Below are 45,264 nucleotides of genomic sequence, written 5' to 3'. Positions count from 1 at the left end.
CAATTATACCAAAAAGAGGGGGTCATTGTTTTTTTGTTATAAAAACAGTTTAAACCCTTGCTAAAGCAGGGATTTATATAAATAAAACAAAGATAGTGTTAACACTATCAATCTAATAAAGGAGGCGTTAACATGAAAAACTATTTAAAAGAAACGCATTTGTTAGATTATAATCATCCAAAAATACAACAGCTTATGGCTGAGAGAAAATGGTCTGAAAAAGACGAGTTTGAAAAAATTAAACAAATATATTGCTTTGTAAAAAATGAAATTGTTTTTGGTTATAATTCAAAGGATGACTTTAAGTCATCTGAAATTTTAAATCAAGGATATGGTCAGTGCAATACCAAGGCTACCTTACTTATGTCGTTACTCAGGGGCGTTGGCGTACCAACAAGGACACATGGGTTTATGATTGATAAAACCATGCAAAAGGGTGCACTAGTGGGATTAACTTACCTGATTGCCCCTGCAAAAATAATTCACATATGGGTGGAGGTATATCATAACGGAAACTGGATAGCACTTGAGGGTGTTATTCCTGATGATAGTTTCTATAATGCGATCAAAGATAAACTGAAAAAACGTGATGACGGTTACTATGGTTACGCTATTGCTATAAAAGAAAAGTCTTCTAATAACTTATGTTTTACAGGCAAAGATACCTATAGCCAAAGCCTTGCAATTACTGATGATCTTGGAATTTACGATTCACCGGAGCTTTTTTTCGAAAAATACAATAACACACTTACACCTATAAAAGAATTTTTGTTTGAAAAAATATTATCGAAAATGCTTAATAGACGATTACAGAAGATTCGAAATGCAAAATAAACTATAACTATGCTCACGATTTTTTTAGTAAAACAAAAAGATACTAAGAATTACATCTTAGTATCTTTTTGTTTTAACTATTTACTTATTGCTTCAGTAATGTTTTCATGAGCTGTTAGAGGCTTCGAGATAGCTTTTGTTGGACACTTAGTAGCACATAGGCCACATTGTATACATTTTTCAAAGTCTATTGTAGCCAGGTTATTAACCATAACAATTGCTTGCGTTGGGCAAACTTTTACACACATGGTGCAAGCGATACATCCAACTGCGCAATTTTCTTTTACTGCTTTACCTTTTGATTTCGAGTTACATTCAACAAGTACTTCTTGATTCGCTGGAACGAACTCTATTAAATTCTTAGGGCATACCTTAATACAGGCGCCACAAGCTACACAATTATCCTTATATACAACAGCTACACCATCGATGATGTGAAGGGCGCTAAACTCACAAGCTCTTACACAACTAGCAAAACCTAAACATCCATCTGAGCAAGCTTTAGGACCTTCACCAGGTGCAATAACCGCTTGCCTGCAATCGCGGATTCCATCATACTCATATTTTTCTTTTGCTACCGTGCAAGTTCCTTTACATTTAACAAAAGCAACTTGAGGATTCAGGGTTTCAACTGATAATCCCATTATTTCTCCGATTTTTTCAGCAACAGAAGCTCCACCTACTGTACATAAATTTAGAGGTGTGCCTCCATCAACTACAGCTGCTGCATAAGCGTCACAACCAGCAAATCCGCATGCACCGCAATTTGCGCTAGGTAATGCTTCTCTAACCAGTGGTACTTTAGGATCAACGGGTACATGGAATTTTTTATTAGCATAACCAAGCACTACTCCAAATACAAGTCCCATACCGCCAATGCTTATTATTGGGTAAATTAAATTTCTAATATCCATTTAAATACCCCCCAATTTTAAACCACTAAAGCCTAAAAATGCAATAGCCATGAGTCCTGCTGTTACTAGTGAAATAGGAAGGCCTCTAAAGCATAGTGGCATATTATCACTTTCTTCCATTCTTTCTCTTAAGCCTGCAAGAAGTACAATGGCAAGCATGTAACCACAAGCAGCTCCGAGAGCATTAACCATGGACTCTACTAGGTTATATTTTTCACCTATATTTATAACTGCCATACCAAGAAGAGCACAGTTAGTAGTTATTAATGGAAGGTAAATTCCAAGAGCTTTATAAAGAACTGGTTGAGTTTTCTTAATAACCATTTCAACAAATTGCACTAGTGCGGCAATAACTAGAACGAAGGCTAGAGTTGATAAATAGGTTATATTTAAAGGAACTAAAATCCAGTTGAAGACTCCGTAACACAAAAATGAAGCTAAGAACATAACAAAAATTACTGCGAGTCCCATACCTTTTGCAGTTTCGGTTTTTTTAGAAACTCCAAGAAAAGAACATATTCCAAGGAACTTAACTAATAAGAAGTTATTTATTAAAAATGCACTTATAAAAATTGAAAAAAGTTTCATCTTAATCCACCTTTCTAAAAAAATTAAATATTATTTTTTGCAACTATGAGCACAAGAACCACAACCAGTACACTCACCGGTCACTGGATCAATTTCATGAAAATGTGCAATTTTATTATTAACTTGGTTTGTTTCATTGATTGCCTTTTGATTTAATAGAGCCATTATAATTCCCAGGGTGATAAAAGCTCCAGGTGCTAAAATCATAATTATAGCAGGTTCAAAGGATGAACCAAATACCTGGAATCCAAATATTGCACCAGCTCCTAGTAGTTCTCTTATTGCACCAAGAATTATTAATGCAACTGTAAAACCAAGTCCCATTCCAATAGCATCATAAACTGAAGGAAGTATTTTGTTTTTTGATGCATAGGCCTCAGCTCTTCCAAGAATTACACAGTTAACAACTATTAGTGGAATAAAAATTCCTAGTGACTTATATAGTGATGGAACAAAACCTTGTAATAAAAACTGTATTAATGTAACAAAAGCAGCTATTATTGTAATATAAGCAGGTATACGAACCTTCTCAGGGATTACTTTTCTTAATACAGATATAAAAAGATTAGAACCAATCAAAACTGCTGTAGAGGCAAGGCCCATACCTATAGCATTTTCTACGCTGGTGGTAACAGCTAGAGTAGGGCAGGTAGCTAGAACTTGCACAAATAGTGGATTTTCAGTTAATATACCGTTTTTTAATCTTTCAGAAAATGAGCCCATTATTTTTTATCTCCTTTCAATGAAGCGTTGTAAAAATCAATAGCATCATTAACACCAAGTGTTACAGTTTTAGACGTAATAGTGGCACCTGTAATAGCTTGTATTTGATTATCCTTTGTAGGAACTGTTTTTACAACTTCTAATTTATCTTTTGTAGGTTTATTTTTAAACTGATCTGAAAACTTAGGTTGTGGAGCATTAGCACCAAGACCAGGGGTTTCAGTGTGAGCTAAAATTTTAATACCAGTAACTTTTCCTTCAGTAGATAGTCCAACCATAATTTCTACTGGGCCACCGTATCCTTTGGGTGCAACTTTTATAGCATATCCAGTTATCTCAGTACCCTTAAGGCCTTCATTAACCTCAGAAATTTTTTCGTTAATTTTTACATCTGTTTTTTGAAATTTATCAGCAGTGGGTAATATTTCTTTCATAGCAGCTTGTTTATCCGCTGCTATGGATGCAGCAATAGGTGATTTAGTGATTTCATAAGCACCACCTAATAAGAATGCTGCAACTCCTGTAATTAAAAGTAAAATTAAACCTAATCTTATATTCTCTTTCAATTATTTCACCTCCCCAAAAATGCGTGGAGCAGTAAACTTATCAATAAATGGAACAAATAAGCTCATTATTAATATAGAGTAGGATACTCCTTCAGCATAACCACCATATAAACGAATTATTGTGGTTAAAAGTCCACAGCCAACTCCAAATATAAGTTGTCCTTTTTTTGTCATAGGAGAAGTGGTATAATCTGTTGCCATAAAGAAAGCTCCAAGCATTAAGCCACCAGCAAAAATTTCGTATAGTGCATTTCCACTCATGAAGCCATCTCTGCCTAATATAAGTGTTAAAATAAATACACTACCGATATATGCAACTGGAGTATGCCAACTTATTACTTTTTTATAAAGTAGATAAGCAGCACCAATTAATAATGCAATTACAGAAGTTTCACCGATACAACCACCTACGTTACCAATAAAAACATTCATTAGACTAGGTAATTGTCCCTCACCACTTTTAAGTATTGCAAGGGCTGTAGCAGATGAAACACCATCAACAGTAAAATTAGTCATGTGAACTGGCCAAGAAGCAAGTAAAAATGCTCTAGCAGCCAAAGCTGGATTCATTATATTTTGTCCAATACCGCCAAAAAATTGTTTTACAATAATTATTGCGAAAAATCCTCCAACTGCGGGAAGCCAAAGCGGAACAGCAGCCGGCAAGTTAAAGGCAATTAATAAGCCAGTTACGACAGCACTTAGGTCTCCAATTGTTATTTTTCTATGAGTAAGTTTTTGCCATAGCGCTTCTGCTGCAATACATGATAGTACAGATACTAATGTAACTAAAAATGCTTTCATTCCAAAGAAATATATTCCAGCAATGGTAGCGGGTATTAATGCTATTATTACGTCTCTCATTATACCCTGCACTGAATCATTTGATTTTATGTGTGGGGATGAAGATACTGTATACATATAAGTCACCTCTATCAATTTTTTTCTTCTATTTTTTTCTTCTATTTATATTTATTGTTCGTTTACCTTCGCGGCAGGTTTGAGTTAAATGACGTTTAGCTGGACATACATAAGAGCAACAAGCACACTCAATACAATCCATACCATGTAATAATTCAAATTCCTCATATTCTCCTCTTAAAACTAAAGAGTTAAGTTTTGTAGGGTTTAAAAACATAGGGCAAACACTCATGCATTTTCCACATCTTATACAACTGGATTCTTGTTCTAATCTTGCTTGCTCTTTTGTTAAACAAAGTATTCCTGAGGTCCCTTTAATTACAGGAACATCTAAAGAACTTAAGGTTGTTCCCATCAAAGGTCCACCTGAAATTACTTTAACAGGGTCCTCTTTGAATCCACCAGCAGCTTCGATAACTTCATTCATAGAAGTTCCGAATTTAACTCTTAAATTCAGAGGCTCTTTAATTGCTTCTCCGGTTACAGTTAAAACTCTCTCTGTAAGTGGTTTACCCTTTACTACAGCGTTGTATATCTCAAACACCGTATCAACATTTTGAACTATGCAGGAAACATCTGCAGGAAGCTTTCCAGAAGATAATTCTCTACCAGTAATTGCATAAATCAATTGTTTTTCTGCCCCTTGAGGATATTTTGTAAGCATTGAAGTAACTTCTAAGTTTTTAATGTTTGCTGTAGCTTTTTTCATAGCCTCAATTGCCTTAGGTTTATTAGTTTCTATTGCAATATATCCGGATGCATCTGGAAACATTTGAAGAATAATTTTTAATCCCTCAGCAATTTCATTTGTTTTTTCCAGAAGCATTCTGTAATCACAAGTTAAATAGGGTTCACATTCAGCTGCGTTTACTATAATGCTGTCGATGATTTTACCTTCCGGCGGATTAAGCTTAATATGTGTTGGAAAACCCGCTCCACCCATACCTACGATGCCAGCGTCTTTAATGATAGCCAATAGTTCATTTTTCGATAGTTTTTTATAATCATTGTGTGGAGTCAACGTAAGCACTTCTTCGTAAATGTTATCGTTTTCTACAACAATTGACAGTACCATGTTTCCATTACTATGTAATCTAGGGGCTACATCTAATACAGTTCCGGATACGCTTGAGTATATTGGTGCAGATACAAAAGCTTTGGATTCACCTATTTTTTGTCCAACTAATACTCGATCACCTTTTTTTACTAGTGGATCACAAGGCGCTCCTATGTGTTGTTGCATAGGAAACACTAAGTTGCCTTTTGGAAGCAAGTCTTGAATTGCTTTATCCATACTTAAATCTTTTTTGTCACTAGGGTGAATACCTTTTTTGAAAGTCAAAAGTCCCATAATAAACCTCCTTGCAGTTCTCTTTGAACCTAACAATTATAAAGTGTTATCCCCTTAGTGGTTCTAGGGTAGACAACAGCAATAAATCGATAGCTACATTCTACTGATTTTTAACTAAAATGATGATTATTTAATAAAATTATATCAAATAATGTAAAAATGACATATTTTTATTGTTAAGGTGCATATAAAATACACTAACATATATATATTACACCTTTTATGAGTATAAAAGAATGCTTTTTCAGAAATAAAATGTATAAAATATAGTCAGATTATTCGAAAAATTCCAATTAACTTATATTAAAATGGAATTTTTTCAATATATTATAATGAACAACAGGAGTTTAATATGGTATACTTAATAAAGATAAAAAAACTATATTTACGATAATAAACAATTAAAAGGGTAAGGTGAATATGGAGAAGAATAGTTTAAATAATCTAGAGATTCACAGTGTGTGTTTAGAAATCAATGAAGATATCATAAGTAGTTTAAAAACAGAGATTCATAAAAGAAACAAATTTCAATATAATTCCAATGTTGTATTTATTCCAAATTATTTTTATAGGTTTATAGGTATAAAAAAGAATGAAATTGATTACTATGAGACCTTATATAAATTAGACAAAGAATTAAAGAAAATAAAACCTGGTTACATTCGATTTAGTGAGGGATTAGATAAAGACATTAGCATAAGACTTCAAAATATATTGAATGATATTTGGCTAAAGGTAGGTCAAACCGAAATTATTGATGTGCCCACAATTATAAATTTAATAAGTGATAATGGACTTTTTCCGGATTTACCTAACAAAACTTTGCTAAGGCAAATTGAAAATAATTTGAAGGGACTCATAGAATATTATATTAAGAGCAATGAAATAGTAGACAATCAAAGCATTAAACTTATTGTAAATTATGTGATTCATTGGATAAACATTTATTCAAAAGAACTATTCCAAAAGTTTGACTATATACATATCAACCCTAAAGTGGTATTTTATGGAGAGATTTCAAAAACGGAGGTTTTCTATTTAGTACTACTATCAACATTGGGCTGTGATATTTTATACTTTAATCCTAAAGATTCTGGAACCTTCCATGAAATTGATAAATACAATGCTTTTTCTAAGGAAATTGTTTATAATTATAAAGGTGATATAAAACCCTTTCCTACTGGGGTAGAAGATAGGATTAAGACAACTGCCTATAATGCTAAGGAAGAGCTTAATAAAACACTTTTTACCGATGATTCTGGGTTTTACAGACCGTGGCAATTTGCAGATTATAATCTGCAGGCGGTAACACTTAATACTACCTATGAAGAAATATATATATGGATGAAGGAAAAAGCACATATACGAGAAGGCTTTAAAGTTCAAGACTCCACTGTAGTTATACCTAATATATTCTCAAAGGTTTGTGGTACTCATGAGGATATTGATATTTATTGGAAGGAAATTAATGGGTTAGTAACTCAGAAATATACAAAGTTTTATAATGAACTACCTATAATGGATGTAGTTCATTTGGAATATGGGAAGTTTAATTCAATTTATCCGAATAATACTTTTTCAGAATTTAATATTGAACAAATGATCAATTCATCTTGGTGGAAATATAAGGAGTTGCGATCCGGACTTCAAAAGAATATGGCCCAGAAAATTAAAGAACTATGCTTAAGTCCTGTAATAATAAATGTTGAACAGGAAGATTTAAGGGATTTACAAGTTGATATTTTCTCAGTACTTATAAATTTAGATACATCAGTACTTGAATTATTGCAAGCTTATGATTACCCAGAAGAAGTTCCTAAAATTATAATTTATAATAATGAAGAAAATGGAAATATATCTTTTGAAGACTGCATAATGCTTACCTTTATGAATTCTATGGGAGTAGATATAATCATATATAACCCATCAGGATACAACGACATAGAGAATTTTATTTACCCACAGCAATATGATATTCACAGACTCGCGAATGTGAGCTTTGAACTTCACTTTAAAAAATATGTGGAGAAGAAGAAAAGCTTTTTCGAAAATCTTTTCCGTAGCTAATATTTGAAATGCTTCACAGTTAATTATGATTTTTATGCTAGGGTATAAAAATCTGAAAATAAATCAGGAAAATAGATAAGAGGAGTGAGAAACATGGAAAATAATAATGGAGTGCTTATAATCAAAGACGAGGACATTGAAAATGCTGATATAGAAAAAAAGGCTATTAGCATAAATAATCAGCTTAAGGTATCACCACAAGTGATGCAAATTGCATCGAATTTAAATATTAAAGATGCAAATGCCATATTAGAATTTGGAAATGAACCAGCTCAGCAAATATCCAAATTTGCAGATCAAATATTAAATTCTATTAAAACTAGCAGTGTTGAAGATTCAGGTGTTATGATAAAGGAACTTACAAGTATAATGAAAAAGTTTGATAAACAAGATTTTGAAGAAAGTAAAAGTAGTTTCCTTGGAAAGTTGTTTAGTAAACCAGCTAAGGCTATAGATAAAATGATGGGCAAGTATAAAACTATTGGTGGAGAAATAGATAAAATATATACACAACTTAGTGGATATAAGGTGGAAATAAACAATTCTAATTTAATGCTCGAAAACTTATATAATCAAAATTTTGAGTATTATGGAGAATTAGAAAAATACATTGCTGCAGGGAATATGATTGTTGAAAAAAGTGAGAGTGGAGATCTTCCTAAACTTGAGTCTCTAGCAAATAATGGAGAACAAATAAATATTATTAATTATGAAAATTTTAAAGCTACGCTTGAAATGTTAAAACAGAGAATATATGATTTGGAAATGGCTAAGATGGTATCATTACAAACAGCTCCTCAAATTAAGATGATCCAAAGGGGAAATTACAAGTTGATATCAAAAGTTCATTCTGCTTTTATAATAACTATACCTGTATTTAAAAATGGTATAATTCAAGCTATAGCACTAAAGAAACAAAAATTAGTAGCGGATTCACTAGCAGAGCTGGATAGAACTACTAATGAGCTATTAATGAAAAATGCTGAAAATATAAGAAGTCAAAGTGTAGATATAGCAAAACTCGCTGGAGGCACCAGTGTAAAAATTGAAACTCTAGAGAAAACTTGGAATACGATTATGCAAGGAATCGAAGAAACAAAGACAATTGAAGATGAAAATAAGAGATCAAGAGAAGCTGGAATAGTCAAACTACATGAGATGACAGAAAAACTAAAGCAGAAATCACTAAAATAATAGTTTTATGAGTATATAGTAGTTAGGAAATGAAATGAAGGATTTAGACTAATGAAAATAAATAACAAGTCAATAGTTTAACATATGGACTTGTTATTTATTTGATTGTTCCTAAGAGGTGATTATATGGATATATTTGAATTACAAGCGGAAAAAAACTTACGAAAAGATGCACCACTTGCGGAAAGATTAAAACCGGAAAAATTAGAAGATTACGTAGGGCAAGAGCATATTTTAGGTAAGGGAAAGCTTTTATGGAGAGCAATTAAAGCTGATAAAATAACTTCTTTAATACTATATGGTCCACCAGGTACAGGCAAAACTAGCTTGGCTAAAGTTATTGCAAATACAACAAAATCTAATTTTGTTAGGCTTAATGCAGTTACAGATGGGCTAAAAGAATTAAGAGAAGTGGTGGCACAGGCAAAAAATGATTTAGGAATGTATGATATTAAAACTATCTTATTTATAGATGAAATTCATAGATTTAATAAAGCTCAACAGGATGCATTGTTGCCTTTTGTAGAAAAGGGTACAATAGTATTAATAGGGGCAACCACAGAAAATCCTTATTTTGAAGTTAATAACGCATTAATTTCTAGGTCTATGCTATTTAAATTGGAACCATTAGAAGAAAAACATATACAAAAGATTATTGCACGTGCACTAGAAGACAAAGAAGCAGGCTTTGGAAATACTAATATTTGCATGGAGAGTGTTGCTATAAGTTATCTTGCAAATATGGCAAATGGAGATGCTAGGCGTGCACTTAATGCCTTAGAATTGTCAGTACTTACTACAGATAGAGATGAGCAAGGCAGAATAAACATAACATTAGAGGTTGTGGTGGAATGTCTCCAAAAAAAACATATAAAATATGATAAAAATAGAGACGAACATTACGATGTAATTTCTGCTTTTATTAAAAGTATGAGAGGGTCAGATCCTGATGCTGCGATTCATTATATGTCTAGAATGATATATGCTGGAGAAGACCCTAAATTCATTGCTAGGAGAATTGTAATAGCAGCAGCAGAGGATGTGGGAAATGCAGATCCTATTGCACTCCTGGTAGCAAATAATGCAGCTCAGGCCGTTTTGTTTGTAGGGATGCCAGAAGCTAGAATTATTTTAGCACAAGCTGCAATTTATATTGCCTGCGCGCCTAAGAGCAATGCATCTTATATGGCTATTAATAGTGCACTTAAAGATGTAGAAGAAAAAAACATAGGGAGTGTACCTGCTCATTTAAGGGATCAAAGCTATAGTGGGGCAAAGAAATTAGGGCATGGGGTTGGATACTTATACCCTCATGACTATGAAGGAAATTATGTGAAACAGCAATATTTGCCTGACGAATTAATTGGTACAGTATATTATGAAGCCTTTGAAAATGGATATGAGAAAAAAATTAAAGAGCGACTTAAGTTATTGAAATATAAAGAGAAATAAACAGAAAAAAAGTAGGAGTAAATCTCCTACTTTTTATTTGAAAATATCTTTTTGATAATAGTTAAAATATCTACTATATAAACTAAATATCTTTCAACAGATTCTGTTGCTCCAAGTGCAGTGGCAGTTGTCTGCACTACTACTTCAGTAACATCTTTTATATTGTCCGTTACTTCATACAAGTTTTTAAAGGTTTTTGGTAAGAAATCTAATATTTCATCAATACTATCTTCATTCTTTTTGATGATTGAATTTACAGTTGATATAGTTTTAATGAGTTTTAGAAGTCCTACTATCAGTATAATTAAAATAACTATACCAAGAAAAATTAATATGCCTTGTCCTAATTTGAAAAAGTTTATATACATTTATAGCACCACTATTCTTTTAAATTTTGGTTATTTTTTAGTGTCTTTTTCAACTAGATCAGTTTGTCCTAAAATTGAATCGAGTTCTTCATCGGCAGTTTCAGCTATAGCATCCACTGTTTCAGAAATTACTTTTGAAGCTTTTTTATCATTTAAATATTGAGAAACTTTAACTTTAGCTTCTATTACATTATCTTTAGCATCAGAAACTTTATTGTTTATAGCTTCTTTTAAATCCACACTCTTTTGTTTGATTTTAACTTTAGCATCAGTAACATTATCTTTAGCATCAGATACTTTATCGTTAATATTTTCTTTAAGCTCTATAGTTTTTTCTTTGATATTATTTGTAAGTTCTTTTGATGTGTTAACAATATTTTCTCTATTTTCTTTACCAGATTTAGGAGAGAAAAGTAAACCGCCGAGTAATCCACTGACACTTCCTGCTGCAGTTCCAATAAGTATTTTTTTTGCAGTTTGAATTCTTAATTTTCTTTGTTTTTCTTTTTTTCTTTTTTCATACCATTTTGTAAGTATCATAATTGTTGCCTCCTTTAAGGATAAAAAACCTTAATCTATACTATAAGCATATACTTTATCTAGTTTTTGTCAATGTTTTAAGAAAAATGTAACAGAAATGTAACGCAAATGGGGGAGAAAATACACAGTTGAGTATAAATTATTACAAAATTATATCAATTTTTTACGATGTTTGATAAAATACAGAAGGAGAAATTACCTTGGGGGGAATTTATGATAAAATTATTATGGTATTTCTATTTTTCAATATATTTGAGTATTTCATCTTTTAGCTTAATTAAAATAAAATACATACAAAAAAAATCACCTAAAGAATCTGAAATACTTGCCTATAGAGCAGCACAGCGCATTGCAAAATATGTTTTGAGGGTAACTAAGACTAGTATTAAAGTTAGTGGTACTGAAAATATACCGGTGGAAAATTGCGTTTTTATAGCAAATCATCAAGCCATTTTTGATGGGTTTGCATTGCTAGCTTACATTGATAAGCCTTTTGGGTTTGTGGCTAAAAAAGAAATAAAAAAGATACCATTGATTAGTAGTTGGTTAAAATCAATAGGATCAATTTATATAAATAGGCAAAGTCCTAGAGAATCAATTAAAACTATTCAAGAAGGTGTGGAAAAGATAAACACCGGATATTCAATGATGATTTTTCCGGAAGGTACAAGAAGTCTAAAATCAAAAATGAACTCCTTTAAAAAAGGGAGTATGAAACTTGCAACAAGGTCTAGAGCCTGCATAGTACCAATAACAATAGATGGAACTTATAATGTTTTGGAAGTAGGCAGAAAAGTAATGGGAAACAAAATTAATATGGTTATACATAAACCTATTTATCTTAATTCATTAAGTAAAGAGGAGCAACAAGATTTAGGGGAATATGTACAAAATATAATAGAAGAAGAATTAAATAATATATGTAGGAATAAACAAATACTGTTGGCGAGCAAGCAATGATAGTACTTAATAAATAAAAGAACTGATAAAGCAAATACAAAAAAAGATTAAGGAGTAGTTGTATACTACTCCTTAATCTTTTTTTGTTCTAAATTTATTTAGAATTAACCACCATTTGTGCAATGTTGTTTGAATGGTCTCCAACTCTTTCAAGATTTGTTAAGAGCTCTAGATAAACAGAGCCACCAGCTGGCGTACATTCAAAATTATTTAATCTAGTTATATGATCATTTTTAAGTTGTTTTTCCATGTCGTCTATATTTTCCTCTACATCCATGGCTTTTCGAGCAGCTTCTAAGTCAGAATTTTCTAAAGCTACTATGGCATTATCCACGCAGTACTTTACAGTTTCAAACATATATGTAACATCAGATATTGCTTTTTCTGAAAAAGTGAGTTTATTATCTAGCTTTAATCTAGCAAGCTCACTTAAGTTATCAGCATGATCCCCAATTCTCTCTATATCATTTACTACATGATATAAGGAAGTAATGATCTCGGATTGATGTTCTGATAGGGGTGTATTTGAAAGTGACACCATATAACCAGTTATTTCTCTTTCAAGATAATTTATGGTAACCTCATGCTCAATAACTGAGTTAATTAAATTTTCATCAGAATTCAAGAATGCTTGCATGGCAGTAGAAAGATTTTCAGAGGCAAGTTTTCCCATTCTAGAAACCTCTTTAATAACTTGTCCAACTGCAATAGCAGGAGTTTCAAGTAGTCTGACATCTAAGTATTCTAGTACAAGAGCAGATGATTTTTTATCCTCGCCAGGTACTAATTTATTCACAATTTTAACTAAAGTACCTATAAACCAAATTTGAATAAATACATTTGTTAAATTGAATAATGTGTGTGCATTAGCAATTTGTCTTTGAATATCTCCACCAAACATTGGAACAAGTTTCAACACCGGTTTGAAAGCTAGCATAAACATTATTGTGCCAGTGACGTTGAAAATCAAATGTATAAGTGCAGCTCTTTTAGCATTCTTAGTAGTTCCAATGCTTGCTAGTAGGGCAGTAGCACAAGTTCCGATATTATCACCAAAAAGTATAGGAAGTGCAACGCCAAGTGAGATACTACTATTTGCAGCAAGTGCCATTAATATTCCAATAGTAGCACTACTACTTTGAACTGTTGCAGTCATACCAAGACCAACAAGAACCCCCATGAGTGGATATTTTCCGAGCACTAAAATAAGGTTTTTAAAGCTATCTAGTTCGCTTAAAGGCCTCATAGAAATTTCCATCATAGACATACCTACAAATAATATACCAAAACCTAAAACAATTTCACCAATGTCTCTAGTTTTTTTCTTCTTGCAAAACATAACTAAAACAGCACCTATCGCAAGAATAAAGGGTGCTATATCTGTAAGTTTAAAGGCTATAAGTTGAGCGGTCATTGTAGTACCAATGTTTGCTCCCATAATAACCCCAGCAGCTTGGAATAAATTCATAAGCCCTGCATTTACAAAACCTACAGTCATTACTGTAGTTGCGCTACTACTTTGAATAATAGCAGTAACACCTGCACCGACAAGTACGGCAAAAAACTTATTGCTAGTTAAAATTTCTAGCATCCTTTTTAGTTTTTCTCCTGCAGCCTTCTGGAGACCATCCCCCATAAGCTTCATACCGTAGACAAATAGTCCTAAACCACCTAAAAGTTGAAAAATCATTTTATAATCCATATTAGCTCTCCTTTTAAAAAGAATATTTCTCATGTTTCCTATGAAATTTTATCATAGCAATGTTAAGTTAGTGTTAAGTTTTTGACGATTTATGTTAATTGTTTTATGATTTTGAACATTATTTTAAGAAATATTACGAAATGTTAAGATGGAGTTAATTTAGAGTAGCTAAGATAGAGTAGCTAAGATAGTGGGGACGGTTAACAACTAATTGAATAATATCAATTAGTTGTTAACCGTCCCCTTAAGCAAAAGAATAAGCAAAAGAATAACAGCCTATATGAAAACTTTTCTCTTTTTTAAAATTTCAATTAGTATTAATGCAAAAGCTCCGCCGATGAGTGCAGTTAAAAGCTGAGGAATTCCCATGGCAATTACTAGTTTATTCGCTATTTTTGTAGGTATATCTAGCTTCAATAATGGTATAAGCTTAGATGCAGAAACTGATAAAAATATATATTTTATAAAGGCACCAATTATAATTCCTAGGTATTTTCCATATTTGCCCCGTTTACTTACAATTATAAAAGTAAGAACAAATAGAATGTTACCAATAATTATAAAGGGGATGAAAGGCCCAAAGGCACTAGGAAGTTGTCCAGTTAACCAAGCTAAAAGTGGAGTTAGGGAACCAACGAGTATTCCATAAACACCTCCGCAAATTGCAGATGTGAGAATAAGTATTGCATTAATAGTTGGTCCAACAAAAATTTGGCTTATTTGAGGTGCAGTTTTTCCTATTACCTGAAAAACGATAGCTAGGGCAAGAAAAAGGCTGGCTTTTACTAGTTTATTAATGTTAAGATTTTTCACAATATTTACTCCTATTCCTATTATTTTTACATAACAATAATACCATATTAATACAAAATTTTCAACGAAAAGGCTTGATGGAGAGCTAGCTTCAATTATGTTTTATATTTTTTATCATTTTGTAACATATGTTACCGACTTTATAGCTGTATAAAAGTATACTGAAGATAGTTCAAAAACAAGTATCAAATTGTTTATATCTACATAATTATTCAAAACAATAAATAAAAAATATATGGAAGACGATTATACAAAATTGTTGTCATTCCAGAAAAATAATAGGAGGAATTTAAAATGGGTATGTTTTGTTATCAATGTCAAGAAGCTTCAAAGGGAACGGGTTGTACATCACGAGGAGTTTGTGGTAAAACAGATGATCTAGCTAATATGCAGGATTTATTAATTTATGTTCTAAAAGGAATTTCAATTTACTCTACAAGAGCAAGAGAACTAGGGGTAGAAAACGAAGAAGTAAATAAATTTGTAGCAAATGGGTTATTTATGACTATAACAAATGCAAACTTTGATAAAACTAGGTTTATAGAAACAATAATAAAAGCATTAGAATTACGTGAAGTAATTAAGGGTGAACTATTAAATGCTGGTGGAGTAATAGATGGCAATTTGCCTGAATGTGCAACATGGACAGGCAATACTTCAGAGTTTGAGAGTAAATCTATGAATGTGGGAGTACTTAAAACAGAAAATGAAGATGTAAGATCACTAAGAGAACTCGTAATTTATGGTATTAAAGGAATAGCAGCTTATACTGAACATGGATTTAATTTAGGATATGAGAATAACGACATATATGCTTATATGCAAAAGGGCTTGGCACAAACAACTAATGATAATTTATCTGTTGATGAATTGGTGGCATTAGTACTAGAGTGTGGTAAGTATGGAGTAGATGCTATGGCACTATTGGATAATGCTAACACTACTACTTATGGTAATCCTGAAATTTCAAAGGTGAATATCGGAACTCGAAATAACCCTGCTATATTAATTAGTGGACATGATCTAAAAGATATGGAAGAGCTATTAATGCAAACAGAGGGCACAGGAGTAGATGTATATACTCATAGTGAAATGTTACCAGCAAACTATTACCCAGCTTTCAAAAAATATAGTCATCTTGTAGGTAATTACGGAAACGCATGGTGGAAACAGGATTCAGAGTTTGAAAGTTTTAATGGACCAATACTCATGACAACAAACTGTATTACTCCTCCAAAAGATTCTTATAAGGATAGAGTTTATACTACAGGAGCATCTGGATTTGATGGTATGAAGCATATACCTGATAGAAAAGACGGAAATGCAAAAGATTTCTCAGCAATAATTGAACATGCTAAAAAATGTAGCGCTCCGATTGAAATTGAAAGAGGAGAAATAGTTGGAGGCTTTGCTCATAATCAAGTATTAGCACTTGCTGATAAAGTTGTAGACGCAGTTAAAACAGGAGCAATCAAAAGATTCTTTGTAATGGCTGGCTGTGATGGAAGAATGAAAGGTCGCGAATACTACACTGAATTTGCAAAAGAATTACCAAATGATACAGTTATTTTAACTGCAGGATGTGCAAAATATAGATACAATAAATTAGAACTTGGAGATATTGGTGGAATACCTAGAGTTCTAGATGCAGGGCAATGTAATGACTCTTATTCATTAGTTGTTATAGCAATGAAACTTCAAGAAGTATTTGGACTGGCTGATATCAATGAATTACCAATAACATACAATATTGCATGGTATGAGCAAAAGGCTGTAATAGTTTTACTAGCATTATTACACCTAGGCGTTAAAAATATTCACTTAGGACCAACATTACCTGCATTTTTATCCCCAAACGTTGTTAATGTTTTAGTTGAAAACTTTGGAATAGCTGGAATAGGAACTGTAGAAGAGGATATAAAAATGTTTATGGCTTAAAAATTTGAGGGGACGCTCTAAGTAATTTAGGGTGCTCCCTTATAATTAGCTTCATGGCGTAATAATTTTACATAAGAATAAGTTTTAAGGGTAAAATAATTATGAGGTGATTTTAATGGATAAAGAGTACTTAAAAGATTCTAACAATATAGCTTATGCTAATTTATCACAAGGAGAAACAGAAAAACTAAAAGAACTCGAGAGAACTTTTAATAATGAATTTCAGTGTGAGTATTATCTTATGGTGATGAAAGACCACATTATAAAATCCTGATAAAAATCAGGGTTTTATTTGTATTATAGTAAATATTGGTGGATTTATATGATTAAGTGTGAAATAGCTTATAGGTGTAAAAGTTCCTTTTTCGTAATAAATGTGTTATATTATACAACACTAAAAAAAACAATATGGTAATTTAAAGAAAAAAATGGTATTTTAAATCATTAGGATAACGAAATACGACAAATCATGCACTGGAATTTAAACTTTTAATAATATATTTTGAAAAACGCTTGAATAATTTCAAAATGTATTTTAAACTATAGAAGAGGTAATATTAATATGGATATTGATTATAAGGTATTAAAATCTCTTAGTAGCAATGTTGTTGTTTCTGAAAAAGACAGTAATGTCTATGTGCTTTTTGGAAAAGGAATAGGTTTTGGTAAGAAACCTGGTGAACGTATAACTAAGGAGAGTACCATAGAGCAGAAGTTTATTAAAATTGACGAAAGTGAAAAAGCTAACTATGTTGAAATTGTTAAGAATGTAGAAGGTCAAATTCTAGCAGTAACAGAAGAAATAATTTCTCTTGCAGAAGATATTTTAAAAGAAAAGTTAATTTCGCGTATACATATTGGGCTGGCTGACCATATTAGTTTTGCAATGAAAAGAATGGAACTTGAAATTGATATAGTTAATCCTTTTTTAAATGAAATACAGACGCTTTATCCTAACGAATATAGCATAGCAGAAAAAGGTTCGAAACTTATTAAGGAAAAATTAAATGTAGAGCTCCCAGAAAGTGAAATCGGTTTTATTACTCTTCATATACATTCTGCTAGAGTTAATGTGGAAGTGTCTCAAAGTCTTAAATATACTAGAATCATTAAAGAAGTAATGGAATATATTCAAGATATACTTGGGATAAATACTAATCAAAAATCCATGGAGTATGTGCGGCTTGTGTCTCATTTAAGGTATGCACTGGATAGGATAGAGAATGATAAGGTTTTAAAAAATGTAATGTTAGAATCCATTAAAACTTCAATGAGTGAAGAGTTTGAAATTTCTAGGAAGGTGTGTAAGTTTATATCAAAAAAGCTTTTTAAAGAAGTTTGTGAAGATGAAATTGGATATATGTCATTACATATCTATAGATTAAAGCAATCAAATTAAAAAATAATGTTTATATTATTAGGTGTGTCACTGATTAGATCAGGCATTAACCATATAAAATGCTTTTATGCATATTATTAGGTTGTGTCTTTTTTTTTAACAATACTTCAAAAGTAAATATTAATCCAGTTTACTGGAGTAAGCTACTTTAGTAGTTTCTTAATAAATGTATTTAAAATGCTAAACAATGCACAAACTAATATTTATATATAAGTTAAAATTCAAAGTAAAATGTCATAATAAGTAATTTTAGGTAGATAACAATTGTTAATTGCTATCTACCTTAGAGAAGGCGAGGATGATAAAAATGTTTGGTTTTTTCAAAAAAAACAAAGAAGAAAATAGTATAATTATAAAATCTCCAGTTGTGGGAAGATGTTTTGACATATCAGAAATACCAGATGAGGTTTTTTCTACAAAAATGTTAGGTAATGGAATAGGCTTTGAATCTACAGAAGGAATTTTATATGCTCCAGTTGATGGCGAAATTCTTCAAGTCTTCCCTACAAAACATGCTATGGTTTTAAAGAGTAAAGAAGGTATAGAAATATTACTTCACATAGGTATTGATACAGTAGAAATGAAGGGTGAAGGATTCGAAGCTTTCGTTGAAAAGGCACAACAAGTTAAGGCTGGAGATAAATTATTAGCTTTTAATAATGACTTAATAAAAGCTAAGGCTAAATCCAATTTATCTGTGCTAGTGCTTACTGATAATGAAATAATGGAATCAGTAGAGTTTAAACTAGGGACTGTAGATAAAAATAATGAAGTAATAGTAATAAAATTAAAGAAATAGGGGTGCGTATATTATGATGGAAAAAAAAGCAATAGTTAAAAGTGAAACAGGAATACATGCAAGACCAGCATTATCAGTAGTTAAAGAGGCTTCTAAGTTTAAATCAGAAGTGCTTATAGTAAAAGATGGTAATGAGTATAATGCCAAAAGTATAGTGGCTATAATGTGTATGGCAGCTGTTAAAAATGATGAAATAACAATAAAGACTACTGGTGATGATGAAGAAGCCGCAGCAGTAGCTATGGTAAAACTTATCGAAGAAGGACTTCAATAATAGGATAACTGAATCTAAAAATCAACTGCTTAGGTATATAATAAAAAGCAACCTATTCTTAATTAAGGATAGGTTGCTTTTTTGTGCTATGATTCTATATAATATATGTATGTATAAAATATACCTTATATAAAGGATGAGATTACATGATTAAATTTAATGAGAAACTTATATTTCATATAGATGTTAATTCAGCTTTTCTTTCTTGGAGCGCTTCAGATAAACTTATGCAAGGTGAGGATATAGACCTCAGAGATATAGCCGCTGTGATAGGGGGGGACGAAGAGTCACGAAGAGGTGTAGTACTCGCAAAATCCATATTAGCTAAAAAAAATGGAATAATAACAGGAGAAAGCTTATTTACTGCAAGGAAGAAATGTATAGACCTTGTAGTTATATCACCAGACTTTAGTTTATATGAAAGATGTAGTAGGAGTATGAGGGAAATTTTTAGTGATTATACACCTTATGTGGAGAAGTTCTCTATAGATGAGTGCTTTTTAGATGTAACTAATTATAATACTTCAAAAGAAGCCGCATGGCTCCTAGCTTGTGAAATTAAGGATAGAATAAAGGCAGAACTAGGATTTACAGTGAATATTGGAATATCAGATGTGAAGCTTCTAGCTAAGATGGCATCTGATTTTGAAAAACCTGATAAAATACATACGCTTTATAAAGCGGAGATAGAAAAAAAATTGTGGAAACTGCCAGTAGGAGAGCTATTCATGGTTGGAAAGAGAACCGTTCCTAGACTTAATAATTTAAATATATTTACTATAGGGGATTTAGCTCAGTATGATGCTTCAATTTTGAAATATCACTTTAAAAGCAGCGGGCACATGATGTGGAAATATGCAAATGGTATAGATAATTCAGAAGTTAAATGGAATAAATATGAGTTAAAGGGTATAAGTAATTCCACTACATTATCTGAGGATATTAAAACTAAAAATGAAGCCTATAAAGTATTATTAAAATTGGTAGAGCATACGTCAACTAGATTAAGAAGTATAAAAAAGTGCTCCTATTGTATTTGCGTAACTATAAGAAATAATGAATTTAATGATTCTTCTCGCAGTAGGACTTTAAATAATGCTACAGATTCAACGCAGGAAATACTAGAAATGGTTAAAAACCTTTTTGATGAATTATGGAAGGGAGAACCAATAAGGTTACTGGGAGTTTCTCTTAATAATTTATGCGAGGATAATTTTAAGCAAATATCAATTTTTGATATTAATAATGTCCAGGATGAAAAACAAAGATCACTAGACAAAACTATGGATAGCCTGAGACACAAGTATGGTGAAACTATAGTTATAAAATCAGTATTTCTAAAAAAATAACTAAATTTATTGAAAGCTATCGTTCTAAAACATAAAAGTGCAATGTAAACTAGGTAAGAAGTACTATTTTTGCGGAGGGCGTATGCGGCATGGACAATAGAGCATTAATACCACTATATCTTAATAGTGATTTGATAAACAATTTATATACTATTGTAATACAAGAGTTTGCTGAAATTAAAAGTGAAACTACTAGAAAGCAATTAACTATTAGTACAATTACACCACTGTATGAACTTACTTGTGGTAAAATAATGCAAGGTGATTTAAATGTTCAACTTATCAATGAATTCTCGTCGCAGAAAATTGAAGAGAGAATTTCGATTGTAATAACTATACTATCAAGAGTAAAAAACATATTAAATGATCAAAGTATGTTAAAAATAATAAATAATGAGAATGATGTCAAGAATATAAAAGAATTTGATTTTGTTCAATTTACGGGCGAATTGTATAAAAATCCAGTTATAGAGTATATAGAAGATATAATCAGGGTGATGGAAATGCAATTGGCTTTTTCACCTGAAAATATAGAAAATGGTGATGAAAGTGTGGAGCATAAGGCTAAGATGCAGGTTTTAAAAATTCTGAAAGAGGATATGGAAAACTGCAAAAGAGAAAAATGTTTAAAATTTATTAGTAGTAGTATTGGCAGCACTAACACTAAGGTTATAGTGCCCTTAGAGATAAAATATATGGCGGATAATTTAGATTATATTAAAGGTGCTAAAATTACTGTGCTTGGTAAAGTGGTAAGGATCTCAAAGGAAAATGAAGACAATAGCAATAGTTTGCTCAGTGGAACGTATTTTGATTATTTAGATGAGGAGTATTTTCAAGAATTTAAAAATAGATTTCTAAAGAATACAAATTTAATTAGAGATTATGATAAGAGTCAAATAGAAATTAATGAGCCTATAATTGAAATTATACCTATAGCAATGTATATTTAAGATAAGGAATATCCAAAAAATATTAAGTCTATACAATAGCAGCATTAATTGTTACTATTTTTATGCTCCTTATAGTAAAAAAAATAAAGGGTGATTGGAATGATTCATAAAAGCATGGAAATGCATATACCAATAGATGTGAAAATGATTTTAGATTGTTTGAAAAATAACGGATATGAGTCTTATATAGTGGGCGGAAGCGTAAGAGACTGTAAAATTGGAAGGACCATGCCTAAGGACTATGATATAACTACAAATGCCTTGCCTGGAGAGATTATTAGAATCTTTGATAAAACAGTGCCTACAGGGATAGAACACGGAACTGTCACTGTTATGATAAATAGTGAGGGATATGAAGTTACAACTTACAGAATAGATGGTGAATACCGAGACAATAGAAGACCCGAGGGTGTCACATTTGTTCTAAATTTAAAAGAAGACTTAGCTAGAAGGGATTTCACTATAAATGCACTAGCTTTTAACGAGGAACATGGCCTTATTGATTATTTTGGTGGTAGGGTGGATTTAGAAAATAAAATAATTAGAGCAGTAGGAGAGCCTAATAAAAGGTTTCAAGAAGATGCACTAAGAATGCTTAGAGCTATTCGTTTTGCTGCGTCATTAGATTTTCATATAGAGGAAAACACATTAGAAGCTATAAAAGCAAATTCTCACCTTATATTAAATGTAAGCAATGAAAGAATTAGAGATGAACTATGTAAAATGCTACTAACTAACAATACCACAAAAGCCTTAAGAACACTTGAAGAAACTAAACTTCTAGAATTTATACTACCAGAACTTGAAATAGCCGTAGGATTTAATCAGCAAAATCCTCATCATGATAAAGATATATTTGAACACATTTTAGCTGTTGTGGAAAAATGTCCACAATCGCTCGATTTGAGAGTAGCAGGATTATTACACGACATAGCTAAACCATATTGTTTTACTATGGATAAGGAAGGTATAGGTCATTTTTATGGTCATGACAAAAAAGGTGTTATAATATCAAAGAATATACTTAGGAGACTTAAATTTGATAATCAAAGTATAAGTAAAATTTGTATTTTAGTAAAGGAACATATGAATGTACTTATAAAGCCAACAGATGCTTCTGTAAAACGTCTTATTAATAGAGTTGGTGTAGATTCAGTTCATGACCTCTTCGCATTGCAAAGGGCAGATGCGCTAGGTTCTCACCATCCTGAAATTCGTTTAGAAGAAATTAGTAGAGTAGAAGAAAAAGTAATCGCTATTTTAGAATCTAAAGTTCCATTATATATAAAAGACCTTGCAATAAACGGTGAAGATTTAATGAGAGAATTTTCTATTAAAACAGGAAAAGAAATAGGTGATATGCTTAAATTTCTTTTGGATAAAGTATTAGAAAATCCGGAATTAAATAGTAAGGAAAGACTTTTAGATATAATTTATCATGAACATATCAAAGGCCTTAAAGGATTTTAATAATTTAATAGAGTGTGTTTTATGTTTCCTCAGACTTAGTTTGGGGAATTTTTTTTAGTGAGGTATAAAAAGATGTAGAACTAAGAGCATTTGAGATATAGATTATTATTCTGTTAATCAGTCAATATACTATATGGCAAAAACACCGTATTGTAAATATATACCTTAAAAAAACATGCAAAATGATATTTGCAGAAGTTAATACATACACACCAGTTTTCAAAGCTTTTTTTCTATTTGTAAAGTTCTAAGTAAATATGTACAATAAAAGTTAATAACTTACACAGTAAAAACATTACAAAACAAAATGGGGGATTTAATTATGTTATCAATGTTATTTGATTTATCTTTAAATGACAAAGGGAAATATGGTACCAAAGCAAGTGTATTAGGGGAGTTAATGAAAAGTGGGGTACAAGTTCCAAATGGATTTGCATTGTCTTCGGAGTTTTTTATTAAGTTTCTTGAGCATAACAAATTTCATTATAATACTAAAGATTATTTAGCTTACAATGTGGAGATATATAATTTTATATTAGATGGAGAATTTTCTTTTGAAATGGAGGCAGACCTCCTTAGATTTTTTAATAATATACAAAATAAAGAAGTTGGAGGAAAATATGCAGTAAGATCCTCTGCATTGTGTGAAGATAATGATGCATACAGTATGGCCGGTATGTTTTCTTCATTTATAAATTTAAATACTTATGAGGAAGCTAAAACTTCTATAAAAAAGTGTTATGCTTCATTATTTAATGATAAAGTTATAGCGTATTTTGTAAATAACAATTTAAACTTTAAGGACTTAAAAATGTGTGTAATAATTCAGCAATTTGTTGTAGGAGTCTATTCTGGAGTTAACTTTTCAGCGGATACTATTGACATGGATAAAGACATAATCCACATTAATGCCGTAAATGGGTTATGTGATGCTTATGTTACTGGTAAAGTAAGTTCAGCTTTTTATAAAATTAATAAAAAAACTGGTGAGATGCTTGAGGAAAGAATTCCAGAGTACTTTCTTGCGCCATCAAATGATATAGTAAATAGGTTATATGAAATCACTTTAAAAATAGAAGGGATATTTGGTAAATATCAAGATATAGAATGGACTATTAGGCACAATGAAATTTATATACTTCAAGCAAGACCTATTACAACCTTTAAAATTAGAGATTTTGAATTGCTGTGGCAAAAGGAAGACGCAGAAAGTTATACTTGGAATAGGGAATGTGATGAGCCCTATGAACCTTTAATTAATGAACTCAACTTAATACAAGGTGAGGCTCTAAATGAAGGGTTTTATGCTGTAGGTTTTCAAAATTTTTATACTGAATATTGTGTCCAAAATGGTTACTTCTTTTATAGAGATAAAAAAATGGTAAATCAAGAGCAGCAAGAGCGAAAATTTCTAAATATGTTAGAGGAGCTACATAATGGATATGAGAACATATTTCAAGATGTTGTATTGCCAGAATTATTACTTCTTAAAAAGGATTTAGATAATTACATATCAAGAGAGTTATCGCAAGGTGAAGCATTAGTGTTTTTAGAAAAATCAGTAGAATACATGGAATTTATAGCAACAAATCATTGGCCAGTTACTCATGGATGTGATTATATAAATACTTTTATGGAATACTGTAAAAATATAATTAGTGATTTTAATGTAGATGATTTTTACGACCTAGTGTTTAATGTTAGTATATTAAATAAAGAAAGAGAATTTTATATTGGTATGGCAAGTGAGGTAAATTCAAACCCAATTTTAAATGAAATGTTTAAAGCTTGTCCCTATGATGAGCTTTTATATGCAAGGCTTAAGAAGGTTTCTGAAAGTAAAAATTTACAAAAATTAATAGAAGATTATATAGAACTGTTTGGAATTTGTTATTTAGATAGTGATGTTAACAGTGCTTATTTTAGTTCACTATTAATGGAGGAACCCTCTAAAATAATAGGACATATACGAGGATTTCTAAATCTTAATTTTAAAAATTTTAAAGATTCTATAGAGAATTCTTTAAAAAATAAGAACAAAATTAAGTCTAGTATATTAAGTACATTAGATACAGAAAAAGGTGAAGAATTTTCAAATAAACTTATTTTAGCTGAAAAAGCATACTTAGCAAGAGATGACCATCATTATTATTTTGAACGTATGGCAAAATCATATTTACGGTTAGCATTATTAGAGGCTGAAAAGATATTAATTAGAAATAAGAAAATACAAAATAAAGATGATATATATTTTCTTGCTCTTAATGAAATTAAAGAGGGATTATTAACCAGTGGTGCTTTTAACAATATTATAAATGAAAGAAAGCAGCTTTTTAATTATCAGAAAAAGTTATTTGCACCATCTACTATTGGAAAGGAAGTTGTTCAAAGTGTGGAAGGCATAGATGAGAACAATGAAGAAGGCGAAAGTGGTTTTAAAGAGCATATTGTAATTTTAAAGGGTCTTTCAGGTTTAAGAAAAAAGGTTAAAGCAAAAGTTAAAATGGGAATGCCGGCTTATCTAGAGGAGGATTGTATATTAGTAGTGCCATTTACACGCTGTGGAGAGCTTGAACCTATAGTTAATCATGTAAAGGGTGTTATTGTAGAGGCTGGGTCTCCCTTTGATCATCTAGGAATTCTTGCTAGAGAAATGAATATACCAGTTATATATAATGTTAAAAATGCAATGAGTATTCTTAAAGATGGAGATGAAGCTTTGTTAGATGGATTTGTAGGTGAAGTTCAAATAATAAAAAAAGCTAATAACTTTACTTATAATAATCAAAAACTTATCACTTTATTTTAAATTTGACACAAGAAAAATTTTGTATTGTGTTATTATAAAAAGTTGGTATAAAACTTTCACTTAGACACAACATAATAAAGCACATAAAAATAAATATTTGTAACATACCTAGGTGTTACTTATTGAATGTGTCTAAGTGAAAGGAGGTATTTACATGAAAACTAATGAAACAATTACTGTACTAAATGAATATGGCAAGAAAGTAGATTTAGAATTGATTGATGCTATTAAGATGGATGGAAATGAATATGTGATAGTTGGACCCAAAGATTCGAATGAGGCTTATGCTTACAGGTCAGTTGTAGTGAATGGTGAAACAGAATACTCCTCCATTGGCCTTGGAGCTGAGTTTAAAAAAGTGTTAGATAAGTATAATGAGCACCAAGCTCAGTAATAATTGGTAGGAGGTTTTTGTATGAAGGATCATGAACAAGCCACTAAGGAAAATCTGCGTGATTATATTAAGAAAGATACAAAGTTAAAAAATCCACATTCTAAAAATCAAATAATTCAATCTGTTGAAGAAAGTGCATATAATGAAAGTGTTTTTGAAACTAAAAAAAGTGAATATGGTGGAGCTAAGTCAGAATAACGAATAGAGATATAGCATAAAAAAAGGAGCAGGTGTTTATTATCTAAAATATGATAATAAACATCTGCTATTTTTGTCATAATAATAGAAGATTAGAAAATATGAATAATAGAAAGAAAGGAATTAATATATGATAAAAATGTTTGACGAATTTGAAATGCATCTAATGGAAGACTTGAAACCTTCTTTATATTTTAATAAAATAATAAATAATGAGAGCATATTTACTGAATATCCATATACATTATTAAGCTCTTTAATACATACTGAGCAATCTCCGCAGCATCACCCAGAAGGAAATGTATGGATTCACACAATGATGGTTGTAGATAATGCAGCAAAGGTAAAAGAGTTAAGTGAAAATCCTATAGCATTTATGTGGGGTGCATTATTACATGATCTAGGTAAAGCTCCTACTACAAAAATTAGAAAAGGAAAAATAACATCTTATGACCATGACACTGTAGGGGCGGAGCTTTGTAGGAAGTTTCTTGAAGCATTTACAAAGGACGAGGAATTTATTAAACGAGTTACAGCTTTGGTTAGGTGGCATATGCAAACTCTCTTTGTAATGAAAAATTTACCTTTTGGAGATGTAAAAAGCATGTCGCAAGAAGTATCCATCAAAGAAATTGCGCTTCTATCACAGTGCGATAGACTTGGTAGGGGTGAATTAAGTGAGAGCAAAATCAAAGAGGAGAAGGAGAACATTAAAGCTTTTATAAGGAAGTGTGAGAAGGAGTTAAAAGCTTTGAAGTAAGGTTAATAAATAAAATTTAAATTTCAAAAACTACTAAGACACAGCTATAAAGGCTGATTTTATATAAAAACCTGTGTTATACTTATAGAGTATTCAATGAAAGATATCATGGAGCACAAAAGAACCCTCGCCATGGCAGAGGGGGGAATCTTAAACAGTTTGGAGATGATTATTGTGAGATATGAAGGTGTAGTATATAGACCACCTAGTGAGGCGCATAGTCTTATAATACAAGTTACTATAGGATGTTCACATAATGGGTGTAGCTTTTGTGGTATGTACAGTGAAAAGAAGTTTAGGATTCGTGATTTAAAAGATATTATGGGAGATTTAGAGCAGGCTAAATTAACTTATGGAATAGTTAAAAAGGTATTCCTTGCAGATGGAGATGCTTTAATTCTTGAAACTAATAAATTGAAATCTATATTACTAAAAATAAGAGAATTATTTCCTGAGTGTGAAAGAGTAGGAATTTACGGTACGCCTAATGATATTTTAAAAAAATCTTTGGATGAACTTAGAGAACTTAAAGAGTTTGGTATTGGCATTGTGTATCTAGGGGTTGAATCTGGGAGTAATGAAATATTAAAAAGTATAAATAAAGGAGTAACTAACCAGGAGATGCTTGCGGCAGGGCAAAAGGTTAAAGAAAGTGGAATAAAGTTATCTGTTACCTTGATTTCAGGAATAGGAGGCAAGGCAAAAATAGCAGAGCATGCGGTAGAATCTGCGAAGCTTATAAGTGCTATAAACCCAGATTATGTAGGATTATTAACACTAATGTTAGAGAATGGAACCCCCATATATGAAGATGCACAAAAGGGTATTTTTCAGGTATTAACTCCAAAAGAAATAATGTATGAGACAAGAGAGTTTATACGAAATGTGGAAGTTACTGATTGTGTTTTTAGAAGTAATCATGCTTCAAATTATATGGCCTTAGCGGGAACATTGCCAGGAGATAAAAGTCAGCTATTAGAGGATATTGATTTTGCACTGAAAGGTGAATATAGATATAAGCAAGAAGAATATAGAAGGTTATAAAATCGTTTAAATATCTTACTCGGGCATTGGTAAAACGAAATAAGAAGGGTGTGATATTATGAAGGGGAAAATTCTTAAGTTACTTAAGGAAAGTGGGAATGAGTTTATATCTGGTCAAAAAATCAGTGAAGAGTTAGGGGTTAGTCGCGCCGCTATATGGAAGTATATAAATATAATTAAAGAGGATGGCTATGAAATTGAAGCAATCTCAAGAAAAGGTTATAGGATAATTTCCTCACCAGATATACTTACCTTTGAGGAGGTTAAAGACTTTTTAAGTACGCAGTACATAGGTAGAAACATAATTCACTATGATTCTTTAGGTTCAACAAACTCTAGAGCTAAAGAATTAGCAGAGAGTGGAGAAGAACACGGCACAGTTGTAATAAGTGAAGAACAAGCCTCAGGACGTGGACGGCTAGGACGAGATTGGATATCACCTAAATATAAGGGCATATGGATGTCCATAATACTTAGACCCAATATAGTCACAGAAAACATATCTCTAATAACCTTAATTGGAGCAGCAGCTGTTCAAGAGGCTATCATGAAAATGTGCATTAAAACTAGTATTAAGTGGCCTAATGATATTGTACTTAATAGTAGAAAAATATGTGGTATATTAACTGAAATGAGTGGAGAAATAGATCATATTAATTATTTAGTTATGGGAATTGGTATAAATGTAAACTTAGAAGAAAAGGATTTACCAATGGAGCTAAAAGATGTGGCTACTTCACTTAAAATAGAGAGTGGTAAGTATATAGATAGGAAGCTTTTGCTTGCCAATGTCTTAAATATTTTTGAAGAACTATATAATGATTTTGTAAAAAACGGAAATGCATCCGAAACTATGGAGATCTGTAGAAAAAATTCCTTACTTATAGGAAAAGAAATCCAATTGATAAATAGAGGAAAAGTAACAAAAGCTAAGGCAATAGATATAAGCGATAGCGGTGAATTAGTTATTGAAAATCAACAAGGGGTGTTAGAATATATAGTTTCAGGGGAAGTTTCTGTAAGAGGAATTTATGGATATAACAAATAAATATATATTGTGGTATTTTAAATAAAATAGACTAGCATATTTTAAGGATAATTAAGTTTAAAATATAGTTAAATCTAATTTTCATATAGACATATTAGTTAGATTAACGGTATAATGTGTTTAATACGATTGAAAGGAGAATATTTATGGAAGAAAATAAAATTATATCAATGATTGATGAAGATGGAGAAAAGGTTGATTTTGAATTAGTAGAAATCATTGAATTAGATGAAAATAGATATGCACTATTAGCGCCTATAGGAGATGAAGAGGATGCTTTTGTGTATAAAATCACAATAGTGGATGAGAAAGAAGAATATACTGCAGTAGAAGATGAAGAAGAATTTGAAAGAGTATTAGAAGAATATGAATCAACTTTTGATGAGTAAATAAAAAACCAATAAACCTTAGCGGTTTATTGGTTTTTTATTAAATATGTTAATTAGGAGGTAAAATTTTGAATACAGTAGATATTGATATAGAAGCACTTATAGAAACAATCTCAAATGAAGATGATAATTTAGGCAAAAGTTTTTTAGATACATATACAGGTGAGGTTATATATATTCCCACAGAAGTTACTCTAGCCTTAGAAAAAGGAACTTTAAAAGAAGATACCTTTGATAATTGGTTAAAAGAATTTGTAAGTATAGCTATACTTATTAGCGAAGACACCGTTAATAGATATTTAAGTACTCCTATCGTAGATGATGATTTTTATATAGGAGCAATGAAAAAATATGTAAATAGCCTAACTAGTAATTCAGATTTAAAACAAGAATTGCATAGGGTATTAAATAGTAAAGAACCTATAAAGAAGTTTAAACATGTTTTAATGGATAAAGAAAATAAAACGGAAGAATGGTATAAATATGAAGATAATTGTATAAATGAGTTAGTTAGAAGCTGGTTAAAGTCAAATGGCATTGAGCCGAAGTATTTAAATTAAGTCAAGAAACAAGGAGTGAGAAATATGGAAAATGATTTTTATAATAAAATTCGAGAAAACCCAGTGATTGCTGCGGTAAATAATTTAGAAAAGTTAGAAAAGGCCATAAAATCTCCCTGCGAAATTATTTTCTTGCTTACAGGAAGTATCTTTAATTTACAAGAAATTGTTAATCATATAAAAGCTCATGGTAAGAGTGTATATGTTCATATGGATTTAATTGAAGGGTTTTCAAGAAATGCTTGCGCTTTAAAATACATCAATGAAAAAATTAAACCAGACGGAATTATAACTACTAAAAGTAGCCTTATTAGAGCAGCTAAGGAAATGGGCTTATTTTCAATACAAAGACTTTTTATGTTGGATGCATTGTCACTGGAAAGTGGCATTAGTTCGATTAAAACCATAAGACCTGACGCTGTAGAGATATTACCTGGAATTATGCCAAGAGTAACAAAAACAATTAGTACAGAAGTAAATATTCCAATAATTACTGGGGGGTTAATTTCAGATAAAGAGGATGTAATTGCTAGTATTAAGGCAGGGGCCATTGGTGTTTCTACAAGTAAAGAGGAAATATGGTATATGTAATTATGCATATATTAGCGTTTAATTAATTATAATAGAATATGATAAAAAATTTGGAGGTATGTACATGTTAGCATATGAAGTAGCAATAAGGCTTGTCCTTGCAGTTGTAATTGGCGGCTTAATTGGATATGAGAGAGAAGCTAAAAATAGACCAGCTGGTTTTAGAACACATATTCTAGTATGCTTAGGTGCTGCTGTTACCTCAATGATACAATTATATTCAATTCAAGATGCAACCAATATGATAATTCAGCATCCAGAACTCCAAAATGCATTAAAAGCAGATATTGGTAGGCTGGGGGCACAAGTTATAACAGGCGTTGGATTTTTAGGGGCAGGGACTATCATACATGAGAAGGGATCAGTAAAAGGGCTTACTACCGCAGCAAGTATATGGACAGTGGCATGTATTGGGCTCGCAGTTGGACTAGGTTATTACACTTTAACTATACTAGCAACTATATGTGTTTTTATAGTATTAGTATTTTTTAAGACGTTTGAAGCTAAGCTTTTTAAGAACAGTAATACTCTTAAAATAGAAATTCAATATGGTAATAAGAAAAACATGGTAGAAAAATTAGAACAGTACTTTGATGGGATGGGAATAAAAGTTAAGACTATAGATTTTTCTATTGAGGATGAAGAGGAAAATCCAGAATATAGTACAACAATTTATACAATTTTAGCACCAAGACATATCAAGAGCAATAGAATTGTTCAAAGATTATGCACTTTTGAAGAGATATATAAAGCGAATATAGTAGAATAGAAACCAAGTATTAGAAAATTAGTTATCTGGATATTATATATATTAAAAACACCTCAATTAATAAGATAAAAATTAGTGTGTAAAGCAATTTTTTAAATTTACTCATAATTATCACCCCATTTATATTGTATGTTAAAATACGCTATAAAATAATTAAAGACAGAAAAAAGTTTTTAAGTTTACAAAGCAAAAGAGAGCCCTTATAAGTAAAGGGCTCTCTTTTCAGTTTACAAAACTATCTTCTAGATTTAGCAACCTCAATATTTACTTTTCTACTATTTAACTTCTTACCTGAACTATTGTTTAGAATAGCATCAACTAAGTTTGAAGGTACATCTAAAAATGAGAATTTATCTAAAATATCAATACGGCCAAGTTCATTTTTATTAATATTAGCTGTCTCGCATAAGAAAGATATAATATCTTTAGTCATAACTTCATCCATTCTTCCGATAGAAAGGAATAGTCTAACATTATCTGTTACTAATGTTGTTGTTACAGAATCATCTGCATAATTATAGTTAACTTCTTTATCAAATATAATTTTGATTAGAGAAGCAGCTACATCTTCAGCACCAAATTCTTTTATAAGATCTTTACCTAGTGGAAGAAAGTTCTCATATAAATTTTCATCTAAAACTAATTTTATAGAATCTAAAATAGTTTCTGATTTTGCTGCAAATATATCTGTTATAGTAGGTACAGTTTTCTTAGTGATTATACTTTTAGTATCACGTTCAATCTGTCTTATAGCAGATGCTTCTCGTCTTGTAATAAGACTATAAGCTGTACCTTCTTTACCAGCTCTACCAGTTCTTCCAATTCTATGTATATATGATTCACTATCTTGTGGTAGATCATAATTTATTACATGAGTAACATTTTCTACATCTATTCCTCTTGCAGCTACATCAGTTGCAATTAGGTAATTCAAGTTACCATCTTTGAATTTTTTTAGAGTGTTCATTCTTTGACTTTGTTTCATGTCTCCGTGCATACCTTCTACTGTATAGCCTCTTGGTTGTAATGCGTCTACTAACTCATCTACACCTTTTTTAGTTTTACAGAATAGTATACAAGTCTTAGGAGCATCAACATCAAGAATTCTACATAATGATTCAAATTTAGTTTTTGGATTTACTTCGTAGTAATATTGCTTAATCTTAGAAACGGTTAAAGACTTCTTTTCGATTGCAATAATCTTTGTTTCAGCATGCATATATTTTTTAGACAATATTTTAATAGCTCTTGGCATAGTAGCTGAGAAAAGTAAAGTCTGTCTATCTTCACTTAAATTACTTATAATACTTTCGATATCTTCAATAAAGCCCATGTTTAACATTTCGTCAGCTTCATCTAAAACAAGAAACTTAGCGTTGGCGAGTTTTAAAGTGCCTTTTCTAATATGGTCTAGTAATCTTCCAGGAGTTCCAACAACGATATCTACTCCTCTTTTTAGAGCTGATATTTGTCTATCAATAGATTGACCACCATAGATTGGCAATATTTTAACTCTTTCATGTTTTGCAATACGTGAAAGTTCTTCAGCAACTTGAACAGCAAGTTCTCTTGTTGGAGACATTATTATTGCTTGAACTTTTCCATTTGGTTTTTCCATCAAGCTTAAAATAGGTGCACCAAAGGCTAATGTTTTACCAGTACCTGTTTGAGCCTGACCTATAATATCAAAGCCTTCTAATACAACTGGAATAGCTTTTTCTTGGATATCTGATGGATATTCAAATTTCAAATCTTGTATAGCGCGGAGTACAGATTCGTTTAGTCCTAGTTCTTCAAATTTAAGTTTTTCAATTTTGTTCATTAAAATTCCTCTTTCTTCTCATAAAGTATCAAATACATCTCATATTAAAGTATATACAGAATAACAAATATTAAACTAAAAAAGCAAAATAAAATTGCTTTTTTCAATTATTTAAAAAAATTCCTCAAAGTAGAGTTCTTTTCAATAACATAAATAAGAGGTAATCCAATTCCATAACAGCAGACCAATTCTCCCCATGCAACTTGCAGCATACAAAGTAAAAGGGGCATGTCTTTAAAATATAAAAGCTTTAACATAATGCCTATAATAAGGGCATTAATTACTACAGCCGGTAATGGAGCAAGTATTCTTTTGAACTTCAGTTTGCTTTTACCAATATAGTAAGTTGAAATCGCGGCTATAAATGTTGCAAGGGAACCGAAAATCATATCCATAATACCTAGTGGACTTATGATATTAGAAACTATACAACCAATTACCAGCCCTGGGATTGAAAAAGATGCAAAGTAAGGTAGGATAGTAAGTCCTTCAGCAATACGATATTGAATAACTCCAAAGCTGAAAAACGATAAGCTCAGAGTTAAAGCTGCATAAATAGCAGCTACCATTGCTGCAAAAACAATTTTTCTTATTTTTACAGAGATGGTTCCTTCATTTAATTTAATATTCATTTTTGTGCCTCCATAGTTTTGTTTTGAGACAGGATGGTTACGAACTGTCTATGCGTATTCGACCCGAACTTTAATAATACTATAAAATTTAGGATTAGTCAAATGTATTTATCATATTGTATAGGGAAATTACTCTAGTTTTAAATTGTTATAAGCTATATTGTCGCTAGGATTATTTTAAAATGGCTTGGAGAATTCCCAAAGGAAGGTTAAAATATAGAAATCATAGAAAATTATTTGCTACAAATAGATAATAAAAGTATATTGGTAAGAAAATAGTCTAAAATACTTAAAAGTATGATATAGTTAAACTATGTATAAATTTATTTTTTGATGTTTTAATCATTCTAAAGTAAAGTAAAAGTTTATTAATGCAGGTTCTGCTTAAAGGAGAATATTATGAGTAAAGAAATTTTTAATACGCAGCAAACAGAATTAAGTAATGGAATTAATCTTATTACTATTAAAAAGGATAGCCAAATTTCAGCAGTTCATGTTGGAGTCAATATAGGTTCACTTTATGAAGAGAAAAATGAAAAGGGGATAGCCCATTTTATAGAGCACATGCTTTTCAAGGGTACTGGTACCAGAACTAATGAAAAACTGAATAGTGATTTAGAAAATTTAGGTGGAGAATATAATGCATATACGGATTATAATTCTACAGTATATAGTGCAACAATTTTAAATGAAGAATTAGAGAACGCGGTAAAGTTGATTGGTGATATGCTACTAAACTCAACCTTTCCAAAGCTTGAAATTGAAAAAGAAAGAGGCGTAATACTGGCTGAAATTCGAACAATTAATGATGATATTGAAGACTTAAGCTTTAAGAGAGTTAATGAGATTGCTTTCAAACATAGTCCACTTAGGGAAGATACTATTGGTAATGAAAGCATTATTAAAAAAGTTGCAAGAAAACAACTTGTTGATTTTTATAATATGTATTACGTGCCAAATAATTCATTCATATCTATTGTATCTCCATTTGAACATGAGGACATAATAAATATGGTGAAGAAGTATTTTGGTAGCTGGAGTAAAAAGGAATTCAAGAAGAAAAAAATAATATATGAACATCACCAATTTGTAAAAGAAATATCATATAAAAAGGAAATTGAGCAAAGTACCATTCTATATTTATATACTTTTAATGAACTATCTAAAGATGAGGAATTAGCACTTAGGATACTAAACTATAAATTCGGGGAAAGTGCTAACTCTATATTATTTAGAGAACTTAGGGAAGAAAGAGGATTGTCTTATGATGTCTATACTCATTTAGATACTTCAAATAATGTTAAAACACTATATATTTATACATCAGTTTCGGAAGAAAGCATAGATGAGGCAATAGAAGTAATTGATAACGTAATTAAAGATATTGAAAGTGAAAAAATAGTTTTTGATGATAACACCATAGCTTTAATGAAAAAAATATTAAAAACTGCCATAGCATCGACATTAGAGGATTCTACGGATCTTGGTAATTATGTAATTCATCAGGCTATGGATAATGAGGATATATATCAGTTTACTGAAGATATGAAAAATATGGGAAATATTAAAAGCAAAGACCTATATAATATTTCTAGAAAAGTATTACAAAAGCCAACAATTCACATATTTTTACCGGAAAAGAGAGGGTAGTTTTGAGTAGTATTATAACAAAAATTGAAATTCAAAAAAACAACAAGGATAGAGTTAACATTTATATGAATGATGAATTTGCCTTTGCCTGTGATGCATCACTTATTTATATCCATAATATTACAAAGGGGTCAACCATTGAAAAGGCAGGGTTACAAAGTATAATTGATGAAGATAATTATATAAAGGGAAAAAACTGCGCACTCCATTTTTTAGAAAGAAGCTTTAAGTCAGCTAAACAAGTAGTAGATAAATTAACAGCAAAAGAATTTGATATTAAAACCATAGAGAGGGTTATGGAGTTTTTAGAGCAGTATGAGTTTATTGATGATAAGCGATTTGTGGACTTATTTATAAAAGAAAAAATAAAATCCAATGGGAAAAATAAAATTAAGTTTGCACTACTAAAAAAATCCCTTCCAAAAGAATTAATTAAAGAAGCCCTCAATAAAATAACCTCTGAACAGCAGCTTAAAACGGCTTTGATACTCGGCGAAAAGCGGATGGGTACCTTAGCTAAGAGTGAAAAGGATTCATTAAAGCTTTATAAAAAAACCTCAGATTATTTAATTCGAAATGGATATGATTATCAGATAGTAAATGAGGTTTTAGATAAGATCACTAAAAATGATAACAACCAGCAGCCGTGTGAAAATGCGCCTTCTGAAGATACTTTTGAAGAGGATTATAATAAATTACAGGAACTCGCTAGTAAAAGATATAACATATTAATTAAGTCAGAGCCCGTGAAAATAAAGCTATATAAAAAACTAGGAGACTATCTTTTAAGGCGAGGCTATAAATGGGAACTAATCAAAAAAGTATTAGGAGATTTAATTAATGGCGTGGAAGATTTGTAGGCTCCTTACGGATTACAACTTTGTTTACAATTGCATAATAACGAAAGCTGGTGATAGTTTTGTTTAATGAGCCTGTAACTTTAATTTTACTATTATTATTTATATTTCCGGTAATTAAGGGGTTTATATATAAATTTTCTTCTGAGAATTTAAAAGGATCTATTCAGGGAGCTTTTCAAAGTATTTCTTTTTTAAGTGCATTATTTTTAGGCATTTATTACAGTAAAAAAATTTTTATTCAGCATAATGAAGGCGTGTATGAAAAGATATACAAAAATATACCTTTAAAAGCCATAGAGTTTATGAATAGTAAACCATTAGTGATTTATGTATTATTGATGCCGCTAGTGGTGCTAATAATTTATACAGTCATAAATTTTGTAGTTAATCTTATTAGCCACATAGCTATTTATCCTTTGTTTGATAGCATAGAAAATAAGCTGAAAAATAAAAGTGATGGTTTTAAAAGAGTGGTGGGGGCAATATTCCAAGTGCCAAAAGCAATATGCTATGTAATTGTTATTACTTTTATGTTGAATTTTCTGTCGCTTCTTAAGATAACTGATACATACAATAAGTATTTGGAAGGATCACAATTATATAATTATGTATCCAAAGAGATTGTTATTCCATTGACTAATTCAAAACTTGCAAAACAACTTCCCAATATTGTTAATAACTCCTTTAAAATTGTAATAAAAGAAACTGATGCGAAGGAGCCTAATTTACAAAATAAGCAAAAGGTTATAACTTATTATAATGGTGTTACCCTGGAGCAGGGTATCCAATCTAATGACGAAATTGATAAGTTTGCAATTAATCTGGTGCAAGATAAAAATGGAACTAGGCAAAAGGCAAAACTTATTTACAACTGGGTAGGTAGTGAAATAGTTTATGATGATGCAAAAGCAAATAGAGTATTAAATAATGATTTAGTAGTAAAATCTGGTGCTATTCCAACTTTTAACTCTAAAAGTGGAATATGCTTTGATTATGCGTGCCTATTTGCAGCTATGTGCAGGGCTAATAATGTGAAGGTAAGAATTATAATTGGTCAGGGTTTTAATGGAAATAACTGGGTTAGCCATGCTTGGAATCAAGTATATATAGAAGGCGAAAATAAATGGATTAATGTAGATCCCACATTTTTAATAGGTGGAGATTATTTTGATAGTAAAAGATTTGTTATCGACCATAAAGAAGAGAGCGTAGCTGGAGAATGGTAAAATAGATAATTTAATTTAAATTTAAGATTTAATATAGAATAGCTCCCTGTATTTTAGGGAGCTATTCTATAGCTTTTTAATAATAGATTAATGGCCTTTTCACAATCTTCGTCCTCATTATTTAGTGTCCAAGCAGTATTGAAGTAATATAATGCTTTTGGTTTGTTGAGACACATGGCATAGCAATAGGCTAAGTTGAAGAAGTATTTACTTTCCGGTCGAAGGTCTATAGCATTATGAAATAGAGGTATTGCTTTTTCGTATTCCTTTAGGTGAATAAAGCATACTGCGCTATTATAAAGGGAACCAGCTTCATTGTCTTTCATTTCTGCAGCTTTTTTATATAGAGCAATTGCCCTATTGTAATCCTTAGTATTGTATATGTCGTTAGCCTTTTGAAAGTAGTCCATTTTTTTCCTCCTTATAGTTCTCTAACGAGTTATAGCTCTCTGACAAGTTATAGTTCTCTAACGCGTTATAAATTTGTTATCCTAATGCACATAAAAACAAATGACAAGTTAAAGATGTAAAATAGACTAGCATACTGGGTCGTTATTTATTTTAATGTGCCTAAATAATGATATTACTATTTTATATTTAATATTCCATTTAAATACTGTCCAAGGATTAGAAATATATTCAATTAGAAATATATTCATTTAAATTCAAATTTTATTTATTTTTACCTACTACCTTTCTTTCAATAAATGCAACAATTTCATACATTAAGTAAGCTAAGATAGAAAGTATAACTATGCTCATCATTACCATATCTAGCTCCGAAATTTGTCCGCCAAAAACTATAAGGAAGCCTAGGCCGTTTTTAGCCACTAAGAACTCACCCATTATTACACCCACCCATGAGAGTCCTACATTGATTTTCAATGCAGAAATAAGAGTTGGGATGGATGCAGGAATAATTAGATTAATTAGTATTTGAAATTTAGAAGCTCCAAAAGTTTTTAAAAGCTTAATTTTATCTTCATCTACTTCCTTAAAGCCGCTCAGTATGCTTATTATAGTTACAACTATTGATATTAAAAGAGCGATTACTATTATTGCCTTTATTCCATTGCCCACCCAAAATATAATAATAGGTGCTAGAGCTACTTTAGGGAGTGCATTTAATACTATTAAGTATGGATCCAAAACTCTTGAAACGAAATCTGACCACCATAACAGGATTGCAACAAAAGCACCTAAAATTGTCCCAAGTACAAAACCTACAATTGTTTCAAAACAGGTTATAAAGATGTTATAAAGCAAGGTACCTTCATTATATAGTTGTATAAATGAGGCATACATTTTTGAGGGTGTACTTGTTAAGAAAGAATCAATCCATTTTAATCTTCCAGCTATTTCCCACAAACTAAAAAAAGCAATTAGTATTACTAATCGTGTAAGAATAACAAAGTATTTCTCTCTTTTTACACTTTTAATATAATTTTTTTGTTCATCGCTTTGAATCAGCATTACGGTTCATCTCCTTCCAAATATCATTGAAATAAACTCTAAAATTTGGAGCTTCTCTACGTTTTAATGGAAGAGAAAAATTTTCTTCAAACTTAATGGGTATGTTTTTAATAACTACAGCAGGACGATTTGAAAGAATAATGACCTCATCTGACATAGAAATAGCTTCGGATATATCATGAGTTACCATTATGGTAGTCTTTTTTTCTTTTTTTATAATTTCATAAACTTCATCACTAATGTTTAATCTAGTTTGATAGTCTAGTGCTGAGAAAGGCTCATCTAAAAGAAGTACTTCAGGTCTTAGTGCTAAGGTCCTAATTAGAGCAACCCTTTGGCGCATACCTCCAGATAATTCTCTAGGATGATGGTTTCTAAATTCCCAGAGATTATAGCTTGTTAAAAGGTTTTGCACCATATACATCTTCTCATTTGTAATACAATGGTTAATTTTAAGACCTAAAAGTACGTTATCCCATATAGTTAACCAATCAAATAATTGATCCTTTTGAAACATATATCCAATCTTTGTAAAGCTTGAAGTAGCATTACAATTTTTAATTACTATTTCTCCATTAGAGGGATTAGTTAAGCCTGCTATAATATTTAATAGAGTGGATTTTCCACAGCCAGAAGGGCCTACAATACTTAAAAAGTGACCTTCTTGTACACAAAATGAGATATCTTTTAAAGCAGGAGTTTCTGAAGTCAATGAATGGTAATTCATGGATATATTGTTGATCTCTACTTTAATCACTTTATCATCTCCTTGAAAGTTATACTTTAGTATATGACTTTCAATAATGTATTGTTAACGACATTTCAGAAGGAGAATCCTTATTTTTAATGGACATCTATACTATAATAAAGAGAAAACTTCAGTGGGATCATAAATTTCCTTCTGAAGTCGTTAATATTGCAGCATCGAAGATGATGATTAACGACATTTCAGAAGGAGAATCCTTATTTTTAATACTACAATTTTCTTATTGGTGGGTTAAATAAGAAAGTTCGCAAAGGCTTTGAAATATTATTACTATTGAGTTATAATGTAATATAATTATATGTTAATTTTCTGTAAATGTAGTTGATATTTACAGAAAATTTGAATAATATGTAATCAATACAATTATAATATGGAGGGTGAGTCTTGAAGAAAATAAATTTAGTTTTTGAAGACTAAGCATATTAGTATAGGAACAATTAGGTTATTTACGTAAATATTAAATAAATTGAAAAAATATGAAGATTGATTGGGACGGCATAAACATATATAATTAATCATTAGGTTAAAAATAAGAATAAATCCAAACTTGCGGGGAAAGAGAAGATAATTATGAAAAAAATATTAAATGTTGGATTAGATGTAGGATCTACAACTGTTAAGATAGTAGTTCTAAATCAGCAAGAAAAAATAATATATAGTAAATATCAGAGGCATTTTTCTGATATAAAAAGTATAATAGCTGATATTTTATATGAAACTTATAACAATTTTAAAGATTGCAATATTACTATAATGGTGACTGGCTCTGGTGGACTAGCTTTATCTAAATGGCTAAATATAAAATTTATTCAAGAAGTAGTAGCTAGCACTTATGCTATAGAAAATATTATCCCAAGAACTAATGTGGCTATTGAGCTAGGTGGAGAAGATGCAAAGATTATATATTTTGATGGGGGTATCGATCAAAGAATGAATGGTACATGCGCCGGAGGTACTGGTGCATTTATTGATCAGATGGCTTCACTGCTTCAAACAGATGCCACGGGACTTAATGAACTCGCAAAGGCTCATAAAACTATATATCCCATTGCAGCTAGATGTGGAGTTTTTGCAAAAACTGATATTCAACCCTTATTAAATGAAGGTGCTGCAAAAGAAGATATTGCTGTATCAGTATTTCAGGCAGTAGTTAATCAAACTATTAGTGGGCTTGCTTGCGGTAGACCAATTAAAGGAAATGTTGCATTTTTAGGGGGTCCATTATATTTCTTGTCTGAGCTACGACAAAGGTTCATAGAAACTTTAAAGTTAACAGAGGAAGAAATTATTTTTCCAAAGGATTCACAGTTATTTGTTGCACTAGGCGCTGCCATGGCATCAAAGGATGAGTACCCTATTTCCTTTGAAGAATTAAAGGCTCAGCTTCCAATGCTTAAGGAGGCCTCGGTGCAAGAGGTCCAAAGGCTTAGACCACTATTTTTAGATGAGGAAGAGCTAGAAGCTTTTAAAAATAGGCAGAGTCAATATAAGATAACAAGAAGAGAACTTGCGAGCTTTCAAGGGGATTGTTTTTTGGGAATAGATGCTGGATCTACTACTACTAAAGCTACACTCATAGATGAAGAAGGAGCGCTCTTGTACTCTTATTATGGAAGTAATGAAGGTAACCCATTAACTTTAGTAAGAAAAATATTGAAAAATATATATGCTGTTTTACCCAAGGAGGCAATTATTAGGAATTCGGCGGTAACAGGTTATGGTGAAGGCTTAATAATGGCAGCATTAAAAGTAGACATTGGAGAAATTGAAACTATAGCTCACTACAAGGCAGCAGAATTTTTTCTGCCAGGAGCAGATTTTATATTAGATATTGGTGGACAAGATATGAAATGTTTAAGAATAAAAGATGGGGTTATTGATAGCATACTGCTAAATGAGGCTTGCTCTTCTGGCTGTGGCTCTTTTATAGAAACCTTTGCTCATTCTTTAAACATGAAAATAGAGGATTTCGCAAATGTAGCCTTAAGTTCTAAAAGTCCAGTGGATCTGGGTTCAAGATGCACTGTGTTTATGAATTCCAGGGTTAAGCAGGTTCAAAAGGAAGGTGCCTCTGTAGGTGATATATCAGCGGGTCTTTCTTATTCAGTCATAAAAAATGCCCTGCTAAAGGTTATTAAAATAAGAGATCCAAAGGAAATGGGCACAAAGATAATTGTTCAAGGTGGAACCTTTTATAATGATGCAGTACTTAGGGCCTTTGAGCTTATTTCAGGAAGAGAGGCGGTTAGACCAGATATTGCAGGTCTAATGGGTGCGTTCGGAGCTGCACTTATTGCAAAGGAAAGAACTGAAGATGGGAAGATTTCTACATTATTATCCTTAGAACAATTGGATACCTTTAAGGTAGAAACCACCATGGGCAGATGCAAAAATTGTGCAAATAAATGTGTTCTTACGATTAATAAATTTGATAAGATTCGGGAATTTATATCTGGTAATCGTTGTGAAAAAGCACTAGGACTTAGCGATAAAGAAGAAGAGATTCCTAATGTCTATGAGTATAAATATAAAAGAATATTTAATTATACTCCAATAAAGAAGGAAGATGCCTTAAGAGGCGTAATTGGAATTCCAAGGGTACTTAATATATATGAAAATTACCCATTTTGGTTTACTTTCTTTACAACTTTAGGATTTAGGGTAGAATTGTCCCAAAGATCATCTAAACAGATATATGAAATGGGAATAGATACTATACCCTCAGAATCGGCTTGTTACCCTGCTAAAATAGTACATGGACATATAATGAGTCTTATAAATAAGGGAATCAACACTATATTCTATCCTTGTATTCCTTATGAGAAAAAGGAGCAACAAGGAGCGGATGATCATTACAACTGTCCCATCGTAACATCATATCCTGAGGTAATAAAAAATAACATGGATATATTGAAGGAAAGGGATATCGTCTTCCTAAGTCCTTTTATATCTTTAGACAATAATAAAAGTCTAATTGGGAGACTCGCTGAGGAGTTTGCTAGTTTTGGAATTGATAAAAGAGAAATATCAGTGGCAGTTAAAAGGGCATGGACAGAAACTGAGAAGGTAAAGTTGGATATTCAAAGAAAAGGTGAGGAAGTAGTAGAATATATTAGGCGGACTGGAAAGAAGGGTATAGTACTCGCTGGTAGACCTTATCACATAGATCCAGAAATTAATCATGGCATCCCAAGTGTAATAACTGATTTCGATATGCCTGTGCTCACAGAAGATTCTGTAGCTCATTTAGGTATTGTTGAGAGGCCATTAAGAATAGTAGATCAGTGGGTATATCATTCTAGGTTATATGCTGCAGCTAGCTTTGTAGCAAAGGAGCCAAATATTGAGCTTATTCAGCTAAATTCTTTTGGGTGTGGACTAGATGCTGTTACTTCAGACCAAGTTCAAGAGATTTTAGGAAGTAATGGAAAGATATATACAACTTTGAAAATTGATGAAGGAAATAATTTGGGAGCAGCGAGAATTAGAATTAGATCCTTAAAAGCCGCCCTTAATGAAAGGGATAAAAATGGCACTGTGCTTAAAAAAACGCAGGAGGACCACGGTAGGATTATCTTCACTAAAGAAATGAGGAAAACACACACCATTTTATCTCCACAAATGTCTCCAATACATTTTCAATTTATACAGGAGGCGTTTAATTCTTCAGGATACAATTTAGAGATTTTACCTTCAGTGGATACTGTGGCTGTAGAGGAAGGCTTAAAATATGTAAATAATGACGCTTGTTATCCAACAATAATTGTTGTAGGACAAGTAATTGAAGCGTTAAAATCAGGTAGATATGATGTAGAAAATACCTCTGTTATAATTTCTCAAACTGGAGGAGGCTGTAGAGCTACAAACTATATTGGCTTCCTTAGGAAAGCATTAAAGGAAGCGGGATTTCCAAAAGTTCCAGTAGTATCATTAAATGCTGCTGGCCTTGAGTCAAATCCAGGGTTTAAATTTACGCATTCATTGGTTAAAAAATCATTAATGTCCTTGGTATACGGAGACTTACTTATGAGAGTTCTCTACAAGGTTAGACCATACGAACGGATACTTGGCTCAGCTAATTTACTTTATGAAAAATGGGTAAAAATTTGCAAACAAGCTGTAATAAAGGGAATAAATAAAGAGTTTAAATATAATATTTCTTCAATTGTGGCTGATTTTGACAATTTAGAACTTAAAAATGTTTCAAAACCTCAGATAGGTCTAGTAGGAGAGATTTTAGTTAAATTTCATCCTACAGCTAATAATAATATTATAGATATTATTGAAAGTGAAGGCGGAGAGGCGGTAATGCCTGATTTAATAGATTTTTTCCTATACTGTGCTTATGATGCTAATTTTAAATATGAATATTTGGGAAAGAGCAAGAAGGATAAAATATTAAATAACATGGCAATTAGATATATAGAAAGTTTTAGAAAACATTTGAAATTAGTTTTAGATCGTAGTAAAAGATTTCACTCACCAAAAACTATACAAGAGTTAGCGCAGGGCGCATCACCTATTTTATCCCTAGGTAATCAAACAGGTGAAGGTTGGTTTTTAACTGCTGAAATGGTAGAACTTATTGAAAATGGTACAAAAAATATAGTTTGTATGCAACCTTTTGCTTGTCTTCCTAATCATGTTACAGGTAAGGGAATGATTAAGGAATTAAAAAGACGGTACCCAGGTGCTAATATAACTGCAATAGATTATGACCCGGGTGCCAGTGAAGTAAATCAAATTAACAGAATAAAGCTCATGATGTCTGCTGCACTAAAAAATCTTGAAAGTGAAGTAGAGGTTGAAGAAGCCCACGCAGAGGTGGCTAGTGATAAAAAGGTAGACTAAAACTTAAATTTTGATTAAGAAATTTTTCTTATATTATGCTATAACGAAAAGTATATATTGCTGGAAATGCTCTCACATCGCTAAGTAATTCTAAAATTTGTTTTATTTACAGCTGCTAAAAAACATTAACTCGCTTTAATCTGTACCCTTTGTCAAGGACAATTTAAAAAAACTTATATTAAATTAAGGAGATGATTTCTGTATTGAACAGGAGTCATCTTTTCTAAATCCCATTGATATCTATATC

44 protein-coding genes are annotated in these 45,264 nt (G+C 31.2%); 28 read left to right on the top strand and 16 right to left on the bottom strand.

Going from position 1 to position 45,264, the window contains the following annotated elements; genetic code table 11:
• The first annotated feature begins 132 nt into the window (after positions 1-132).
• The gene (locus KPL50_RS23100; RefSeq protein ID WP_216300885.1) at positions 133-834 is read left to right on the top strand and encodes a transglutaminase family protein; all 702 of its coding nucleotides are present in this window, start codon (positions 133-135) and stop codon (positions 832-834) included.
• Positions 835-911: 77 nt separating this feature from the next.
• Here the strand turns inward: KPL50_RS23100 and KPL50_RS23095 are convergent, their stop codons facing one another.
• From KPL50_RS23095 to rsxC, 6 genes are read right to left on the bottom strand one after another with little or no spacing between them, the layout of a single operon-like run.
• On the bottom strand, positions 912-1,742 hold the full coding sequence (locus KPL50_RS23095; protein WP_216300890.1) for an RnfABCDGE type electron transport complex subunit B: 831 nt from the start codon (positions 1,740-1,742) through the stop codon (positions 912-914).
• 6 nt (positions 1,743-1,748) lie between these two features.
• The gene (gene rsxA / locus KPL50_RS23090) at positions 1,749-2,336 is read right to left on the bottom strand and encodes an electron transport complex subunit RsxA (protein ID WP_216300884.1); all 588 of its coding nucleotides are present in this window, start codon (positions 2,334-2,336) and stop codon (positions 1,749-1,751) included.
• A gap of 30 nt (positions 2,337-2,366) precedes the next feature.
• Positions 2,367-3,059 (bottom strand): RnfABCDGE type electron transport complex subunit E, encoded by a 693-nt coding sequence (rsxE, locus tag KPL50_RS23085; RefSeq protein ID WP_216300883.1) that lies wholly within the window; start codon positions 3,057-3,059, stop codon positions 2,367-2,369.
• Entirely contained in the window at positions 3,059-3,625 is a 567-nt protein-coding gene (locus KPL50_RS23080) for an RnfABCDGE type electron transport complex subunit G (protein WP_216300882.1), read from the bottom strand. The genes rsxE and KPL50_RS23080 overlap by 1 nt, the downstream gene beginning before the upstream one ends.
• Entirely contained in the window at positions 3,626-4,546 is a 921-nt protein-coding gene (locus KPL50_RS23075; RefSeq protein WP_216300881.1) for an RnfABCDGE type electron transport complex subunit D, read from the bottom strand. It abuts the gene before it with no gap.
• Positions 4,547-4,574: 28 nt separating this feature from the next.
• The gene (gene rsxC / locus KPL50_RS23070; protein ID WP_216300880.1) at positions 4,575-5,897 is read right to left on the bottom strand and encodes an electron transport complex subunit RsxC; all 1,323 of its coding nucleotides are present in this window, start codon (positions 5,895-5,897) and stop codon (positions 4,575-4,577) included.
• A gap of 420 nt (positions 5,898-6,317) precedes the next feature.
• On the opposite strand from rsxC, the gene KPL50_RS23065 reads away from it, so the two are divergent.
• The 3 genes from KPL50_RS23065 to KPL50_RS23055 all read left to right on the top strand — a co-directional run bounded on the left by KPL50_RS23065 (position 6,318) and on the right by KPL50_RS23055 (position 10,610).
• Positions 6,318-7,964, top strand: a complete 1,647-nt coding sequence (locus KPL50_RS23065; protein ID WP_216300879.1) for a YceG family protein — start codon at positions 6,318-6,320, stop codon at positions 7,962-7,964.
• A 93-nt stretch (positions 7,965-8,057) separates the two neighbouring features.
• Positions 8,058-9,158 carry a toxic anion resistance protein gene (locus KPL50_RS23060; RefSeq protein ID WP_216300878.1) on the top strand — a complete coding sequence of 367 codons (1,101 nt, stop codon included), beginning with the start codon at positions 8,058-8,060 and terminating at the stop codon, positions 9,156-9,158.
• Positions 9,159-9,284: 126 nt separating this feature from the next.
• Positions 9,285-10,610 carry a replication-associated recombination protein A gene (locus KPL50_RS23055; protein ID WP_216300877.1) on the top strand — a complete coding sequence of 442 codons (1,326 nt, stop codon included), beginning with the start codon at positions 9,285-9,287 and terminating at the stop codon, positions 10,608-10,610.
• 26 nt (positions 10,611-10,636) lie between these two features.
• On the opposite strand, the gene KPL50_RS23050 is transcribed toward KPL50_RS23055, so the two are convergent.
• A complete protein-coding gene (locus KPL50_RS23050) occupies positions 10,637-10,978 on the bottom strand; it encodes a hypothetical protein (RefSeq protein WP_216300876.1) in 342 nt (113 codons plus the stop codon).
• A 30-nt stretch (positions 10,979-11,008) separates the two neighbouring features.
• On the bottom strand, positions 11,009-11,518 hold the full coding sequence (locus KPL50_RS23045) for a YtxH domain-containing protein (protein WP_216300875.1): 510 nt from the start codon (positions 11,516-11,518) through the stop codon (positions 11,009-11,011).
• A gap of 213 nt (positions 11,519-11,731) precedes the next feature.
• On the opposite strand from KPL50_RS23045, the gene KPL50_RS23040 reads away from it, so the two are divergent.
• Positions 11,732-12,478: a 1-acyl-sn-glycerol-3-phosphate acyltransferase gene (locus tag KPL50_RS23040; protein ID WP_216300874.1), complete on the top strand. Its 747-nt coding sequence runs from the start codon at positions 11,732-11,734 to the stop codon at positions 12,476-12,478.
• Between the two features lie 94 nt (positions 12,479-12,572).
• On the opposite strand, the gene KPL50_RS23035 is transcribed toward KPL50_RS23040, so the two are convergent.
• Both KPL50_RS23035 and KPL50_RS23030 read right to left on the bottom strand, forming a co-directional pair.
• Positions 12,573-14,180, bottom strand: coding sequence for a Na/Pi cotransporter family protein (locus tag KPL50_RS23035; RefSeq protein WP_216300873.1), 1,608 nt, complete (start codon positions 14,178-14,180; stop codon positions 12,573-12,575).
• Positions 14,181-14,456: 276 nt separating this feature from the next.
• The gene (locus tag KPL50_RS23030; protein WP_309245209.1) at positions 14,457-14,993 is read right to left on the bottom strand and encodes an ECF transporter S component; all 537 of its coding nucleotides are present in this window, start codon (positions 14,991-14,993) and stop codon (positions 14,457-14,459) included.
• Between the two features lie 294 nt (positions 14,994-15,287).
• On the opposite strand from KPL50_RS23030, the gene hcp reads away from it, so the two are divergent.
• The 18 genes from hcp (at position 15,288) to KPL50_RS22940 (ending at position 31,737) form a co-directional block, all read left to right on the top strand.
• Entirely contained in the window at positions 15,288-16,931 is a 1,644-nt protein-coding gene (hcp, locus tag KPL50_RS23025) for a hydroxylamine reductase (protein ID WP_216300872.1), read from the top strand.
• 115 nt (positions 16,932-17,046) lie between these two features.
• Complete coding sequence (locus KPL50_RS23020) at positions 17,047-17,205, top strand: polynucleotide phosphorylase (RefSeq protein WP_216300871.1); 159 nt, start codon at positions 17,047-17,049, stop codon at positions 17,203-17,205.
• 288 nt (positions 17,206-17,493) lie between these two features.
• Entirely contained in the window at positions 17,494-18,330 is an 837-nt protein-coding gene (locus KPL50_RS23015; RefSeq protein ID WP_216300870.1) for a PRD domain-containing protein, read from the top strand.
• Positions 18,331-18,628: 298 nt separating this feature from the next.
• Positions 18,629-19,129 (top strand): PTS glucose transporter subunit IIA, encoded by a 501-nt coding sequence (locus tag KPL50_RS23010; protein ID WP_253200775.1) that lies wholly within the window; start codon positions 18,629-18,631, stop codon positions 19,127-19,129.
• A gap of 13 nt (positions 19,130-19,142) precedes the next feature.
• Positions 19,143-19,403 (top strand): HPr family phosphocarrier protein, encoded by a 261-nt coding sequence (locus tag KPL50_RS23005; RefSeq protein ID WP_216300869.1) that lies wholly within the window; start codon positions 19,143-19,145, stop codon positions 19,401-19,403.
• Positions 19,404-19,549: 146 nt separating this feature from the next.
• Positions 19,550-20,752: a DNA polymerase IV gene (locus tag KPL50_RS23000; protein WP_216300868.1), complete on the top strand. Its 1,203-nt coding sequence runs from the start codon at positions 19,550-19,552 to the stop codon at positions 20,750-20,752.
• Positions 20,753-20,841: 89 nt separating this feature from the next.
• Positions 20,842-21,705, top strand: coding sequence for a hypothetical protein (locus KPL50_RS22995; RefSeq protein ID WP_216300867.1), 864 nt, complete (start codon positions 20,842-20,844; stop codon positions 21,703-21,705).
• A 99-nt stretch (positions 21,706-21,804) separates the two neighbouring features.
• Positions 21,805-23,175 (top strand): CCA tRNA nucleotidyltransferase, encoded by a 1,371-nt coding sequence (locus KPL50_RS22990; RefSeq protein ID WP_216300866.1) that lies wholly within the window; start codon positions 21,805-21,807, stop codon positions 23,173-23,175.
• A 322-nt stretch (positions 23,176-23,497) separates the two neighbouring features.
• The gene (locus tag KPL50_RS22985; protein WP_216300865.1) at positions 23,498-25,984 is read left to right on the top strand and encodes a PEP/pyruvate-binding domain-containing protein; all 2,487 of its coding nucleotides are present in this window, start codon (positions 23,498-23,500) and stop codon (positions 25,982-25,984) included.
• Between the two features lie 154 nt (positions 25,985-26,138).
• Positions 26,139-26,378, top strand: a complete 240-nt coding sequence (locus tag KPL50_RS22980; RefSeq protein WP_216300864.1) for a DUF1292 domain-containing protein — start codon at positions 26,139-26,141, stop codon at positions 26,376-26,378.
• 21 nt (positions 26,379-26,399) lie between these two features.
• Positions 26,400-26,576, top strand: coding sequence for a hypothetical protein (locus tag KPL50_RS22975; RefSeq protein WP_216300863.1), 177 nt, complete (start codon positions 26,400-26,402; stop codon positions 26,574-26,576).
• Between the two features lie 130 nt (positions 26,577-26,706).
• A complete protein-coding gene (locus KPL50_RS22970) occupies positions 26,707-27,336 on the top strand; it encodes an HD domain-containing protein (RefSeq protein WP_216300862.1) in 630 nt (209 codons plus the stop codon).
• 174 nt (positions 27,337-27,510) lie between these two features.
• Positions 27,511-28,380: a radical SAM protein gene (locus tag KPL50_RS22965; protein WP_216300887.1), complete on the top strand. Its 870-nt coding sequence runs from the start codon at positions 27,511-27,513 to the stop codon at positions 28,378-28,380.
• A 58-nt stretch (positions 28,381-28,438) separates the two neighbouring features.
• Positions 28,439-29,428 carry a biotin--[acetyl-CoA-carboxylase] ligase gene (locus KPL50_RS22960; protein ID WP_216300861.1) on the top strand — a complete coding sequence of 330 codons (990 nt, stop codon included), beginning with the start codon at positions 28,439-28,441 and terminating at the stop codon, positions 29,426-29,428.
• 146 nt (positions 29,429-29,574) lie between these two features.
• Positions 29,575-29,817 carry a DUF1292 domain-containing protein gene (locus KPL50_RS22955; RefSeq protein WP_216300860.1) on the top strand — a complete coding sequence of 81 codons (243 nt, stop codon included), beginning with the start codon at positions 29,575-29,577 and terminating at the stop codon, positions 29,815-29,817.
• A gap of 68 nt (positions 29,818-29,885) precedes the next feature.
• Complete coding sequence (locus KPL50_RS22950; RefSeq protein WP_216300859.1) at positions 29,886-30,377, top strand: UPF0158 family protein; 492 nt, start codon at positions 29,886-29,888, stop codon at positions 30,375-30,377.
• Positions 30,378-30,401: 24 nt separating this feature from the next.
• Entirely contained in the window at positions 30,402-30,968 is a 567-nt protein-coding gene (locus KPL50_RS22945; protein WP_216300858.1) for a glycerol-3-phosphate responsive antiterminator, read from the top strand.
• Positions 30,969-31,032: 64 nt separating this feature from the next.
• Positions 31,033-31,737, top strand: a complete 705-nt coding sequence (locus tag KPL50_RS22940) for an MgtC/SapB family protein (protein WP_216300857.1) — start codon at positions 31,033-31,035, stop codon at positions 31,735-31,737.
• A gap of 235 nt (positions 31,738-31,972) precedes the next feature.
• Here the strand turns inward: KPL50_RS22940 and KPL50_RS22935 are convergent, their stop codons facing one another.
• Entirely contained in the window at positions 31,973-33,550 is a 1,578-nt protein-coding gene (locus KPL50_RS22935; RefSeq protein WP_216300886.1) for a DEAD/DEAH box helicase, read from the bottom strand.
• 116 nt (positions 33,551-33,666) lie between these two features.
• Positions 33,667-34,191, bottom strand: a complete 525-nt coding sequence (locus tag KPL50_RS22930; protein WP_216300856.1) for a QueT transporter family protein — start codon at positions 34,189-34,191, stop codon at positions 33,667-33,669.
• A 399-nt stretch (positions 34,192-34,590) separates the two neighbouring features.
• On the opposite strand from KPL50_RS22930, the gene KPL50_RS22925 reads away from it, so the two are divergent.
• From KPL50_RS22925 to KPL50_RS22915, 3 genes are read left to right on the top strand one after another with little or no spacing between them, the layout of a single operon-like run.
• Complete coding sequence (locus tag KPL50_RS22925) at positions 34,591-35,841, top strand: pitrilysin family protein (protein WP_216300855.1); 1,251 nt, start codon at positions 34,591-34,593, stop codon at positions 35,839-35,841.
• 2 nt (positions 35,842-35,843) lie between these two features.
• Entirely contained in the window at positions 35,844-36,701 is an 858-nt protein-coding gene (recX, locus tag KPL50_RS22920) for a recombination regulator RecX (RefSeq protein WP_253200773.1), read from the top strand.
• 59 nt (positions 36,702-36,760) lie between these two features.
• Positions 36,761-37,927 carry a transglutaminase family protein gene (locus KPL50_RS22915; protein ID WP_216300854.1) on the top strand — a complete coding sequence of 389 codons (1,167 nt, stop codon included), beginning with the start codon at positions 36,761-36,763 and terminating at the stop codon, positions 37,925-37,927.
• A gap of 53 nt (positions 37,928-37,980) precedes the next feature.
• On the opposite strand, the gene KPL50_RS22910 is transcribed toward KPL50_RS22915, so the two are convergent.
• The 3 genes from KPL50_RS22910 to KPL50_RS22900 form a co-directional block, all read right to left on the bottom strand.
• Positions 37,981-38,337, bottom strand: a complete 357-nt coding sequence (locus KPL50_RS22910; RefSeq protein WP_216300853.1) for a tetratricopeptide repeat protein — start codon at positions 38,335-38,337, stop codon at positions 37,981-37,983.
• 262 nt (positions 38,338-38,599) lie between these two features.
• Positions 38,600-39,400 carry an ABC transporter permease gene (locus KPL50_RS22905; RefSeq protein WP_216300852.1) on the bottom strand — a complete coding sequence of 267 codons (801 nt, stop codon included), beginning with the start codon at positions 39,398-39,400 and terminating at the stop codon, positions 38,600-38,602.
• Positions 39,381-40,157, bottom strand: a complete 777-nt coding sequence (locus tag KPL50_RS22900; protein ID WP_216300851.1) for an ABC transporter ATP-binding protein — start codon at positions 40,155-40,157, stop codon at positions 39,381-39,383. Before KPL50_RS22900 ends, KPL50_RS22905 begins: the two co-directional genes overlap by 20 nt.
• An 89-nt stretch (positions 40,158-40,246) precedes the next feature.
• Here KPL50_RS22900 and KPL50_RS22895 point away from each other — a divergent pair, with 89 nt between their 5' ends.
• A complete protein-coding gene (locus KPL50_RS22895; RefSeq protein ID WP_216300850.1) occupies positions 40,247-40,405 on the top strand; it encodes a hypothetical protein in 159 nt (52 codons plus the stop codon).
• Between the two features lie 331 nt (positions 40,406-40,736).
• Positions 40,737-45,017 (top strand): 2-hydroxyacyl-CoA dehydratase, encoded by a 4,281-nt coding sequence (locus tag KPL50_RS22890; protein ID WP_216300849.1) that lies wholly within the window; start codon positions 40,737-40,739, stop codon positions 45,015-45,017.
• A 173-nt stretch (positions 45,018-45,190) separates the two neighbouring features.
• On the opposite strand, the gene KPL50_RS28030 is transcribed toward KPL50_RS22890, so the two are convergent.
• On the bottom strand, positions 45,191-45,264 hold a 74-nt coding region (locus tag KPL50_RS28030; RefSeq protein WP_375372918.1), incomplete at its 5' end, for an IS3 family transposase.

It is taken from the genome of Clostridium sp. CF012 (assembly GCF_018861755.1).
Taxonomy (GTDB): domain Bacteria; phylum Bacillota; class Clostridia; order Clostridiales; family Clostridiaceae; genus Clostridium_AD.
Note: the sequence above shows the minus strand (reverse complement) of the source record. Positions and strands in the feature narration are given on the sequence as shown.

Coding starts and splice junctions, on each gene's coding strand:
- KPL50_RS23100 (WP_216300885.1), top strand. CDS start 133: ATGAAAAACTATTTAAAAGAAACGCATTTGTTAGATTATAATCATCCA.
- rsxA (WP_216300884.1), bottom strand. CDS start 2,336: ATGAAACTTTTTTCAATTTTTATAAGTGCATTTTTAATAAATAACTTC.
- rsxE (WP_216300883.1), bottom strand. CDS start 3,059: ATGGGCTCATTTTCTGAAAGATTAAAAAACGGTATATTAACTGAAAAT.
- KPL50_RS23075 (WP_216300881.1), bottom strand. CDS start 4,546: ATGTATACAGTATCTTCATCCCCACACATAAAATCAAATGATTCAGTG.
- rsxC (WP_216300880.1), bottom strand. CDS start 5,897: ATGGGACTTTTGACTTTCAAAAAAGGTATTCACCCTAGTGACAAAAAA.
- KPL50_RS23065 (WP_216300879.1), top strand. CDS start 6,318: ATGGAGAAGAATAGTTTAAATAATCTAGAGATTCACAGTGTGTGTTTA.
- KPL50_RS23060 (WP_216300878.1), top strand. CDS start 8,058: ATGGAAAATAATAATGGAGTGCTTATAATCAAAGACGAGGACATTGAA.
- KPL50_RS23055 (WP_216300877.1), top strand. CDS start 9,285: ATGGATATATTTGAATTACAAGCGGAAAAAAACTTACGAAAAGATGCA.
- KPL50_RS23050 (WP_216300876.1), bottom strand. CDS start 10,978: ATGTATATAAACTTTTTCAAATTAGGACAAGGCATATTAATTTTTCTT.
- KPL50_RS23045 (WP_216300875.1), bottom strand. CDS start 11,518: ATGATACTTACAAAATGGTATGAAAAAAGAAAAAAAGAAAAACAAAGA.
- KPL50_RS23040 (WP_216300874.1), top strand. CDS start 11,732: ATGATAAAATTATTATGGTATTTCTATTTTTCAATATATTTGAGTATT.
- KPL50_RS23035 (WP_216300873.1), bottom strand. CDS start 14,180: ATGGATTATAAAATGATTTTTCAACTTTTAGGTGGTTTAGGACTATTT.
- hcp (WP_216300872.1), top strand. CDS start 15,288: ATGGGTATGTTTTGTTATCAATGTCAAGAAGCTTCAAAGGGAACGGGT.
- KPL50_RS23020 (WP_216300871.1), top strand. CDS start 17,047: ATGGATAAAGAGTACTTAAAAGATTCTAACAATATAGCTTATGCTAAT.
- KPL50_RS23015 (WP_216300870.1), top strand. CDS start 17,494: ATGGATATTGATTATAAGGTATTAAAATCTCTTAGTAGCAATGTTGTT.
- KPL50_RS23010 (WP_253200775.1), top strand. CDS start 18,629: ATGATAAAAATGTTTGGTTTTTTCAAAAAAAACAAAGAAGAAAATAGT.
- KPL50_RS23005 (WP_216300869.1), top strand. CDS start 19,143: ATGATGGAAAAAAAAGCAATAGTTAAAAGTGAAACAGGAATACATGCA.
- KPL50_RS23000 (WP_216300868.1), top strand. CDS start 19,550: ATGATTAAATTTAATGAGAAACTTATATTTCATATAGATGTTAATTCA.
- KPL50_RS22995 (WP_216300867.1), top strand. CDS start 20,842: ATGGACAATAGAGCATTAATACCACTATATCTTAATAGTGATTTGATA.
- KPL50_RS22990 (WP_216300866.1), top strand. CDS start 21,805: ATGATTCATAAAAGCATGGAAATGCATATACCAATAGATGTGAAAATG.
- KPL50_RS22985 (WP_216300865.1), top strand. CDS start 23,498: ATGTTATCAATGTTATTTGATTTATCTTTAAATGACAAAGGGAAATAT.
- KPL50_RS22980 (WP_216300864.1), top strand. CDS start 26,139: ATGAAAACTAATGAAACAATTACTGTACTAAATGAATATGGCAAGAAA.
- KPL50_RS22975 (WP_216300863.1), top strand. CDS start 26,400: ATGAAGGATCATGAACAAGCCACTAAGGAAAATCTGCGTGATTATATT.
- KPL50_RS22970 (WP_216300862.1), top strand. CDS start 26,707: ATGATAAAAATGTTTGACGAATTTGAAATGCATCTAATGGAAGACTTG.
- KPL50_RS22960 (WP_216300861.1), top strand. CDS start 28,439: ATGAAGGGGAAAATTCTTAAGTTACTTAAGGAAAGTGGGAATGAGTTT.
- KPL50_RS22955 (WP_216300860.1), top strand. CDS start 29,575: ATGGAAGAAAATAAAATTATATCAATGATTGATGAAGATGGAGAAAAG.
- KPL50_RS22945 (WP_216300858.1), top strand. CDS start 30,402: ATGGAAAATGATTTTTATAATAAAATTCGAGAAAACCCAGTGATTGCT.
- KPL50_RS22940 (WP_216300857.1), top strand. CDS start 31,033: ATGTTAGCATATGAAGTAGCAATAAGGCTTGTCCTTGCAGTTGTAATT.
- KPL50_RS22930 (WP_216300856.1), bottom strand. CDS start 34,191: ATGAATATTAAATTAAATGAAGGAACCATCTCTGTAAAAATAAGAAAA.
- KPL50_RS22925 (WP_216300855.1), top strand. CDS start 34,591: ATGAGTAAAGAAATTTTTAATACGCAGCAAACAGAATTAAGTAATGGA.
- KPL50_RS22910 (WP_216300853.1), bottom strand. CDS start 38,337: ATGGACTACTTTCAAAAGGCTAACGACATATACAATACTAAGGATTAC.
- KPL50_RS22905 (WP_216300852.1), bottom strand. CDS start 39,400: ATGCTGATTCAAAGCGATGAACAAAAAAATTATATTAAAAGTGTAAAA.
- KPL50_RS22895 (WP_216300850.1), top strand. CDS start 40,247: ATGGACATCTATACTATAATAAAGAGAAAACTTCAGTGGGATCATAAA.
- KPL50_RS22890 (WP_216300849.1), top strand. CDS start 40,737: ATGAAAAAAATATTAAATGTTGGATTAGATGTAGGATCTACAACTGTT.